The organism is Shewanella sp. YLB-07, from assembly GCF_009377275.1.
On record NZ_VOQB01000022.1, the window covers coordinates 1 to 57,671 of the forward strand.

At 46.1% G+C, this 57,671-nt stretch carries 35 protein-coding genes (1 of these 35 running past the window's edge); 16 read left to right on the forward strand and 19 right to left on the reverse strand.

Annotated elements, in window-relative coordinates; all coding sequences use genetic code 11:
* From FS373_RS29585 to hemC, 5 genes are all read right to left on the reverse strand, one after another.
* Positions 1–3,957: retention module-containing protein (locus FS373_RS29585; protein WP_194165953.1), on the reverse strand; the 3,957-nt coding region annotated here is incomplete at its 3' end.
* A 283-nt stretch (positions 3,958–4,240) separates the two neighbouring features.
* Positions 4,241–5,410 (reverse strand): heme biosynthesis HemY N-terminal domain-containing protein, encoded by a 1,170-nt coding sequence (locus FS373_RS29590; RefSeq protein WP_152831313.1) that lies wholly within the window; start codon positions 5,408–5,410, stop codon positions 4,241–4,243.
* The gene (locus tag FS373_RS29595; RefSeq protein WP_144048246.1) at positions 5,407–6,582 is read right to left on the reverse strand and encodes a uroporphyrinogen-III C-methyltransferase; all 1,176 of its coding nucleotides are present in this window, start codon (positions 6,580–6,582) and stop codon (positions 5,407–5,409) included. The genes FS373_RS29590 and FS373_RS29595 overlap by 4 nt, the downstream gene beginning before the upstream one ends.
* A 64-nt stretch (positions 6,583–6,646) precedes the next feature.
* Positions 6,647–7,375, reverse strand: coding sequence for a uroporphyrinogen-III synthase (locus FS373_RS29600; protein ID WP_152831315.1), 729 nt, complete (start codon positions 7,373–7,375; stop codon positions 6,647–6,649).
* Between the two features lie 43 nt (positions 7,376–7,418).
* Positions 7,419–8,348, reverse strand: a complete 930-nt coding sequence (hemC, locus tag FS373_RS29605) for a hydroxymethylbilane synthase (protein ID WP_144048244.1) — start codon at positions 8,346–8,348, stop codon at positions 7,419–7,421.
* Between the two features lie 200 nt (positions 8,349–8,548).
* Here hemC and FS373_RS29610 point away from each other — a divergent pair, with 200 nt between their 5' ends.
* The gene (locus FS373_RS29610) at positions 8,549–10,972 is read left to right on the forward strand and encodes a class I adenylate cyclase (RefSeq protein WP_152831317.1); all 2,424 of its coding nucleotides are present in this window, start codon (positions 8,549–8,551) and stop codon (positions 10,970–10,972) included.
* Between the two features lie 62 nt (positions 10,973–11,034).
* Here the strand turns inward: FS373_RS29610 and cyaY are convergent, their stop codons facing one another.
* The gene (gene cyaY, locus FS373_RS29615) at positions 11,035–11,364 is read right to left on the reverse strand and encodes an iron donor protein CyaY (RefSeq protein WP_144048242.1); all 330 of its coding nucleotides are present in this window, start codon (positions 11,362–11,364) and stop codon (positions 11,035–11,037) included.
* A 603-nt stretch (positions 11,365–11,967) separates the two neighbouring features.
* Here cyaY and lptM point away from each other — a divergent pair.
* From lptM to FS373_RS29640, 6 genes are all read left to right on the forward strand, one after another.
* The gene (lptM, locus tag FS373_RS32335; RefSeq protein WP_144048241.1) at positions 11,968–12,123 is read left to right on the forward strand and encodes an LPS translocon maturation chaperone LptM; all 156 of its coding nucleotides are present in this window, start codon (positions 11,968–11,970) and stop codon (positions 12,121–12,123) included.
* 4 nt (positions 12,124–12,127) lie between these two features.
* Positions 12,128–13,372 (forward strand): diaminopimelate decarboxylase, encoded by a 1,245-nt coding sequence (gene lysA / locus FS373_RS29620; RefSeq protein WP_144048240.1) that lies wholly within the window; start codon positions 12,128–12,130, stop codon positions 13,370–13,372.
* A 97-nt stretch (positions 13,373–13,469) separates the two neighbouring features.
* A complete protein-coding gene (gene dapF, locus FS373_RS29625) occupies positions 13,470–14,312 on the forward strand; it encodes a diaminopimelate epimerase (RefSeq protein WP_152831318.1) in 843 nt (280 codons plus the stop codon).
* Positions 14,309–14,947 (forward strand): DUF484 family protein, encoded by a 639-nt coding sequence (locus tag FS373_RS29630; RefSeq protein ID WP_144048238.1) that lies wholly within the window; start codon positions 14,309–14,311, stop codon positions 14,945–14,947. The genes dapF and FS373_RS29630 overlap by 4 nt, the downstream gene beginning before the upstream one ends.
* 121 nt (positions 14,948–15,068) lie before the next feature.
* Complete coding sequence (xerC, locus tag FS373_RS29635; RefSeq protein WP_144048237.1) at positions 15,069–15,995, forward strand: tyrosine recombinase XerC; 927 nt, start codon at positions 15,069–15,071, stop codon at positions 15,993–15,995.
* Positions 15,995–16,717, forward strand: a complete 723-nt coding sequence (locus FS373_RS29640; RefSeq protein ID WP_144048236.1) for an HAD-IA family hydrolase — start codon at positions 15,995–15,997, stop codon at positions 16,715–16,717. Before xerC ends, FS373_RS29640 begins: the two co-directional genes overlap by 1 nt.
* A 104-nt stretch (positions 16,718–16,821) precedes the next feature.
* Here the strand turns inward: FS373_RS29640 and ric are convergent, their stop codons facing one another.
* From ric to prmA, 4 genes are all read right to left on the reverse strand, one after another.
* Positions 16,822–17,538 carry an iron-sulfur cluster repair di-iron protein gene (ric, locus tag FS373_RS29645; protein ID WP_152831320.1) on the reverse strand — a complete coding sequence of 239 codons (717 nt, stop codon included), beginning with the start codon at positions 17,536–17,538 and terminating at the stop codon, positions 16,822–16,824.
* 192 nt (positions 17,539–17,730) lie between these two features.
* Positions 17,731–18,036 (reverse strand): DNA-binding transcriptional regulator Fis, encoded by a 306-nt coding sequence (gene fis, locus FS373_RS29650; protein WP_005496187.1) that lies wholly within the window; start codon positions 18,034–18,036, stop codon positions 17,731–17,733.
* A gap of 18 nt (positions 18,037–18,054) precedes the next feature.
* A complete protein-coding gene (gene dusB, locus FS373_RS29655; RefSeq protein ID WP_152831322.1) occupies positions 18,055–19,023 on the reverse strand; it encodes a tRNA dihydrouridine synthase DusB in 969 nt (322 codons plus the stop codon).
* A 149-nt stretch (positions 19,024–19,172) separates the two neighbouring features.
* Positions 19,173–20,054, reverse strand: a complete 882-nt coding sequence (prmA, locus tag FS373_RS29660) for a 50S ribosomal protein L11 methyltransferase (protein ID WP_152831324.1) — start codon at positions 20,052–20,054, stop codon at positions 19,173–19,175.
* Between the two features lie 407 nt (positions 20,055–20,461).
* Here prmA and FS373_RS29665 point away from each other — a divergent pair, with 407 nt between their 5' ends.
* The 5 genes from FS373_RS29665 (at position 20,462) to FS373_RS29685 (ending at position 26,204) form a co-directional block, all read left to right on the forward strand.
* Positions 20,462–21,193 (forward strand): fumarate reductase cytochrome b subunit, encoded by a 732-nt coding sequence (locus FS373_RS29665; RefSeq protein WP_144048232.1) that lies wholly within the window; start codon positions 20,462–20,464, stop codon positions 21,191–21,193.
* A 142-nt stretch (positions 21,194–21,335) separates the two neighbouring features.
* Complete coding sequence (locus FS373_RS29670; RefSeq protein WP_152831326.1) at positions 21,336–22,064, forward strand: fumarate reductase cytochrome b subunit; 729 nt, start codon at positions 21,336–21,338, stop codon at positions 22,062–22,064.
* A 366-nt stretch (positions 22,065–22,430) separates the two neighbouring features.
* Positions 22,431–24,446 (forward strand): fumarate reductase flavoprotein subunit, encoded by a 2,016-nt coding sequence (locus FS373_RS29675; RefSeq protein WP_144048231.1) that lies wholly within the window; start codon positions 22,431–22,433, stop codon positions 24,444–24,446.
* Positions 24,443–25,186, forward strand: a complete 744-nt coding sequence (locus FS373_RS29680; protein WP_152831328.1) for a fumarate reductase iron-sulfur subunit — start codon at positions 24,443–24,445, stop codon at positions 25,184–25,186. Before FS373_RS29675 ends, FS373_RS29680 begins: the two co-directional genes overlap by 4 nt.
* A 115-nt stretch (positions 25,187–25,301) precedes the next feature.
* Positions 25,302–26,204, forward strand: a complete 903-nt coding sequence (locus FS373_RS29685; protein ID WP_152831330.1) for a LysR family transcriptional regulator — start codon at positions 25,302–25,304, stop codon at positions 26,202–26,204.
* A 165-nt stretch (positions 26,205–26,369) separates the two neighbouring features.
* Here the strand turns inward: FS373_RS29685 and rho are convergent, their stop codons facing one another.
* Together rho and trxA are read right to left on the reverse strand one after the other, a co-directional pair.
* Positions 26,370–27,638, reverse strand: a complete 1,269-nt coding sequence (gene rho / locus FS373_RS29690; protein WP_144048229.1) for a transcription termination factor Rho — start codon at positions 27,636–27,638, stop codon at positions 26,370–26,372.
* A gap of 307 nt (positions 27,639–27,945) precedes the next feature.
* The gene (gene trxA, locus FS373_RS29695; protein WP_144048228.1) at positions 27,946–28,272 is read right to left on the reverse strand and encodes a thioredoxin TrxA; all 327 of its coding nucleotides are present in this window, start codon (positions 28,270–28,272) and stop codon (positions 27,946–27,948) included.
* Between the two features lie 175 nt (positions 28,273–28,447).
* On the opposite strand from trxA, the gene rhlB reads away from it, so the two are divergent.
* The 4 genes from rhlB to FS373_RS29715 all read left to right on the forward strand — a co-directional run bounded on the left by rhlB (position 28,448) and on the right by FS373_RS29715 (position 37,380).
* Positions 28,448–29,764 carry an ATP-dependent RNA helicase RhlB gene (gene rhlB, locus FS373_RS29700; RefSeq protein ID WP_144048227.1) on the forward strand — a complete coding sequence of 439 codons (1,317 nt, stop codon included), beginning with the start codon at positions 28,448–28,450 and terminating at the stop codon, positions 29,762–29,764.
* 15 nt (positions 29,765–29,779) lie between these two features.
* Positions 29,780–30,691 carry an exopolyphosphatase gene (locus FS373_RS29705; protein ID WP_144048226.1) on the forward strand — a complete coding sequence of 304 codons (912 nt, stop codon included), beginning with the start codon at positions 29,780–29,782 and terminating at the stop codon, positions 30,689–30,691.
* A 520-nt stretch (positions 30,692–31,211) separates the two neighbouring features.
* Positions 31,212–34,217 (forward strand): TonB-dependent receptor, encoded by a 3,006-nt coding sequence (locus FS373_RS29710; RefSeq protein WP_152831332.1) that lies wholly within the window; start codon positions 31,212–31,214, stop codon positions 34,215–34,217.
* 472 nt (positions 34,218–34,689) lie between these two features.
* Entirely contained in the window at positions 34,690–37,380 is a 2,691-nt protein-coding gene (locus tag FS373_RS29715; RefSeq protein ID WP_152831333.1) for a TonB-dependent receptor domain-containing protein, read from the forward strand.
* A 78-nt stretch (positions 37,381–37,458) separates the two neighbouring features.
* Here the strand turns inward: FS373_RS29715 and FS373_RS29720 are convergent, their stop codons facing one another.
* The 7 genes from FS373_RS29720 to hemB all read right to left on the reverse strand — a co-directional run.
* On the reverse strand, positions 37,459–37,995 hold the full coding sequence (locus tag FS373_RS29720) for a thioredoxin family protein (RefSeq protein WP_144048224.1): 537 nt from the start codon (positions 37,993–37,995) through the stop codon (positions 37,459–37,461).
* A gap of 310 nt (positions 37,996–38,305) precedes the next feature.
* Positions 38,306–38,902, reverse strand: coding sequence for an OmpA family protein (locus FS373_RS29725; RefSeq protein WP_152831335.1), 597 nt, complete (start codon positions 38,900–38,902; stop codon positions 38,306–38,308).
* A gap of 1 nt (position 38,903) precedes the next feature.
* Positions 38,904–40,199 (reverse strand): TolC family outer membrane protein, encoded by a 1,296-nt coding sequence (locus tag FS373_RS29730; RefSeq protein ID WP_152831336.1) that lies wholly within the window; start codon positions 40,197–40,199, stop codon positions 38,904–38,906.
* Between the two features lie 12 nt (positions 40,200–40,211).
* The gene (locus FS373_RS29735) at positions 40,212–41,525 is read right to left on the reverse strand and encodes an HlyD family type I secretion periplasmic adaptor subunit (protein ID WP_144048221.1); all 1,314 of its coding nucleotides are present in this window, start codon (positions 41,523–41,525) and stop codon (positions 40,212–40,214) included.
* 66 nt (positions 41,526–41,591) lie between these two features.
* Positions 41,592–43,724: a type I secretion system permease/ATPase gene (locus FS373_RS29740; RefSeq protein ID WP_152831338.1), complete on the reverse strand. Its 2,133-nt coding sequence runs from the start codon at positions 43,722–43,724 to the stop codon at positions 41,592–41,594.
* Positions 43,721–56,875 carry an adhesin gene (locus FS373_RS29745; protein WP_152831340.1) on the reverse strand — a complete coding sequence of 4,385 codons (13,155 nt, stop codon included), beginning with the start codon at positions 56,873–56,875 and terminating at the stop codon, positions 43,721–43,723. The genes FS373_RS29740 and FS373_RS29745 overlap by 4 nt, the downstream gene beginning before the upstream one ends.
* A 214-nt stretch (positions 56,876–57,089) precedes the next feature.
* Positions 57,090–57,671 carry the 3' portion of a porphobilinogen synthase gene (gene hemB, locus FS373_RS29750; RefSeq protein WP_322619585.1) on the reverse strand. Its footprint extends 435 nt past the window's final position, so 582 of the gene's 1,017 nt are visible here — the last part of the coding sequence; its start codon lies off the right edge, out of view; it ends in the stop codon at positions 57,090–57,092.

The following is a 57,671-nucleotide window of genomic DNA, read 5'->3' on the forward strand; positions in this document are numbered from 1 at the left end:
CCAGGTCCAGCTGGCGTTGTTATCGACATCGGTGGCAGACAGGGTGCCACTGATGGCGGCGATACCGGGCTCAGGGGTGTTATTGTTGGCAGGGTTAGCATCAAAGTCATCAATAATCCCGGCTTCGACAACCGTGCCAGTATCTTCGGCATCTAAGGTGGTGATAATCGGTGCATCGTTGGTACCTTCGACAGTGATGGTGACATCGTGGGTATCGGTCCCCCCAAACTCATCGGTAACGGTGACGGTGAAAATTTCATTATGACTCTCATTGGAGGCGAGCTCGTTAACCAGATCGCTATCGTTGAGGGTATAGGTCCACTCGCCAGTAACAGAGTCTATGACAAACTCACCGTAAGTACCGGAATCATCACCAGACCAGGTCCAGCTGGCGTTGTTATCGACATCGGTGGCAGACAGGGTGCCACTGATGGCGGCGATACCGGGCTCAGGGGTGTTATTGTTGGCAGGGTTAGCATCAAAGTCATCAATAATCCCGGCTTCGACAACCGTGCCAGTATCGTAGCCTTCACCTTCTTGCTCTTCAGGTGGAGGGGTAATAATGGGATTATCGTTGGTGCCGGTGATGGTGATAGAGACTAGTTGCGTATTGGTTGCGCCGAATTCATCGGTGACAGTGACGAGGAAGGTTTCAACAACCTGCTCGCCTTCTGCGAGACTATCAGACGCGCTATTGTCTAAGCTGTAAGTCCACTCGCCACTGCTTGGGTCAATGATAAAGTTACCTAAGGCTGAGGTGTCATTACCATTCCAAGTTAATGTGGCACCTGAATCGACATCGATGGCAGTAAGTGTACCTGTTGCGATTTGCTCACCAGTTTGCTGTTGCTCATCTTCATCAAATTCAGTCACCGCACCAGTGGCATCTGCAACGGAGGAGGTGATAATAGGGCTATCGTTTGTACCGATAATCGTGATAGTCACTAGTTGGGTATCTGTGCCGCCAAATTCATCGGTTACTGTGACTAGGAACTGCTCTTGAGTTGATTGGTTCTCGGCTAAACTGTCGGCGGCATCGTTGTCTAAGTTATAGGTCCACTTGCCGGTATCGGGATCTATAGAGAAGCTACCTAAGCTGCCTGTTGCATCGCCACTCCAGGTGAGTACTGCACCGTTATCGACATCGGTCGCTTCGAGCATACCAGTTGCTGTTGGACTACCAGGAACAAGGGTACCGTCATCGAGGTTACCGGCTTCAATGACTGTACCTGTATCGTAACCGTCACCTTCTTGCTCTTCAGGTGGAGGGGTAATAATGGGATTATCGTTGGTGCCGGTGATGGTGATAGAGACCAGTTGCGTATCGGTTGCACCGAACTCATCGGTGACGGTGACGAGGAAAGTTTCAACAACCTGCTCCCCTTCGGCGAGACTGTCAGACGCGCTATTGTCTACGGTGTAAGTCCACTCGCCAGAACTTGGCTCGATGACAAAGCTACCAAGGGCTGAGGTATCGTTACCACTCCAGCTTAATACTGCGCCATTATCGACATCGGTGGCGGTGAGTGTACCTGTTGCGATTTGCTCACCAGTTTGCTGTTGCTCATCTTCATCAAACTCAGTTACCGCTCCAGTGGCATCATCAACTGTTGATGTGATAACAGGGCTATCGTTTGTACCGATAATCGTGATGGTTACGAGTTGGGTATCGGTGCCACCGAACTCATCGGTGACGGTGACCAGAAACTGCTCTTGAGTGGATTGTCCTTCGGCTAAACTGTCGGCGGCATCGTTGTCTAAGTTATAGGTCCACTCGCCAGTATCGGAGTTTATAGAGAAGCTACCTAAGCTGCCTGTTGTATCGCCACTCCAGGTGAGCACTGCACCGTTATCGACATCGGTTGCTTCGAGCATACCAGTTGCTGTTGGGTTACCAGCAACGAGGGTACCATCATCGAGATTACCCGCTTCGATTACTGTACCAGTATCGTAACCGTCACCTTCACCTTCTTGCTCTTCAGGTGGAGGGGTTATAATGGGGTTATCGTTGGTACCTGTGACGGTGATTGTGACAAGTTGGGTATCGGTTGCGCCAAATTCATCGGTGACGGTGACGAGGAAGGTTTCAACAACCTGCTCGCCTTCTGCGAGACTGTCGGAAGCACTATTGTCTGCGGTGTAAGTCCACTCGCCACTGCTTGGGTCAATGACAAAACTACCAAGGGCTGAGGTATCGTTACCACTCCAACTTAAAACTGCCCCATCGTCGACATCAGTAGCTGTTAAAGTTCCAGTTACAATGGATGTTTGAGGATCATCGACTTCTGTGACCGCTCCCGTGGCACTTTCAATGCCAGAGGTTATTGTTGGTGAATCGTTTGTACCATTTACAGTGATTGTGATTACCTGAGTTTGAGTTGCGCCAAACTCGTCCGTGACTGTGACGGTAAATAGGTCTGTAACGACTTCTCCTTCTGATAAGCTATCCGCCAATGAATTATCTAAGCTATAAGTCCACTCGCCAGTTATTGGATCAATGACTAAACTACCAAACTCTCCGCTAGCATCTCCGCTCCAAGTCAAAATGGATCCATTATCGACATCAGTGGCAGTTAAACTACCTGTTGCAGTGATGATACCGGGAACGATGGTGCCGTCATCCTCATTACCCGCTTCGATGACTAAACCTTCGTCACCAGGAAGAATGGGTCCATCTGGGCCATCAGGGTCAATAACCACGACAACGGGCTCATCATTTGTACCGGTTACAGTGATTGACAAGGTCACCTGTACACTGTCGCCATCGGCATCTGTTAACTGATAGGTAAATGTTTCAGTAACTTGCTCCCCTTCCGCTAGTGCCTGTATGTTATCTAATGAGTTATCTAGCTGATAGGTATAGCTACCATCTGCAGATATTTGTAATAGACCGAAGCTACCAGAAATGCTGGTACTTTCTGATACTGCCACAATGGTTCCGTCTGAATTAGAAATTTGTGACACGATTGCCGAGTCCGCACCTTGTGTATCGTTGAGTAGTACATTACCTGAAATTGTGGCATCACCATCTTCTGAAACGCTGTTTGTGTCGGCTACACCCGCAGGGCTATCGTCTATGATATTGACAGTGATTGCAGAAGCTGATGTGTTTCCTTCCAAATCGGTTACTAAGGTGGTGAAGGTTTGCGAGAAAGTATCGGATGCCGTATTGTCAACGCTACTGGTCATTGAGAAATTATAATCAAGCGTACCGCTATCTAGGTCGAAGCCAGTAATGACTAATATGCCGTTGGTTGTTGTTATGGTTATCGGGCCAACAAACAAGCCTCCAACAAAAATATCTATGCCATTAATGGTTAAGCTAAATATCCCTGCTTGTACATCAAATTGTAGGCTATTTGATTGAGTTAAAGCTGTTGCTAATGGGTTTGAGCCCTGCAATAAATTAGCTTCAAGTAAAGTAACGCTACTTGCATCTATTGTTGGGAGAGCAGGAATTTCCGCAGTTAAAATCAAGGGGTCCTCTGTGGGGGCGGGAGCAAAGCCAAAACCTGAGGTGTCATAGCCGGCTCCTGCTAATGTTTCATCACCCGTTCTACCTAAGGTTATATAGTCTGATCCACCTTGATTTCCTCCACCACCAGCGGCAGTTCCTGCTGCGGTTTCAGGGAGGCCCGCGGTAGGATCTTCACCCGCTAAAATTTGTGCTTGTAAGGCGGCAATTTCAGCATCCGCTGAAACTGGTGCTGTAGCAAATTCAGGAGCAGCCCCTAAGGAGCTTTCTGGTATCGGTTCGGCAAAGTGTGTCTCTGTAATTATCGTTCCATCTGCCATCTGTAAGATGAACTGAGAATTTGGCGAAAAGATCAGTTGTTCACCATCTCTAATGAGATCGCCTATAGTCACATCTCTGATATTCCCTTGTTCATCTTTGGCCTTTAATTGGCCCACAAGATTAGTGACAACTGCGTCCTGTTTAGCTACTGAAACACCCATAATCATACCCTAGAGCCGATTCTTCCAAGACGTCAGCTGCAAATTGATTGTTCAGAAATAAATTTATGCTATTACACATATTGTTTTGAGTGTGGCTCTAATTGACGGTGAGTCAAATTAATGACTATCAGCTACAGCTGGCATGAATATTGGGTTTTTATCAGTGAAAACTGAAAACTAAAAGTTATTCAGCTGTTTGGCATTGTTGAAATAAGTTAGGTTGCAGTTCTAAATAAAAAAGTCACCTAGAAGGTGACTTTTTTAGTTTATAATCGTATAAGAATTAACCAGTGCTTGCGGCTTGTCGGTAACTTTGAATGGCCCCATTTTGCTCGCCAAGATGCTCATGGGTTTCAGCTAAAGCCAGCCAGTTGGCTTTGCTCGGTTGCTGATGACAAACTTTTTTCCAGTATGTCATGGCTTGACGATAATCTTTATTTTGCGAATGGAGCTGGGCCAGTAATATTTGGAAGTTGACCTCTTCACCGTACTTTTTCTCAAGTGAAAATATCTGTTTTCTCTCTTCGACATCAGCAGGGGAAAGTATCTTAGCAAGCGCCACCGAGGTATCTGAACAAAGCCTGCTCTTTATCTGTTTCATTAAGAGTTTCTTAGCCTCTGTTTCACGGTTGAATTTATGTAGACCTAGGCAATAGTTGGCTAGATATTGTGGCTCTTTTCTTTCGGTTCTACTTAACCAGTGCCATACCTTTTCTAATTCTTGTTCGCTGCTGGATTGTGCCTGAATAAGCAGAGCATTATTGGTGATAATTGAGAGGTGTAGGTAATCATCATCACTAAGCACCTGGCGCTTCTTAATTATTGGCAGCAGTAACTTCAGTGCATGCCAGTCGGCTTGAGCTTGATATAACTCCAAGGCCAACCTTAACACCGGTTGTTTACTCTTACTCGTGGGGGAGAGTTTATCTAGCTCTATTCTGGCCTTGTCTAGCTCTCCTTGTTGGAGCAAGTATCGGGTACGGCTAGTGCTCACAGCCTTGATAGCCAATGGCTCCTGTTCCGCTTGTTGCAGGTATTTGTCTCGTGACTCGGTATTATTTTGATGCTGGGCAGCTCTTGCTGCGGCAAGTAGATTAAGGGTTGGCAGTTCACCTTTCTCTGCACCTTTAATCATGGCTTTTTCGGCTGTGGACCAATCCTCTTCCGCTAATGCGAGAGCCCCCACTAAGGTGTGTTTTCTTGCGGCTTTTTTGCGCCATTTTTCGGGGAGCAGACGGCTGCTAAGTAGTAGGTTCAGTATGAAAATAATCACCCATTCAGTTAGCTGCAGTAAACCGTAAAAAACGACAAGCGCGATAACCGCAAAAAGGACACCTGTCTCAACTTCGTAATCCCATATGGTGAAATACAGGTAACCATTCATGCCTTCAAAAAAAGGACTGATACAGAGACCGAATAAAATAATTCCCAGATAGATTAATACGCGTGTCATAGGGAAACCTCTTCAGTCACCATCAAGTTACCGTGGGTAGCCAACTGTTGAAGCATGGGAGTCGATTGAAAGTGGTTAATACTCGGCGTCTGAATTTCTAAGGTACTTAATGCATCGAGTGCTGCTAGTGTTTCTTTAGTTTGAGCTTTGCTGAGATCGAAGTATTGATAGATCCACTTCCTTGCAAGGGTCAAAGATTGTCGATAATTAACCTGATCTTGTCGGTATAGAGCAAGCTGAGATTGAAGTAGTTTATTTCTGACATTTTCAACTAGGTACCATTGTTGATCCGGTGTGAGTATGGGCGTGATATCTGTGGACCTTTTACGAATGACCACAAAATCGTCCATAAATGCCTTCCAGGATTTAGCGAGATTATCTTGCCAATCATCTATCGACTCTGTCATCTCAGGGCTGGTTGGGCGATTAGCCGCATTGGTCACATCGACTCTATTTAATGGTAGCTGGTTTAGATGCTCTATCATGTTATCCAGAGTCAGCACGGTCCCTGCAATGTCTGTGCTCTTGATTGCGGACACAGATGCTATGTCAGATGCTAACGCTTTTCTCAATGGCGTTAGCGAGGGATCTTTCATCGATTCTATACGGTCATCCGCAGCCTTGAGTAAACTAGCCGATGTGCTGGGATCTTTTTCAAGCCAAAGCTTATTACCCGCCATTCTGACCAAGTATTTTGCTTCCTCTGCCATCCAGTGATTGGGGTTACGCTGAGCCAGTTTGGCTACTCTGTCACTCAGTTGGAGCTGATTGTTTGTCAGTTTATCTATGCCAGAGTTTGTGCTGCTGGCGAGTTTATCTTGTTTTCTTTCGAGTCTCGAAATTTGCTTGGCCGGTTCATTCAAGGCTTGTTTCAGCTCAATGGATAGCGCCTGAGCTCTGTCTTTTTGAACAGCAAGTTCTTGATAGAGGTAATATCCGCCGCCGCAAGTGACAAAGGTTAGCAGCAAGATAAAAACTAGATTGAACAAAAATCCCCAAGAGACACCGGAACGCTTGGCGTTAGTATCTGATTTACTATGGATCTGTTTTGAGGGAGTGTCAGCAGTCTTAGGTTCTTTATTGACTACCACAGCGGCATTATTAGCATTTACTTCAGAGTTTAACTCTGTATGTGCTTCTACAGCATTATCATCTAATTTTTTCTTGTCCATTAAACAGTCCCTTAAAGCGATATAGCTACAAAAATGACGAGTTTAGCGCGTTTACAGGCGAACGTTACAAGCCTAGGGCTGCAAGCACTGCCTTACAGTTAGCCGCTTTTGCATTGGTAACTTGCTGAAATCCATTGGCAATAGCCTGTTCCTGTACTCGTGAGCTAGGGACTATAATATGACATGCACGCAGCCAAGCAAATAACTCTTTTGGTACAAGTTTGATTAGATTATCGAGAATTTCGCCACTGGTGATGACTATCGTGTCGATTTTGGCTTGTTGCCAGGCCTGTGCGTTGCTTTGCGATGTTAATGTCGGGCATGTCCTACGATAAACTTCCCAATAGCTAACATCGGCGCCTCTATGGATTAATTCACTAGCCAGTGCTTCTCTTCCACCGACCCCTCGAACTATGACGATCTTCTTTCTAGAGAGAGATTGGAGTTGGGGGAGTGTGAGTAACCCTTCGGTCTGTTGACAATCTTGAGGGGCTTCTTGGGCTGAGATGCCCAATTTTGAAAGCGCGTTTAGGGTCGCTTCACCAACTGCGTAAAATTGTGCCTCTAGGGGCCAGATTTGCTTAATTGCTTTGGCGGCAAATTTTACAGCATTGGTGCTGATAAATATGATGATATCCGCACGCTTAAATAAAGCCATGCCGTGACTTTTTTGCTGCACCTGAGTGGCTTCTACTTGAAGTAAAGGCGTGACAAGATGTGCGACGCCTCTGGCTAGAAGCGCCTCAACCATTAACTGATTTCGCCCATGTGGGCGGGTTAGTAATACTTTCATCTTGAGTCAGGAGTCATTGATTGCTATTCACTGAAAGTATCAATTACTTGATATAAACGGCATCAAGAATCTCTTTCGCGCCTTTGCCAAGTAGTTCTTCGGCAAGCGTGATTCCTATCGCCTTAGCGTTAGTTTTTGGTCCAACACTGGTGCCTGTGATTATCTTGCTGCCATCGGGGTTACCCACTAAGCCGCGTAGTGTTAGAGTATCACCTTGGATTTCGGCGAATGCGCCGATCGGTACCTGACATCCACCTTCCAGATGAGTATTCATCGCTCGTTCTGCAGTCACTCGAAAACGAGTCTCTGCATGCTCAAGTGGTGCGAGCAGGGCTTTTACACGCTCATCATTAGTACGACACTCGATACCTACAGCGCCTTGGCCGTTAGCTGGCAAAGAATCTTCGGCTGAGATAAAACTAGTGATACGCTCTTCAAGTTTTAGACGTTTAAGGCCTGCGGCGGCGAGTATGATAGCATCATAATTTCCAGCATCTAGCTTGCCTAATCGTGTACCAACGTTGCCACGAAGATCGGTGATTTTTAGATCGGGTCGCATGCCTCTAATCTGGCACTGGCGTCGCAGACTTGAGGTGCCAACAACGGCTCCCAGAGGAAGGTCGCCGATAGACTTGTAGTTGTTTGAAACGAATGCATCGCGTGGATCTTCGCGTTCACAAATCACCTCGAGCCCTAGGCCGTCCGGAAAGTCTACCGGTACATCTTTTATCGAGTGAACGGCAATGTCGGCTCTGTCTTCTAGCATGGCGACTTCAAGTTCTTTAACGAACAAGCCTTTACCACCTACTTTTGCCAATGGAGTATCTAAGATGATGTCACCTTTAGTACTCATAGGGAGAAGTTCAACGGTCAAACCTGGATGAAATTTTTCTAGTTCTGCTTTTACAAATTCAGCTTGCCAGAGTGCAAGGGGGCTTTTACGTGTTGCGATTCGAATGACGTTTTGAGACATGCTCGATGTTCCATCAGAGGCCTTAGATGCAGTAATGCTAACATTGCTTAGGAATAGATGTAACAAACGGGGTTTGATTCTTTGACCTCTGCCCAAAACTACTTCAGTTAAAAGTGTGATCTTGGTCTCATTTATTCCTTGTGGCAGTTAAAGCTGTTAGCATTACAGCTGTTTCTCAACCTGCCTTGGCGTGACTCTTATTGAACAATGAACAGAATCACATTATTGAAACCGCAGACCGATTAAATCGTGTCAGGCAGGCGCGTGCTCTCGCATTATTGTCTCCGCTGAAAAGAGATCTGCTTCGTCTTATTCCTGTGTTGTTGCATTACCACCGAACCGGGTATCCCGGCTATAACGGCCCTATGACACCATCTGGTGTTTTTGAGTATGCGCCAAGTGAGCAAGAACTCGCAGCTTGTGACACCTTAAGTTTAGTTAGACCTATGGTGCATCTCGTTAAGCAGGCTGCTATCGAGGGGGTGTATAGCATGGGGAGCATGTCGAGTTTCGGGCAAAACCCCAAGAGTGATATCGATGTCTGGCTCGTTCATGATCGGCTTCTCAGTAAGGAAGAGTGCCGACTACTCGAAGAGAAATCAGGTTTGTTGACGACATGGTTTGCTCAGTATGGACTCGAGGTGAATTTCTACCTGGTTCATCCCGAACAGTTTTCTGACTGTTCCCCAGATAAAGCAGAGCCTCTGCGAGCCATAGGTAACGAGCATAGCGGTAGTGCTCAACACTGGTTATTACTGGAAGAGTTTTATCGTAGTCAGATTTGTTTGGCTGGCAAGAAGGTGGCCTGGTGGCCTAATGCTCAGGACTCGCAGCAGTTATTGTTTTTAGGAGATGTGAGCCAAATCCCGGCATGTGAATATTTTGGTGCTTCACTTTGGCAACTTTACAAGGGGCTGGATAAGCCACACAAGGCACTTTTGAAGGTTTTACTGCTCGAATCTTATGCTGCTCAGTACCCGAATACCGAGTTTATCAGTGAAAAAGTGTGGCAACACACAATAGAAGGTGATTTTTCATCCGCAAACGATAGCTATTTCTTGCTCTATGAATCGATAGAAAACTATTTGATAGCACAAGATGATCCCCGTCGTTTAGAGATAGCCCGACGTTGTTTTTATTTGAAGTGCGGTGTTCGATTAAGTGAGCCGGAACAAGCGCAAGACTGGCGCTATCACAAGCTAAATAATCTGGTCGAAAGTTGGCACTGGTCCAAGAGTTTATTAGAGACCTTAGATAACTGTGAGCGTTGGCACTGTGGGCAACTGCAGTGGTTTAATGAACAGTTAAATGAGCTGATGTTAGGTTGTTATCAAACATTGCTGCAATTTGCCTCGACCCATAAACTCAGTGAGAGTTTGAAATTATCTGAACTGGGTCTGCTGACTCGAAAACTTCATACGTATTTCAGTAGTGATACCGAGCAGCTTATCGGCTTGAATCGGCTTTGGAGTGATTCAATCTCAGAGCAAGAGCTGACGATTGTCTACAGCCATAACCTGCAAGAGTATTGTTTATATTGCTGCCCTCCAAATCGGAAAGCCTTCATCGGACAAAGGGCCGTTTACCGCTCTAAGAGTCGAGCTAAGCTACTCGCCTGGGCGGTGATGAATGGCGTCAGTGAAAAAATGACCCGCTGGTATGAGCTGGCAAGTGGGGAGCGTAAATCCGTGGGTTTGACCAAGGCATCTCATTGTTTAATTGAGGTTTTTAAACCCCTCGCTAAGAAAGTGTCTAAGATGGACCTTTATCAACCTTGGCGATATCGCAAGTTAGTTTTCATGCTCAATTTTAACAGTGATTCAACGTCCCAGTGGCAGGGGCAAGAGATCATGGTCGATTATCTCAATGCCAATATTTTTTCACTGGGGCGAGCAGAGCAAAATATGTTGGAGTCAATCGATCTTCTCTGCCTTAATTCATGGGGAGAGTGGTACTGTCATCATTACCATGGAGAGCTTGCCATATTAGAGGCATTGGCCTTCATTACTCCTGGCATTCGTCGTTCAGCCGAAGACTTGAAGATCGAGGTGGTGAGTGGTTCTGTTAGGTTACAAGATCAGTTTGAGCAGACGGTGAAAAACCTGGTTCGTCGCGCGGCGCGCTTAAGCTGGAAAGTGTCCTCTTCTGCAACATTAGTTTATCCACTCAAGGTGGCTAAGGTACAGTATGGCCTGTTCTTTAATAGTAAAGGCATGGTGTATCAGGATCTTAAAGACGCTAAAGCTTTTTATCAGCAGCTAACCAAGAGTATGTTGATCGAACTGCCCAGGCCGAACTTAGGTAACGAGCCTTTTACTATGGCCCCCGCTGTGATCCAAGACTTTGCCGCCAGGGGAGCGATTCAATATTTTTTGCGTCAGAGTGATGATGATTTGGATATATTTGTTTTAAATGAAAAAAATGAGTTAAATCACTATCTCCAAAAGGGAACCAGTGTCGATGAGTTGGTGAGTGAGGTGAGCCATTTTCATGCATTCGAAGAGCCAGACATCTCGACCCAAAGGTTTAATTTGCCACAATTTTTTCGCCTGATGAGAGTGGATGGCCGATTACAGGTGATCCCTTTTGGGCTATCAGTGGAAGAAGCCGAGATGGACTTTTAAGCGGATATGAATAAAGGGAACCTAAGGTTCCCTTTATTCATTTTCGTCAGGTATGTAGACGACTAGAGAGATAGGCTTACGCCACCTTGTTTGAGAATAGACTCTATGACGAAGGGCATGAATTCACTGCTATTTCGCTCATCAATCCACTTTCCTTCGACGAAAGAGAAATGATAACCACCAAATTTCGTCGCAAGCCAGATCTGATGCAGAGGTTCTTGCTTGTTTATTACGATCTTAGAGCCATCTTCAAACTCTAGCTGCAATACATTCCCTGATGCATCGATATCTATGTCGGCATCCTGTTCATCGATAGCAAGTTCGATAGCGTTATCTATCGCTTGAAACATCTCATCGGCGAGTTGATGAAATTGTGTGTCTGTCATTGCCATCTGTTTTCGTCCTTCAATGGGGCAAATTTGAATATTTACATAGTAACAACCGTGCTTGGTATGCTCCATTACTTTTTACGAAAATCATCTTATACCATTCCGAGTAAGTATCTGATCATTCGGCGGGAGTTCAAAGCACTGTAGGCTAGGCGAATATTTGAAGCTAATAGTTATTCTCGGCAACAAGCTCCTGCGTTGCTCTACCTCCTGCATCCATGCAGTCGTATATCGAGAACATTCAACGTAGCATAAAGGGCTTTGCCATTTTCTTTAAACATCAGCCGCACTACGTGAGGCTCTCAGTGTTTCCACTTCTGCGTTACATTGACTTAAAAGGGAATAACCATTTCCTCATCAATGTGCCTTGAATTGAAAAAACTGAGAGTCTCTGAACTGACCAGATACTTATATGGAATGGTATTAGTGCTTATTCGCAGCAAATAAATTTCAGTTTAGTATGTATTAGGCCTATATGTACTTGACGTAGAAAGCTGAACTCTGCAACATCAGTAGACTAGTAAGGGCCTTAGATCATATGTGTTCTGAGACTGAAGCGGCTAATACAGATAAGATTAAATAGTACTTAATTAGATGGAAAGATTGATGTTGAGAAAAATGAGACTGTGTTCACTGATATTGTTTGCCAGCCTTTTTGTGACCGCTTGCGGGCAAACAGGGGCGTTATATAAATCGCCAGACAAAAAAGATAACCAGAAACAAGAACAGCAGCAACCAAAGAAACAAAGTAATAAGGAATAAACTCTTGGATCATTTTCTCTATAAAAATAATGAATTATTGGCCGAAGATTGCTCTGTCGTTGAGCTAGCTCGTACCCATGGTACTCCTTTATACATCTATTCCCGTGCCACGTTAGAGCGTCATTGGCATGCATTTGATCGTGCGGTTGCCGATCATCCCCATCTTATCTGTTATGCGGTAAAAGCGAATTCAAATATTGCCGTCCTGAACGTGCTTGCGCGTTTGGGTAGTGGTTTCGACATCGTTTCCGGTGGTGAGTTGCTGCGAGTGATAGAAGCCGGTGGCGATCCCGCTAAAGTGGTATTTTCAGGTGTAGGTAAGACTGCCGCCGAAATGGAGATGGCACTTAATATAGGCATTCATTGTTTTAACGTCGAATCTGCAGCCGAGCTTGAGCAGTTAAATATTGTTGCTGGTCGTATAGGTAAGATTGCACCGGTTTCCCTGCGTGTTAACCCGGATGTCGATGCCGGCACACACCCATACATATCTACGGGCCTTAAAGATAACAAGTTCGGTATCGCTATGGAGCAAGCCGAGGCTATTTTCGTTCGCGCCGCCGCATTACCGAATTTAGAAGTTAAAGGTGTCGATTGTCATATCGGCTCCCAGCTAACCGAGATCCAGCCTTTCCTCGATGCCATGGATCGCATGTTAGCCTTAATCGATCGACTCGCTGAACAGGGCATTCATATTGAACATTTCGATGTGGGTGGTGGCTTAGGCGTGCCTTATAACGATGAGACACCGCCCCAGCCTGATGTATATGCAGCAGCTTTGCTCGAACGTTTAGGTGACCGAAATCTTAAGCTCATCTTCGAACCTGGTCGTGCTATTGCTGCCAATGCGGGTATCTTTGTGACTCAAGTGCTCTATCTTAAAGGTAACGGTGATAAACACTTTGCTCTGGTTGATGGTGCTATGAATGATCTTATTCGTCCTGCGCTTTACAGTGCTTGGCAAAATATTATCCCTGTTAAGCCGCGTGATGGTGAAACCTTAAATTACGATATCGTGGGGCCTGTATGCGAAACAGGTGACTTCTTAGGAAAAGACAGAGCGTTGAATTTAGCGGCGGGTGATTATCTGGCTGTGCGCTCATCCGGCGCCTATGGCTTTACCATGTCATCTAACTACAATTCACGCCCTAGAGCGGCCGAGTTGATGGTCGATGGGGATCAGGCTTTTGTTATTCGAGAGAGAGAAAAATTGACTCAGCTATGGCAAGGTGAGCAACTCCTGCCGTAAACTGTTTATATTAATTGATGATGTTTCTGTTTCGTTCTCAGATAAAGATAAATGGTTTATTGAGTCACGGAACAGGGCGATTTAAAGGATACCTAACTTGATCCATTTCACTAAGATGCATGGTTTAGGCAATGATTTCATGGTGGTCGACGGCGTAACACAGAATGTGTTTTTTTCGCCTGAGCAGATCAAACGCCTTGCCGATCGAAATTTTGGTATAGGTTTCGATCAGTTGCTTCTGGTGGAGCCTCCTTATGATCCCGATCTCGATTTCCACTATCGTATTTTTAATGCCGATGGCGGAGAGGTTGAACAGTGTGGTAATGGCGCACGCTGTTTCGCTCGCTTCGTGCGTAACAAGGGATTGACCAACAAACAAAAAATTAAAGTCAGTACCTCCAACGGCAAACTTACCCTGCGCCTGGAGCCTGACGGCAATGTCACTGTGAATATGGGAATTCCGGTACTCGAGCCAAGCAAGATCCCCTTTAATGCTAAGCGGCCTGAAAAAACATATTTGATACAGACCGACACTGAAGAATCTAAGGTGCAGACCTTTCTCTGTGGCGCTGTTTCCATGGGTAACCCTCATTGTGTTTTGGATGTCGAAGATATTCAGGCGGCAGATGTCGAGGGGGTTGGCGCCTTATTGACTCAACATGAGCGCTTCCCAAAGGGAGTGAATGTCGGTTTTATGCAGGTGATTAACTCAGGTCATATTAAACTAAGAGTATATGAGCGAGGCGCGGCAGAGACGCTTGCCTGTGGCACTGGTGCATGTGCTGCGGTTGTTGTGGGTCAGTTACAAGGTAAGCTCGATAAGCGTGTTCGTGTCGACCTACCTGGTGGTACCCTGACTATTAATTGGGATGGAGAGGGTAAACCTTTATGGATGACAGGGCCTGCCGAACACGTATATGACGGACAGATACAAACATGACCGAAATGACTAATGTGAAAAAACCACTGCCTTTCGATGAGATACTGATTCGAGAATACTTACTGGATAACCCTGACTTTTTCACTCGTTATCCTGAGCTGCTGTTAGCAATGCGAATTCCACATGCGGAGCGTGGGGCCGTGTCCTTGGTTGAGCGTCAACAAGAGATGCTGCGCAGCCGGATACAGCAGTTAGAGGAGGAGATCACATCCTTGATGGGGATGGCTACCCGTAATGAGATGATCTACATGTTCAATACCAGGCTCTCACTTAAACTGCTTGAATGTGAAGATCTCGGTGAACTGAGGCAAGAGTTATCCGAAGGTTTAAAAACGCAATTTCAGTTTAGTCATGTTCGATTAATTACGGTTCACGACATAGATAGCGAGTTGTCGCGTATCTGGAGTAAGCGCTTGAGCCAAGGTTATTATTTTGGTCGACTCACTACGGCAGAGTCGAAACGCTTATTTGGCTGCGAAGTTGGCTCTGTGGCCTTATCCAGATTATCTGATCAATGTGGTCAGGTTATTTTTGCCATAGCGAGTCAAAATGCGATGCACTTTCATCCGGAAATGGATAACCTACTCTTGGATCAACTGAAGCAACTCATAGATCATCTACTGCCTAAACTTTAACTGTGCTCAGAACATCTTGCCAAGAGCCTGTAAGCAGCATAACGACAGGACTCGTGGCAACCAGGGTGTTTACCTATCCGCCATGAATTGAAAAAGCTGAGAGGCTCTGAATGGAGCAAATATGAACGCTAACTGGTTTAAGCGGTTTGAGAGTTACTTGAGCAGCGAGCGACAGCTTTCGGCACATACAGTACGAAATTACCTCTACGAACTGCATAGGGTCACCGACAAACTCGAAGCTAGTGCCTCTTTACCTATCTCCTGGTCTGAAATCAGCCATGAACAGATTCAGCACGTCTTGGGGCAACTACACCGCCAGGGCCTGAGTCCTCGCTCTCTGTCATTAACACTTTCTGCGGTAAAGCAGTTTTGTGACTTCTTACTGGGTGAAGGGGTCATTAACGCTAATCCAGCCAAGAGTCTGAGTGCGCCTAAGCAAAATAAACCTCTGCCAAAAAATATGGATCTCGATTCTGTTACTCACCTATTAGAGATAGACGCCGACGATCCCTTGAGTGTGCGTGATAAAGCTATCATGGAGTTGTTTTACTCCTCCGGTCTAAGACTCGCCGAGTTGGCGGCTCTAGATGTGCTTGCTATTCGCTTTGCCGAGCGGCAAGTTAAAGTGTTAGGTAAAGGAAGTAAAGAAAGGATCGTGCCTGTAGGTCGATGTGCGATTCAAGCTATCCAGGCTTGGTTAGTGTTTAGAGAGAGTATTCCTTGCCAAGACGATGCGTTATTCGTCACAGGTAAGGGAAAACGATTAGCCCATAGAAGCATACAAGCCAGATTAGCTAAGTGGGGACAAGAGCAGGCCTTGAATATGCGGGTACATCCCCATAAGTTGCGTCACTCTTTCGCGACTCATATGTTGGAGTCGAGCGCCGATCTGCGTGCGGTGCAAGAGTTGCTTGGCCATGCCAATCTCTCGACAACTCAGATATACACAAGTTTAGACTTTCAACATCTGGCAAAAGTGTACGACGGGGCTCACCCAAGGGCCAGTAGAGCCAAGAAGCTCAATAGCGCGAAAGGGGAGGAAAGCTGATGGCTCAGATATATCTCAGGCCTAGAGCCTATCAAGCGATTAGCTTCGACCTCGATGACACCTTATATGATAACGGTCCTATTATCAGGGGGGCAGAAGCTTCACTGCTGCAATTTTTACATCAAACCTATAGCGAGACACGTCGTTGGCAGAGGGATGACTGGATAAAGCTCAAAACAAGTCTTATCCAGAATCAGCCTGAGCTTGGCCATGATACAAGTGCCGCAAGACTGATCATGTTAGAACAAGGACTGCTGATGCTTGGTTACTCTCGAGAGCATGCCGAATCAGGTGCCATGGCTGGGTTGAATTGCTTCTTGCACAAGCGCTCTGATTTTACCGTTCCAAGACCTGTCATAAACTTGCTTCGAGACTTGAGTCATAAATATCCATTAATCGGCATCACTAACGGCAATGTCGATGCCGAAAAAATCGGTTTGGGTGATGTGCTGGATTTTGTGCTTCATCCTGGCGAAGGCACACTTATGAAGCCTTACCCGGATATGTTCTATAACGCCTGTCGTAGGCTCGACATTCCACTACACAGTTTACTGCACGTCGGAGATAGTCATGCATCCGATGTTATGGGAGCCAGAATGGCAGGCTGTCAGTCTGCTTGGCTCAATCCAAGCTTTGGCCGAGATAAACTGCACAGGTTCGGTCAGTTATTGCCCCATTTAGAAATTCAAGACATACATGAGTTGCAAGAATTACTCGGGTAAATTATCCACCGTCACGGAAAAGGCCAGCAGCATTTGCTACTGGCCTGATAAAACCGTCAACCTATTTCAGGACGGGACACTATTTTTAGTTATACCGATTGGTATTATTCAGACTGGGCTAGAGCCTTCGGAAACAAGATATTGTTTTCCAGATGAATATGCTGTTTCAAGTCAGCCTCAAACTCCGCCAGAGTGGCATAGCAGACACGCCAGGTGGTACAGGCATGCTCAGGTGGTTGGAAGTGATTAGTGAGCTCATGGAGCTTTTCCAGCATCTGAATAGCTTCATCATGCTCATGTTCCATGGCATTGATAGGATTGCCTATGTGACCGAAGCAGGCGTCAACAGATTCTCCGGCAGCCATGGCCCTGATTGCGGGGAATAAAATCTTCTCCTCCTTCATTAAGTGAGGCACCAGATCTTCGATTAATGCCTGAACCCAGCCAGAAAATGGCTTTATTTCCGGATAATTTTCGCCATGGGCGCGTACCATCTTCTGGCTGTATTCGAGCAGGAGTGGGGCTTTTTCTCTCACGTAGGTATGATGCGTATCTTCGATATAGTCGATCAGCTTATCGATGGCTAGTTGATTGAGTGTATCTTCCTTAGGACCCGATGTGTCTATGGCGGCCAGCGCGGCTTCTACCTCGGCTAAGTCTGCACCAGATTTGTCACAGGCCGAGGCGAGTGAACGTCCGCCACCGCAACAGAAATCGATATCGAATTGACTGAATATATGCGCGGCGCGAAAATCATCCGCCACTAACTTTCCGACGCGCTGCTGGGATAGTGTGAGATCCGATTGAGAAGTTGTGCTCATACCTGCTCCAAAGCTGTAAATTATTTATACCTTTAGTGGGGATGTTATTTGGCACTCAGCTTATGGACAAGTAAAACTTGACTAAATTAGTCAGGAATAGACCTTTTTATGATGTAGATTAAACTTAGGTGAAAAATCAGACATAAAAAAACCAGCCGAAGCTGGTTTTTTTATTTAGTAAGGAAAGAACGATTAGTTCATGCCATACTTTTTCAATTTTTTACGCAGAGTGCCACGGTTGATACCCAGCATGTTCGCAGCGCGAGTCTGGTTACCGCGAGTGTGCTGCATGATGATATCTAGCAGAGGAGCTTCAACTTCGCTCAACACCATTTCATATACTTCTTCAGCTTCTTGTCCGTCCATCTGAGCGAAAAAGTTTGTTACAGCGCGCTTTACAGCGTCACGTAGTAACTGAGGCTTAATAGTACCGTTAGCTGTTTCGATTTTGCCAACTGTAAGCTGATGAGTTTCTGTGTTAGTAGTCTGATCAAACATTCGTATTCTGCTCTTTAATTAATTCTGTGCAATTTCATCAAAATAGCGTTCCACCATGGAACATTGTTTTTCAACAGTCTCCAGCCGATTAAACTCGGCACGGAATGGACGCTGTTCTTCCTGGTCCAAATACCATCCAACATGCTTTCTAGCAAAACGGATGCCCTTATACTCACCATACAGTTCATATAAGTTTTCAAGATGTTCCAGCATCACAAGACGCTTTTCATCCATCTCAACAGGCGCTAGCTTGTTACCCGTATCCAGGTAATGTTGGATTTCTCGGAAAATCCAAGGCCGTCCCTGGGCACCTCGTCCTATCATGAGAGCATCGACACCGGTATGATCGAGCACGTATCGTGCCTTCTCTGGGGTGACAATATCTCCATTAGCAATAACTGGGATCGAGATATTCTGTTTAATAGCCTTAATCGTGTCGTATTCGGCGTCGCCTTTATACATGCACTGCCGGGTTCGGCCGTGAACGGCCAATGAGGCAATGCCACAATCTTCGGCTATCTGGGCGATTTGAACACCATTCCTGTGCTCTGGAGCCCAACCGGTTCGAATCTTCAGTGTCACAGGTACATCGACTGCGGCTACCACGGCCTGTAAAATTGCTTTTACCTGCACGGGGTTTTGCAGCAGAGCTGAACCCGCTAGCTTCTTATTCACTTTCTTAGCAGGACAACCCATATTGATATCGATGATCTGTGCTCCCTGTTGTACGTTGACAACAGCGGCATTGGCCATCAATTCAGGATCGGCGCCTGCGATTTGCACTGAGCGTATCCCATTCTCACCAGCATGACTCATGCGCTGGCGGCTCTTATCTGTGTCCCAAACATCGGGATTAGATGAAAGCATCTCTGAAACCGCCATGGCAGCACCATAACGAACACAAAGATTTCTAAAGGGTTGGTCTGTGACACCTGCCATTGGTGCCACGATCAGCTGATTTTTCAGTTGATAGGGTCCAATCTGCATTCTCAACATACCTGCGCTTCAAAGGGGCGCTATAGTACGTCTTTTTTGAGTCGGTGAAAAGGTCAATAAATGACCTAGATGAAACTTTTTTTCTTGACTTTTGCGAGCTGAGAATAGTTAGGCGGAACAAGGTGTGCTGCTCAATACAGCTATTTACGTATTCCTGTCAAGCGACTCCATTCTTCTTTGTGAGCCGGCTCATCCATATCGAACCATTCGGTGTAAAATTCAGCAACTTCATCGGCTTGTTCTTTTAACAGGCCTGACAGTGCTAATTGACCACCAGGTTTTACTTTTTCAGCAATTAATGGGGCTAATTCACGTAGTGGCCCCGCAAGTATGTTGGCAACCAAGATATCGGCCTTAAGATCCTGCGGTTGATCTTCCGGAAGGTAGAGGCTGATCTGATCCAATACGTCATTGCGCTCGGCGTTGGCCTTCGAAGCTTCGATTGCCTGATAATCAATGTCGATTCCAGTGACTTTTTTAGCACCTAATTTTAGCGCCGCGACGGCTAAGATGCCTGAGCCGCAACCGAAGTCGATGACCTCTTTATCGGTTAACTCCAGTCCATCTAACCATTCGAGACATAAAGCGGTAGTCGGGTGAGTACCTGTACCGAATGCTAAGCCTGGATCTAATATCACGTTAACCGCTTGGGGATCTGGGATTTCACGCCAACTAGGACAGATCCAGAGTCGTTTGCCGAATTGAATTGGGTGGAAGTTATCCATCCATTCACGTTCCCAATCTTTGTCTTCGACCTGCTCGATCTTATAACTAAAATCGGTACCTAAATAAGGCACTAATTTTAGTTGCTCAACGAGGATAATAAGATCTCTATCGGCTTCGAATAACGCAGTCAGTACGGTGTGACTCCAAAGTGGTGTTTCACCCAAGGTTGGTTCGTAAATGGGGGTATCTTTACCATCTTCTAGGGTAATAGATAGTGAACCTTCTTCCATCAGCAGATCGCTTAATGCATCTGCGTGTTGGCTATCGGTATCAATTTTCAGTTGGATCCAAGGCATGGAATCGTCTCGTTACTTGTAAAATTGCGGCTATTGTATACCCAAGCCTGCATGTATTGCGAGTTTCAAAGCAATGTAGGGGCTGAGTCTGGCTAGGTAAACATACAAAGCGATCATAAGTGATGAATCCAGGTGTTTATTGGTGAGTAATTAGTTGCGCTATTACTTATCTTGCTGAAATGAATATAAATGTACCATTGATTGTCTCGTTTGAATGCTTGTCGTAACCAATTGAATTAAAGTGGTTAATTGGTCTTACCTCTGTTTGCTCACTTAGCCATTGTTTGTGACAGGCATCAAATACTCAGACTTAATCTAGTGAGTTAAATCACGAAATGTCTAGGGCACATCTCACATCAATGATCTTCCTGCTAGAGTGTAAATCCCGACAATAGGCAGATAAGAACATGACTGTGAGAACTCTATTACCCGCATCTAGTATTTTAGGTATCGGCGGACATCCTTGGTCTGCGAAAGCCGATAAAATTCAAAGTGCCACAGGTATCTTGTTGGGCTGTTTCTTATTAGCACATCTACACTTCGAATCGAGTATTTTGCTGGGTAAAGAAGCGTTTTATCAGGTGGTGCAAATACTGGAAGGCGGCATGTTTAGCGAAACGGGCCATGGTTTTCCTATTGTTACTAAAATATTTTCAATTTTCATTTTGCTGGTTGTGATCCTACATGCGGCGGTTGCGCTGCGTCGTTTCCCTGCGCAAATTGGCCAGTGGCGAGCACTTCGCAGGCACATGAATGTCATCAAGCACAAAGATAGTCATGCCTGGTTCTGGCAACTTGTTACCGGCTTTATCTTATTTTTCTTAGCCCCAGTACACATATTTACCATGATCACCAATCCTGAAATTGGTCCTCACTTATCTGCTGAACGTGTTTATCACGCCAATGCCTGGTTGCTCTATGCCTTGTTGCTTCCTGCTGTGGTTATCCATGCCATGATTGGTTTGTACCGTGTTGCAGTGAAGTGGGGGATAACCGCTAACCGATCAGGTTTAAGAAAGCTGGCAAAAGTCATGATTATTTACCTGATTACTATCGGTGTACTTAGTTTAGTTTCATATATTTACATAGGTAGCGGTTTATCTTTGCCTATAGAACCTTATGTCCCAACTGGCCATTAGTCTTGATTAGATAAGGATATCCTTGATTATTTAGAGCTGAATTGATCTACCTCACTGTAATTGAGTGATTTGTGGGCGACATTATCATTACCCTTTATAAGGTTTTTAGATCATGTAGCAACTCAACATTCAGTGAGGACATATGACTATTAATGATTCTGCAATCGCAGAAAGTACGACAAATACAATAACGACAACAAGTACAAAAATTAAGACGCAAGGAAGACGATGGACTGCCTGGCTCGATATCAGTCAGAGCCTTTCTGGTGTGATTTTAACGTTGTTCTTATGGACGCATTTAGTCTTGGTTTCATCCATCTTACTCGGTGGCGATGCGATGAGCTGGGTTGCAGGTTTGATGGAACTGAGTTTTTTGAGCAGCGACGGCCATGGCTATCCTTGGATAGTTTCGCTTATTGCCATAGGGATTGGTGCGTTAGCTTTCATTCATGTCTTGGTAGCACTGCAAAAATTACCGCTGAGTTTAAAGCAGCAGCTAGCGCTTAGAAAGCAGATGAGCGCCATCAAGCATGGTGATACTCAGCTTTGGGTGTGGCAGGCCATTACCGGTGTCATTATCTTTGTCTTACTGCCGGTGCACCTTTGGCTTATCGGCTCGGCGCCAGCAACCATAGGCCCATCGGGCTCGGCGAGCAGGATCTGGAACGATGGGGTTTGGCTCTTATATCTGCCGTTGTTGTTGAGTGTTGAATTACATGCCGCCATCGGTATTTACCGGGTAGCGATAAAGTGGGGGGTGGCCAGAGACTTGAATACCCGCGCACGTATGAAAAAGATAAAAAATATCATTAGTGTCATCTTTGTTTTGATTGGATTGGCATCATTATTGGCTTTTTTACCCTATGCATAATTGTAAGAGAAGGTCCGAGTTCCTAGGGGGGAGACCCTAGGGCAATTGGATGATGCAGAGTTGTAGGACTGGCTTTAGCCGGGAGGGAATAAACCCATGAACATCGGGGCTAAAGCACCCTCCTACAGGGGAGAGAATACACCCATGAATATCGGGGTTAAAGCACCCTCCTACAGGAAAGATGCTGCTAGCGCTATCGGGGCCTAGTCCTTCGAATAGGCGTAGCCGTCCGCGTAGCGATAGGCCGAAGGCCGTCGTCTTAGCTTTAACCTTCAGCTCTTATTACTTTGAACTTACGGCTTAAAACTTAGAACTTACGGCTTAAAACTTAAAAAACCAGAACCCTAGGCTTTAAAAGGAGCAAGTGTGAAACTGATATATACCGATTCTTTAGTGGTTGGAGCCGGATTGGCTGGCTTACGAGTTGCCATCGCCTCCAAGGAGCGCGGACTCGATACTCTAGTGCTTTCTCTCATTCCTGCTAAGCGGTCACATTCCGCTGCAGCGCAAGGGGGCATGCAAGCGAGTCTGGGTAATACCGTGAAAGGAATGGGTGATGATGAAGATATTCATTTTCAGGATACGGTAAAGGGTTCCGACTGGGGTTGCGATCAGGATGTCGCGCGTATGTTTGCTCACTGTGCCCCAAAGGCTGTAAGAGAGCTGGCAAACTGGGGCGTACCTTGGACTCGGATCACAGAAGGCCCAAGACAGGTCGTGGTGAATGCGGAAAAGGTCACCATAGAAGAGGCCAAAGAAGCTCATGGTTTGATCAACGCCCGCGACTTCGGTGGTACTAAGAAATGGCGTACCTGTTATACCGCAGATGGTACCGGACATTCCTTGCTTTATGCGGTCGATAACAAGGCAATTTCGATGGATATTCCTGTCCATGAACGTGTCGAAGCTTTGGCAATCATTCATGATGGTAAGCGTTGTCACGGTGTTGTAGCACGCTGCCTGGTAACCGGAGAGCTAAGAGCCTATATCGGCAAATCGACCACTATTGCTACTGGCGGTTACGGCAGGATTTATGAAGTATCGACCAATGCCATCATCTGCGAAGGCATCGGCCAGGCGCTCGCCTTGGAAACTGGCGTTGCCAAACTTGGCAATATGGAAGCGGTACAGTTCCATCCGACTGCCATCGTGCCTGTTGGCATTCTGACGACCGAAGGTTGTCGCGGTGACGGTGGCTTGCTAAGAGATAAAGATGGCCATAGGTTTATGCCGGATTACGAGCCTGAGAAGAAAGAACTGGCTTCCCGTGATGTGGTTTCTCGTCGCATGACTGAGCATATGCGTAAGGGCAAGGGGGTTGATAGTCCCTATGGTCCGCATTTGTGGCTCGATATTACGCTTCTTGGTCGTAAACATGTTGAAACTAATCTGCGTGAAGTGAAAGAGATATGTGAGAATTTCCTGGGGATTGACCCTGCTAAGGAGTGGATCCCGGTTCGCCCGACTCAACATTATTCTATGGGAGGGATTCGTACCGATAAAACGGGTCAAAATCCTCAACTCAAAGGCTTGTTTAGTGTCGGTGAGGCTGCGTGCTGGGACATGCATGGCTTCAATCGACTAGGTGGTAACTCGCTGGCGGAAACCGTCGTCGGTGGCATGATTATCGGTAAATATGTTGCCGATTTCTGTCAAGAAAATAGCTTAGAGATCGATACAAATCTCGCTGAGTCGTTTGTTGATAAGGTACGCGACGAAATTGATGATCTGATTGAAGGCGGTGGAACAGAGAGCCCGTTTGTGCTCAGGAAAGAGATGCAAAGGATCATGATGGATTATGTGGGTATTTTCCGCAATGGTATTGAACTCGATAAAGCGGTTTCTGAGCTCCAAGGGCTACTGGAACGCTCGCGTGATATTGGCCTTAAATGTAGCAAGCGTCATGCCAATCCTGAATTGGTCGAAGCGCTTAGGGTGAAGCGCATGATTAAAGTTGCACTCACTGTGGCATGCGGCGCGGCCGCACGTACAGAAAGCCGCGGTGCCCACGCTCGAGAAGACTTCCCCCAAAGAAACGATAAAGACTGGTTGAATAGAACGCTTTCGAGCTGGCCTGATGAGAATGCACTCTCGCCAGAGCTGAGTTATGAGCAGCTGGATGTGATGAAGATGGAGCTGCCCCCTGGGTATCGAGGATACGGTATCGACAATGCTATTACTCATCCTGATACAGAAAAGCGGGAGCAGGAGATCGCCGACATCATCAGCGAGCTTGGAGAAGATGCCGATCGTTATCAGAGGCAAAATGCAATTATGCCCTACGAAGTTCCCAAGGCTCTACAGCCTAAAAATGAACGCTTAAGTGATAACTTGACCGAAAGCGGCGAGTGTGTGGAAAAAGTGGGAGAAACAGTTGAATGAGCCAAATAGAGACTAAGGGTCGTACCTTAACATTTAATATCTTCAGATATGATCCACAAGAAGTGGGTGATAAGCCCAAGATGGTGAAGTATCAAATTGAAGAGACGCCTGGCATGACAGTGTTTATCGCGCTGAACATGCTACGTGAGCATCAAGATACCTCTCTGCAGTTTGATTTTGTCTGTCGTGCAGGTATTTGTGGTAGTTGCGCCATGGTGATCAATGGCTTTCCGACTCTGGCATGTCGAACCTTGACCAAGAATTACCCCAAAGGGGAAATAACCTTGATGCCTCTGCCTGGCTTCGAGCTGATAGGCGATCTCTCGGTGAACACCGGCAAGTTTATGCGTGAACTAGCTGAACGACTTAAGCTTTGGCTACACCCAATGAGTGAAGATGCCGACGTTCATAGGCTCGAAATACCTATGTCTCCGCAAGAGGCGGCTAAACTCTATGAGCTTGAGCGCTGCGTCGAATGTGGTGTCTGTGTATCTGCTTGTGCCACTAAGCAGATGCGAGAGACCTTTGTCGGCGCTGTGGGCATGATGAAGCTGGCCAGATTCGAGCTCGATAGTCGAGATAGTCGCAGTACAGAAGATTTTTATCATGTCATAGGTAACCAGGATGGTGTGTTTGGCTGCATGACCCTACTCGGTTGTCAGGATAATTGTCCCAAGGACTTGCCCCATATGCAGCAGATAGCGTATTTGCGCCGTAAGATGGCAATGGCTCAGTTTTAGTTTCCTGCATACTCTGTCTAGCCCCAAAGCCTGCTTCAAGCAGGCTTTCTTTTTTGTCGAAGAGCCGATAGCATCGGTGAAGTGGAAGCTGAAAAACTTACTTTGAGAAAGACGAATGCAAATAAACGATCTTATGCTTTTTGTTCGGGTTGCCGACTGCGGTAGCATTACCGCGGCTGCGACTGAGCTGGAACTCTCTCCTGCAGCGGCCAGCGCCGCGTTGAAACGACTGGAGAAGCAACTCGAAACCAGTTTATTTATTCGAAGCACGCGGAGCCTCAGGCTGACGGATACGGGCGAGCGTTATCTGATCCATTGTCGCAGGGCGTTGGCGGATTTGAGTTTAGGACAGCAGGCTATCGATGATGTGAAAGAGAAAATCTCAGGCGTCGTCAGTCTGGCTGTGCCTTCCGATACTGGGCGAACCGTATTACTTCCCTGGCTCGATGACTTCATGGATGAATATCCCCAGCTTAAATTCAGGCTGCATATTGGTGATACCCTCTCAGATTTTTATCATGACAAGATAGATGTCGCACTTCGTATAGGTACGCCAAAGGACTCCTCCTTAGTCGCATTTCAGATAGCTAAGGTGAAGAGGCTGTTGTGTGCCTCCCCGGAATATATTGCTAAACATGGTGAGATCACATCTATCGAGCAACTATCAGATCATAACTGCTTGTTCTTTATGTTAGATGAGCGAACTCATGACCAGTGGCGCTTCACTAAAAATGGCCGTGAGTTTAAGGTGAGAGTCACAGGTAATCGAACCTGTAATGACGCCGAAGTTGCACGTCGTTGGGCCGTGGCAGGCAAGGGGGTCGTATATAAATCTGCTTTGGATCTTGGTGAAGATATATTAAGGGGAAGACTCGTCCCTATGCTGAAGGATTTTGAGGGAGAGGGTGCTGACCTCTATCTGGTTTGCCCGGGAAGAGAGCATGTCACACCGGTTATTCTCTTGCTTAGAGATATGCTTAGAGCAAGGTGTAAGCTGCGATTAGATATGAGGGGCTAGAATCTAGTTCCTAGGTAGATTTTCACAACTCTTATGACAAGAGTGCATGGAAAATAGACATAACTCTTATTACAAGAAGTCCAGACATAAAAAAGCCGCAACGAGTGCGGCTTTTTTATTGTTAGTTCTAATCGCTATGTCTTACAAGAAATAGAGGAAAAGGGATTAGCCTTTACCACCGCCTCTCATTGCGTTGAAGAACTCTTCGTTAGTCTTGGTTAAGGCTAACTTGTCGATAAGGAACTCCATGCCTGTGACTTCATCCATAGGATTAAGGATCTTACGTAGGATCCACATCTTCTGCAGCTCTTCAGGCGTCGTGAGTTTCTCTTCACGACGAGTACCAGAGCGATTGAAATCGATAGCTGGGAAGACACGCTTTTCGGCAGCTTTACGGGACAGGTGTAACTCTTGGTTACCGGTACCTTTAAACTCTTCGTAGATAACTTCATCCATCTTAGAGCCAGTATCGACAAGTGCCGTTGCTATGATGGTTAAGCTGCCACCATGTTCGATGTTACGTGCCGCACCGAAGAAACGCTTAGGACGGTGCAGGGCGTTGGCATCGACACCACCGGTAAGAACTTTACCCGATGATGGAATAACTGTGTTGTATGCACGAGCAAGACGAGTGATCGAATCCAGCAGAATGACCACGTCTTTCTTATGCTCAACCAGACGTTTGGCTTTTTCGATAACCATCTCGGCTACCTGTACATGACGGCTGGCTGGCTCATCGAAGGTTGAAGCTATGACTTCACCTTTAACCATGCGCTGCATCTCGGTAACTTCTTCCGGACGCTCATCGATAAGTAGCACCATCAATACCACATCCGGGTTATTGTGAGTGATGCTTTGAGCCATGTTCTGTAGCAATAATGTCTTACCAGCCTTTGGCGGCGCAACAATCAGGCCACGTTGACCCTTACCTATAGGTGAACATAGATCGAGAATTCTTGAAGTAATATCTTCGGTCGAACCATTACCACGTTCCATACGCAGGCGCTCTTCGGCATGCAGTGGGGTCAGGTTTTCGAATAAGATTTTGTTGCGGGAGTTTTCAGGCTTGTCATAGTTGACTTCAGATACTTTCAGCAGCGCAAAATAACGCTCACCCTCTTTTGGAGGTCTGATCTTACCGAAGATGGTATCACCGGTTCGCATGCTGAAGCGACGGATCTGACTCGGAGACACATAGATGTCATCTGGGCCGGCAAGGTAAGAAGCATCTCCGCTACGAAGGAAACCAAATCCATCCTGCAGAATTTCGAGTACACCACCACCAAAGATATCTTCACCGCTTTTGGCGTGGGCTTTTAGGATTGAAAATATGATGTCCTGCTTACGAGCACGGGCGGTATTTTCAACTTTCATCTCTTGGGCTAGCTTTACTAAGTCTGAAATCGACGTGTCTTTTAATTCTGATAAATTCATCTTGGTGGGTCTTTTTATGCGAGGTAATGCTATTTGTGATCAAGCGATCATAGAGTGTGTAAGTACAATGTGAATGTTGAACGAATAGCTAGATGTGGGTTAATAGAAAGTGTCTGGTTATTAAAGTAGCACTATAGCGACTGTGCGTCTAGGATTTTAGTATAACCTGACACAATTTAATAAATAACCTGTGTCAGGTATCACTATATCCCCAGTATCTGCCGCCATTTCACACTTTTCGTATCCGTTTACGTACAGACGGCATACAGCTGGGCTGCCTATATTCTGGGTATAGGCTTTACGCCATTTATAGTTGAGCGTCGATAAACTCTTTTAATTGAGTCTTAGACAGTGCGCCAACTTTAGTGCCTGCCAATTCGCCGTTCTTGAAAATAAGTAGTGTAGGGATACCACGAACACCATACTTAGCTGGAGATACGCTGTTTTGATCGACATTGAGTTTAGCTATAGTGACTTTACCTGCATAGTCTTCGGCTACGTCATCTAAGATTGGCGCAATCATTTTACAAGGGCCACACCACTCAGCCCAAAAATCTACTACTACAGGTAGTTCTGATTTTATTACGTCATTTTCGAAGCTGTCGTCACTTAATTGTACTATCTTGTCGCTCATGATGTTCTCCAGTTAGGGTGCCATCGCTGGTTTGTTAATGGCTTAACCTGTATATTGGGTCTGAAAAATAACTTTTCAAGGTAATTTTAATAACCTTTAAAAGTACTTTTTATAATTAGTCGCTATTTCAAACGATTGAGTTTCTTATTGCAACCCCAACTGGTATGCTGCCGCTATGAGCGAAACACATTTATCTAATCAGAAGTTTGCCGACTTTTCCCTTCATGAAGGGATAAAAACAGCACTTAACGAGAGCGGCTTTGAATTTTGCACGCCTATTCAAGCAGCATCATTACCGATCCTTTTGCAGAAAAAAGATATCGCGGGTCAAGCACAGACTGGAACAGGAAAGACTTTGGCTTTCCTTGTGGCGACTTTTGAACATCTGCTAACCACTCCTATTCCTGAAGGTCGTCAGCTAAATCAGCCGCGCGCTATGATCATGGCGCCGACTCGTGAGCTGGCTATCCAAATCGCAAAAGATGCGACGCTATTGGCAAAACATACCGGTTTGAAAGTCGGTATTGTCTATGGTGGTGAAAGCTATGAAGTTCAGCGTAAGGTGCTAGACAAGGGTATCGATATACTTATCGGTACCACGGGACGTATTATCGATTACGTCCGTCAGGGCATCATTAATCTGAGCGCGATTCAAGCTGTTGTGCTAGATGAAGCCGATCGTATGTTCGATCTTGGCTTTATTAAAGATATACGCTTTCTATTTAGACGTATGCCAGATGCTAAGTCGCGTCTGAACATGCTGTTCTCTGCAACCCTTTCTATGAAGGTGCAGGAGCTGGCTTATGATCATATGAATGAGCCTGAAAAAGTCGTTATCGCGCCGAACGAAAAAACCTCTAAGAACATTAAGGAAGAGATCTTTTATCCATCTATGGATGAGAAGATGCGTCTCCTGTTGTCACTTATTGAAGAAGACTGGCCAGAGAAGGCGATCGTTTTCTCTAATACCAAGCACAGCTGCGAAAATGTCTGGTCTTGGTTATCGGGTGACGGTCATCGTGTTGGCTTGCTTACTGGTGATGTGCCACAGAAGAAACGTATTCGTATTCTTGAACAGTTCACAACCGGTGAGCTGGACTTCTTAGTTGCTACCGATGTAGCGGCTCGTGGTCTGCATATCTCTGATGTATCCCATGTATACAACTACGATCTTCCCGATGACTGTGAAGATTACGTTCATCGTATTGGTCGTACCGGTCGTGCGGGTAAGAAAGGTGTATCTATTAGTTTTGCCTGTGAAGAATATGCATTGAATCTACCGGCGATTGAAGAGTATATTACTCACTCGATACCTGTGTCTAACTATGACAATACTGCGCTGCTTGAAGATATTCCAGCACCGATTAGAGTTCATAGAAAGCATAACAGCCGTCCTCAAGGACGGGGTGGTTCGGGTCGTTCTAATGGAAGTCGAAATGGTAATCGTAACAGCGCACCTCGCCGTCACGATAAGACCCGCAGACATTCATAAAACTCGTATTAGAAGATGACAACACCTCGCTATGCGGCTATTACCTTAGGTTCTAATAGTTTTAATATGCTGGTCGCCGAAACAGTGGTAGGCCAGCCCAAAATTATTGCTAAGTACAAGCGTAAAGTACGTCTAGCCGAAGGGATACAGGACAATGGTTCCCTGAGTGAAGAGGTGCTCTTGCGTGGACTGGACTGCTTGTCCATGTTTGCCGAGATGCTCGAGAAAGAGGGCGTCAATAGTGAGAATATCGCGGTGATCGCGACAGCGACTCTACGAAATATAGCCAATTCTGATGAATTTTGTCACCGAGCCTTACCCATCTTAGGTCATCCCATAGAAATTATCACTGGCATGCGTGAAGCCGAGCTGATCTATCAAGGCATGGTGGCCACGACTTGTGGCGAGGGTCGGCGCTTAGTTATTGATATTGGCGGGGCTAGTACCGAATTTATTATCGGTGATGGCGATAAAGTGTTATTGAAAAACAGTCTACCTATGGGCTGTGTCACCTTCAACGAGCACTTCTTTAATTCATTTCCACTGCAAGAGCTAGACTTCGAAGATGCTAAGTCCCAGGTTAAAAATACACTGGGTGCGCATTTAACAGAACTAAAAACGTTAGGCTGGCACTGCGTCGTTGGTGCATCTGGTAGCGTTCAATCTGTTGTTGAGCTTTTGAGCCATAGAAACCAATCGACTAGCATTACACCTGATGTGCTTAACAGCCTAAAACAAGAAGTACTGGCGCAGCCAGATCTGTCGATGGCAGAGATCGCTGGTTTAAACCATGAGAGAGCACCGACTTTTGCCGCTGGGATCTCTATTTTACTTGCCTTGTTTGAACTCCTTAACATAGAGAAATTAAACCTATCTGGCGGCGCACTCCGTGAAGGCGTGCTACAAACCTTAGCTAATCGCATCTAGATAAAACCTTCTATAAGTGTGCCGTTAACTCAAACTTCCTAACTTCCTAACTTCCTAACTTCCTAACTTCCTAACTTCCTAACTTCCTAACTTCCTAACTTCCTAACTTCCTAACTTCCTAACTTCCTGATTCATTCATTTACGCTTCGTTTCTGATATATGTCAGTCTACTTTTGTGTCGCGCCATAATTAGCCCCCACTCCTTTTCTTATCTCCTTTTTTGAAACAAAACAGAAACAAATTAGTTAAAAAAACCATAGCGGATATAAAAAAACATACTATCCACCAGTTTGTTAAGTTTATTAACAATTATCATCTTCAAAAACTCGAACAAGCTAAATATATCACTGAGATCGATCTTCAAATGGCCTATTTACGGGACTCTTGTGTATATTGTAGATTGTATAAAATAAGCTGGTCGTGTTATCGTTTTGTTGCGCTTGGTTCACTTTGTACCCAAATCAACTAATAATATTTCTGCTAAGCGCGTATTCAGAGAAGGTTTAAGGGAGAATAAATTATGTCTGGAAGTAACGTGCTTAAGCGATTTACACCAAGAAAAACACTTGCAGCGATTGCTGTAGGTTCTGTATTGATGATGTCGGCTCCGGCGGCTATGGCTGCTGATACCAGTGTTGTTAAGGGTCACATCATTAATAGTGATGGCACAAAGATTGAGAATGCTACTATCACTTTGAAACATAAGACTAAAGGTCTTGTATATACCGTAGAAACTAACGAAAAGGGTGATTACTTCTTACGTAATGTCCCTGTTGGTGATTATGATATCAGCATCACTAAAGATGGATTTACTAAGACTCAAGAGTCAGGTGTCAGGGTAAGAATTGGCCAGCCAGTCATTCTGGATGGTCAATTAATGGCTGTTGGTCTTGATAATGTCGAACGTATATCTGTCACCGGCAGTATGATCCGCCGTGTCGATATGGGGTCGTCAACTTCAGGTGTGACTTTCAGTCAAGATGAGCTCAACACCATGCCTGTTGATGCTGGTTTTGAAAATATTGCCTTGTTAGCGCCGGGTACTGCAGCCGCTGGTGGATCTTCATTTAATAACGCATCAAGTTTTGGCGGGTCTTCATCAGCCGAAAACGCCTATTACCTTAATGGTCTGAATATCACGGCAATTCGAACTGGCCTAGGTGCAATGAGAATGCCTTGGGAGGCTATTTCTCAGACTCAAATTAAGACAGGAGCAATTGATCCTGAGTTTGGTGGCGCAATTGGTGGTGTTATTAATGCCGTATCTAAGTCGGGTGACAATGAATTTCATTTTGGCGCCGAGGGTCGTTGGGATCCATCTTCTCTTCGTGCAACACAAGACTCTGTCTATCAAGCCGATGGCACTATTGATGAGTACGGAAATACTCAACAAGATAGCGAGGAATATAAGTATATCAAGCTTTGGGCTAGTGGTGCCATCATAGAAGATAAGCTGTTTTATTACGGCTTATATGAGCCTAATCAAGAAGATTACAGTATCGCGGGTCAAAATGTTTACGCAGAAACAGAACGAAAATCTAATCGTTGGTTCGCCAAATTAGACTGGTACGTGAGTGAAGATCACTCTATCGGCTTTATGGCAATGAATAACAAGCGTACTTGGACTAAGACTAATTACTCTTATGATTGGGAAACTAATCAAATTGGTGAGCAAGAGGGTATTGCAGCTCCTGGTGAGGATGGTGGTAGTTTATACAGTCTTAATTATAACGGCTATATCACAGATGATTTCTCTGTGTCAGCTGTAATAGGTCGAGTTAACGAAGACGTTGAAAACCGTGTCGCATCAACAAATCCTAGCGTAGTTGATAAACGAAATGGTTACATAGTTTTAAGTCAGCATACGAATGACAAAGTTGTTGAAGAGCATTACCAAAGAGATCAAGCTCGTATCGACTTTAACTGGGATCTAGAAGACCATGCCATTAGTTTTGGTGTTGATTATAGCAGTGTGTCGGTAGACTTTAGTGAAGACCAAAATGGTATCGGTGAGGCTCAAGGCTGGTGGAATATCAAAACTGCTGGTGAAAATGATAGATCTGGCGTAGCAGAAGGTGAGGATTTTGTCGAACGTCGTCGTCGTTCAACATTTGCTAATAATGATTCTGAAGTCACTTCTTTAGCTTACTATATTAATGACTCTTGGCAGGCAACGGATAATTTAGTGATTAATGCCGGTGTTCGAGTCAATAACTTTAAGAATACGGTCTCAGATGGTCGTAGCTATGTCGAATTTGATAATCAAATAGCGCCAAGATTACAGGCTATTTATGATATTTATGGCGATGGTAGCTCAAAGGTATTTGCTACTTATGGCCGTTATTTCCAGCCAGTATCTGTCAACATGAACATCAAGCAAGGTGGCTCTCAGCGAGAAGTGTATGATTATTACGAACTAGATCAACTCGATAGCGATGGTCATCCCATCATTACCGCCGATGGCTCTCCAAGCCGAGGTGTTAATACTCGTGACACCTTCGTTAACCAACAAGGTATTACCGATCCAGGTTTAATCGCTTCTTCGTCATTGAAGTCAATGTACTCCGATGAGTTTACCGTCGGTTATCAGCAGGAAGTATTTGAGACTATGTCGGCTGGCGCAAGAGTGATCTGGCGTGACCTTGGTCGCGGGGTTGAAGATACCGATGTCGAACCGATTCTAAGCAAGAAGTTAGCTGAGCTTGGCATCGAAGATAATGTAGGTCAAAATTCTTATTATGTTCTACAAAATCCAGGTGACGCGGTGACCTTGAGCTATGATTTCGATGGCGATGGTAAAGTGGATAATGTGACGCTTTCACCAGAAGAGATGGCGTTAGATTCGATGCAACGTCATTATCTGGCACTCGAGTTAACTTTAGATGGGCAAGTGACTGATGATCTGCGTATCAACTCTTCTTACACCTTGTCTCATAACTGGGGTAATACAGAAGGGCTGGTTAAAACAGATAATGATCAGGCCGATCCAGGTTGGACTACCTCATATGACTATGGCGACCTAATGGATCATGGTTATGGTGATCTGCCCAACGATCACACCCATGTATTCAAGTTCAATGGTGCCTATAATATTACCGATGAATTGATTCTTGGTTTTGTTGCTAGTGTAAGTTCGGGTCGCCCGCAAAACTATTTCTCAGTACACCCCGAAGGTGTAGATAGCTGTGCACCGGGTAACCCATGGGATGCATGTATCAGTCAATATTACGGCCATGCGAGTCATTATGATGAAAATGGTGACCCATCACCACGTGGTACAGCTGGTAACCTATCTTGGGTGACAAACTTAGATCTGTCGCTAACTTATATGACTGATCTCTTCGATGGTGACTTCAGCGTTAAAGGCACTGTTTATAATGTGTTTAACACAGATACAGCCACTAATATTAACGAAGAGCGTACCGCTTATGGCGAAGATGGTTTGATGTTAAACCCTAACTACGGTATGACAACCGATCGCCAAGAGGAAAGATTCTTCTCTCTCGTAGCTCGTTATCAGTTCTAAAGCATTAAATTGAGCCAAAAGGCCGCATTCGCGGCCTTTTTTATTATCACAATTGTTAAATATTTTCCTTCATTTTAGTCTTTATTCCATTTAGACATATTTAGATACTTTTTATACCTACTGCATTTATAGTGACTTTTAGCCACTTACAGATGATTTCTTTAGCGCTAGCTGATTGTAAAAGGTTAGGCTTTTTTGTTCAGCAAAGCCAATAATTCACTGCTTTCAACTGATTAACCCTCCGTCATTAGTCACTTCTTATCAGAATTACCCAAGCTTTAGTGAGTTGCATAAATACTCTAAAACTCTGCATTAATCCAACTTTCGCCTTGCAATGATATATTGCATACAAAATACATTATGTGATACAAATGTTGTTGCCATGTTTTGTTGTTGTTTGCTTTTTGGTTTCTGCAATCAAAGTTGACTGAGCATAGGACCTATAAAAAATATATTCTTGGGAGATGGAAGTATGAAATTTAATAAAGTTGCTAAGCTAGTCAGCTTGGCTTGTGGTGGAGTCGTAGCACTTTCAGCACCCGTATATGCTGTAGAAAATGATGAAGATACTGTAGAGCGTATCGAAGTTACCGGTTCACGCCTCAAGCGTGTCGATATGGAAGGCGCAAGCCCGGTAACCACTATTACCGCTGAAGATATGGCCAACGCTGGTTTCTCAACCGTGGGTGATGCTTTGCGCGCTTCAACATTGAACTCATTTGGTTCTTACGGCGGAACATCGAACAACAGCTGGTCTTCTCAAGCGACGATTCAGCTTAAAGGTGCCGCAGCCAGTCACACACTGACGCTGCTCGATGGTAAGCGCATGGCCAAGTCGCCTGTATTGGGTGGCGGCGCAACTAACATCAACACTATTCCAACGGCGGCAGTTGAGCGTATCGAGATCTTATCCGACGGCGCCTCTGCGATTTATGGTACCGATGCTATTGCTGGTGTTATTAACATTATCTTGAAGAAAGACTTTGAAGGTGTCGAAGTTAAAGTTCGCGCCGAAGAGCCGGATGCCGATGGCGGCGGTGATAATCACTCTGCTTCTTTCACTGGTGGCCTGAGTTCAGATAAAGGTAACTTGATGTTCACTATTGAGCATTTTAAGAAGTCAGGCATTACCTTTGCTGAACGTCCTTATACTGCTGCCCACGTAAAAGATGGACAAGATCCGAGTGATTATAGAAGTTGGATTGGTTTAAGCCAAACCGGTCGTACACTAGACATGGGGCCAAATGGCGGCTGGGAATATCAAACTCCGTTTACCAATTCTGACTTAAACTGTGCCGATGTTTATGGTGATAACTTCACCGGTCCACTGGGTGATAGTAAATATGCTGGCGAGACTTCTTGTGCCTATGACTATACAAAAGCTGCCTATAATGATGTCGATCAAGAGCGTACATCTACACTACTGTCGTATTCTTATGAGCTGAGTGAAGATATTCAGCTTACTGCGCGTGCCTACTGGGCATCAAATAAGACCACTGATATTTCGGCGCCAATTCCTGGTTATATCAGCTTCCCACAAGCTATGCCTGCTTACACTACTGCGGAAGGGCTAGACTTACGTGCTGTACCTGAAGGCGGCGCTATGCTATATCGTTTCGATACCGCTGGAAACCGCGTTCGTGAAAGTACCGATAGTATCTATGATTTCTTAGTCGGTCTCGATGGTACAACAGATAGCTTCGATTGGAATGCGTCAGTTTCGTACAACAAGTATGACGTATTTAAGTGGGGAACAGGCTATCAACTAAAAGGCGCGACTACTGATTTAGTTGGTGCCTGGGATGATGATACAAATTCATTTGAAGGTTGGGATCCACGAGATCCAAACTCAGAAATGCCTAGCGGTGCAACGGCTAACTCAGATGCTCGTCTGACTAGTAGTGCATTAGAAATCGATGGTGGTCTTAGTTTCGAGCTGTTTGAACTTGCAGGTGGAGCTACTGGTCTGTATGTCGGCGCGGCCTACCGCGAAGAGAAGCTAGATTCACAAGTTGATGCCCTCGATGAGGCGGGTTTAATTGCTGGTGGTAGTGGTGGAGCCGGTGGTAGCGGTGAGCGAGATGTCAAAGCCGTATTTATGGAGATGGCTTTCCCTGTTTTGGATAACTTAGAGGTTAATCTTGCTGCTCGTTATGATGAGTACTCTGACTTTGGCGGCACGTTTAACCCACAAGTTTCTGTTCGCTATAATGTGTTAGAACCTTTGTTACTACGCGCATCTTGGGGTACAGGTTTTAGAGCACCAACTTTGGAAGATCTAAATCAATCTACCAGTGTTGGTTATAACGATGTGACTAACTACCTTAAGTGTTATGAAGATGGCTTGGGCATCGATGGTTGTGATATCGAAGACAATGTACCTGTCTCTGTTGGTCGTAATGAAAACTTAGGTCCAGAAGAGTCTGAAAGCTATAACATAGGCATGGTATGGGATATTACCGATAGCATAAATATGTCGGTAGATTATTGGTCACTTGAGACTGAAGGTCTCATCTCGACGCTTGTCGATAGTGAGATCACTCGTACTCAGGCAGAGCTTTGGGAAGCGGCCGATGCAGCTGCTCAGCCTCGCCCCGATGTCAGTGTTATCTATCCTGGTACATCTGTATCTCAAAATGGTGCGGGTAAGCTGACTGGTATGACTAACGTTTTGCAAAACATTGGTCTGAGTGAGCGCCAAGGTGTTGATACTAAGTTTGCATCAACCTTTGAAACTGAAATGGGTGACTTTAAGCTAGGCCTTGCCTGGTCTCACTACATTAAGTACACAGATTCAAGCCCTGAAGGTGGCGTGCAGACCATGTCTCGCAACTGGAGTGGTACCGAGGACTATCCGGATGATCGGGTAAACTTTACCGCTAACTACTTAGTGGGCGATCATAGCTTGTTCTATCAAGCGGATTATATCGATCACCAGTCTACTGGTGACAAGAATGATAATGGTTCTAACTACCAAATTGATTCGATCGTATACCACACACTAAGTTATTCATACACTATGCCTTGGAACAACACTATCTCTGCGGGTATTAACAACCTGACCGATGAAGATCCAAGATTCGATGCTGGTGGTGATTATGAGTCAAGTATCTATGACATCATAGGCCGCTCTTACTGGGTGTCATTTAGTCAATCATTCTAATTTTGATTAGCTAACTAGATATTTTAAAATGTAAAAAGGCACTCATCGAGTGCCTTTCTTTTTTAATTCTAAATTAGATTAGTTTAGAATTTTAGCCAAATCGATCTCTAATGAAACTTCTGGACGTTCTACTATTCGGCCAATCTCTTCGCCTTTTTGCATCACGATGAAAGTAGGGATACGGCTAAACTCATATTGGGCAGCTAAGCCTTCTGGATCTGTCTTAGTGCGATCTATGCCGATATAAGTCACCTTAATGTTCGGGTTATTCAGCTCTTCCATGATACGGATGAAACGCGGTGTCTCACGATGACAATCCGGGCACCAAGTGCCAATAATCACAATGATTTCAGTTGGAACCTTGAGTGACTTAAGTGGAGTTATCGCCGCTGTATCTACCTGATACTCTTTATAGCCTTCAGTAAAGTCATCGAGTTCGGTGACCAATGTTTGTGCTGCTACTAATCCGGTTAATATCACTTCTTGTTTCTCCTCGCTGCATGTGGCGATAAAGCCATCTTGCTCATCTTCGAATGCACAGCCACTGCTTGCCAGAGTCTGGCAGCTAAAAAAGAGGGCTGTAGTGGCAAGTAATGCCTTGATGTTCTGATTCATGATAATACCTCAGGCTCGGGGGAAATGACTAGCTTCGTTTGATACGAGCTTTAAGGCTATTTAAGCATTTAGTGGTAGTGGGGAGAAGAATGACACTGAATAATGCTTGGTTAGATCACATCTTAATATCGTATTTAGCGGCGTCGATCACAAAAGTCATCACTAAGAGATCTAGTGGTGGTAGAGCTAGGGGGATGGCTAGAGGCGTTCTATATTTGGAGGGATAATATCTTTAGTAATGTATAAGAAATAGCTCCAAACTTATCTCATATTGGCTGAGGTGTCTGGAGCTCGCTGCAGCTGTCGAATATTATCTATTTTTTTTCTCAGAGGTGAAGATATTCCACATCATCTGGGTGCCCGATTCTTGCCACTGAGCTACGGCAATCAGTCTGTGTTCTCTTCCTGAGATAGATGTCGGCGTTCGGTCGCTCTGATCATAGGTTTGGCTGATAATACTCTGAGTCGGAAAGCCTATCTCTTTAGCAATATCGTGTATGGTATCTACGCGGCGTTGAGCCAGGGCATGGTTATAACTGTCGCTACCTTCCGGACTGGTATCGCCTATGAGCACTAGTTTAGCTTCAGGTAAATTCATCAACTTGTGTAACAGCTCAGTGATCTTGTCGACTTCATTCTTTGATAGATGTGAACTGTCGAAATTGAACATGATCACCTTAGTTCTTTCTATAACTTGATTGAGATTTTTGGGGCAGCCATCATTAGTAATCATGGCGCCAGTTGTGGTTTGCCCGCAATTGTCTCTGGCATTGATCACGCCGTCATTATCTGTGTCTAATAGATCTCTGCTTTGAGCTTGAGCCGCATAAGGTTCAGCTGTTTGAGCGCAGCCCGTTACTAAGCCCAGAGTCAGTGCGATAAGCAAACCTGTTATTGTATTGTTCATTCTATTCATCCTCTTTCCAGGTCGTCGGCTTATCGATTCTGAATGATTCCATTAACTGTCCCGTCGCATTGATTAGCCTATAGGCTGCAATATGGTAGTTATGATGAGCATTGATATAATTTTTTCGAGCCAGAAACACTTCTACTTTTGCATCTAATACGTCGAGTAGTGAGCGTCTTCCAAGTTCGAATTGTTTGATGTAACCCTTTTCTGCAATCACGGCTTGATCGACATTTACCCGGTAAAAGCTACGCTGTTGACCGACAAAGTCATAGGAGTTCCAGGCCAGGCGCGTGCTTTCGACCACCTGTTTCTCTGTATTTTCCCTCACAGCCATCGCCTGTTGGTAACGCCATGATGCGGCTTCGGTTCTGTCTATTGAAGATCCACCATTAAAGATATCGTAACTGAGCATCAACATGGCTCTGGCATCTTCGTCCGGGCCTTCGATACCGCCAATATTGTCATTCTTGTTGGCTTGTAGTTCTAAAGAAAGCTTAGGCCAGAAGTCGCTCTTTTCCCGCTCATGCTGAGCGCTGGCAGCTTGGGTGTCTGAGATAGCTGCATCGATCTCGGGATGATTCCTAACGGCTTGTTCCAAGGCGTAGGAGAGGGTGCTAGGGACATATTCGAAATCAGGTTTAGGGTTGATAAGATCTTTGGGGAGCTCACCGACAAGATCGTAATATTTAGCCTGCATATCCATCTGGTTATGGCGTGCTGCTAAGTAGCCGGATTGGCTCGTCGCGAGCCTGGCCCTGACCTGGGCAACATCAGATTCACTGCTTAAGCCTCTGTTCTCTCTCGACTGGATATTCTTAAGGATTTGTTTATGTTCTTCGATATTTTGCTCGGCAAGCCCGACTATTTTATTAGCCATAATAAGCTGAAGGTAGACTCGGCTAACCTCAAGGCTCAGGTTTTCAGCCTCTGAGATGAGACCAAATCGTTCCGCTTCTTTCTCAAATTCGAGCCTGTCGATCTCAGATGTAGTTCTGAAGCCATCGAAAATAAGTTGAGATACTTTCACCCCAATCTCCGTGCGTGTCAGCTCACTATCGATTCTCTGGCCACTGTTAAAACGGACATCTTCGTAACCTACTCCGCCATACAAGCGTACCTGAGGTAAGTAATCACCCACTGCGGCACGCTTATATCTGATTGCGGCCTCGAATGCGGCATATTTTTGTTGCAATGAGGGGTGATGATTGATTGCTTCAGCCACAGACTGTTCCAGCGTCATCGCCTGTGTCTGGCTAGAAAGTGCTAATAGTGGGATGAGTATAAGTTTTCTCATTGTATCCGTACCTTATGGTTCACGTAACGCATTGGCTTTTGCGCGTAAGAGTGGCTTTAGCCAATAATTTAAAACGGTTTTCTTTCCCGTAAGAATATCTGTGCTAGCCTGCATCCCTGAGATAATCGGCCAGCCATTAAGCATGTTCTCATTGGTTTTAATATGGGCTTCGTAGTAGGTGGTGCCATCTTCTAGTTGCTGGGCATCGGCGCTGACATAGATGACTTCGCCCTTCAGGCCACCATAGATGACAAAGTCATAAGCGGTAAATTTTACCGTGGCTTCGAGTCCCGTATGTACGAAGGCAATGTCTTTTGGGGCTATGCGAGTCTCGACAATCAAGGCGCCATCGGACGGTACGATAGCCATGATGGATTCACCGGGTTCCACTACAGCGCCCAATGAGCGGATGAGAATATTGGTGACCTTGCCATCTATTGGTGATGCTATTTTTGTGCGTTCCAACCTATCGGCGAGTGTCTTGATGCTCTCCTGTAGACCCGCGAGCTCATTGATCACTTCGTTGCGTTCGGCTTCGGTTCTGTTACGAAAGTCCAGGGCTAAGGTGAGTCTCTGACCTATTGCCTGGCTCTTCACCGCCTTCAGTTGACGCGCCATAGCTTTTGACGCTGATAGCTCCCCTTCGAGTCTTATCTCATCACGTTCTAGCTTGAGTAGTTCCAATTCTGCGACTGCGCCTTCATTGACCGCCTCTCTGGTCATGGCTATCTCCTTGCGGACCAGTTTTAAACCGCTAATTTGAGCCCGTGTGGTGATACGGTTCTCTTCCTGGGCCTGTATCTTTTGTTCAACAGCTTGCTCGGCCTGATCGAGTTGAGCGTTAAGCTGTGATAGACGGGAGTGGAATATTGCCTGGGATCTCAGACTCGGTTCATCATCGATCACTTCGATAGTTTGTGGAGTTACGGTGATTTTAGCTAACCAATGGCTAGCTAATTTATCTATGGTTACGCTCTTTAACTCGGCTTCGAGACGCGCCTGTTGACGGCGTAATGCATTACGACTCAGTTGGGCTTCATCGAAAGCCGAAGCGAATCTTAGTTCATCGAGTATCAGTAAGGCCTGACCCGTTTTTACTATCTCCCCCTCGCTGACTAATACCTGTTTCAATATTCCGCCATCCAGACTCTCGATCTGTTGCACTGCAAGGGTGGGAACCACTTTTCCCTGGCCGATGACGACCTCCTCTAATGTGGCGTAGTGGGCCCAAACTAATGTACTAACAATGAGCGCCAGGACTATGAGTATGAGTCGATTAGCGCGTTTGGCACCTTCAAGGTGCTTAACATGAAGGTTAGCACCCATAAACTAGCCCTCTTTTCTGGAAGTAGAATCTGTCTGAGTAAGCCTGTGCTAACTTATGAACTCTCATCATGCTAGATCCTCCCTGGGTCTAATAGTCACCGCCTTGATGCGACGTTTACTCGAGTTAGCCATATCTGTTGGTGTTTGTTCTGTGATCAATCCGCCCTTATCCATCACTAAGATGCGGTCGCAAATACTGAGCACCTTAGGGTTGTGGGAGGAGATGACCATAGTGCAGTCTCTGGGCTGAGATTTAAGGCAGGCGATGATCTGATTATCTGCGCGCTCATCCATGGCGCTGGTGGGTTCATCCAGCAGCAGCAGCTTAGGTTGCCTAAGCAGTGCGCGACAGAATGATATGGCCTGTCTCTGACCTCCAGAGAGCTGACGTCCGAATTCACCGACTTGGCTATCCAGCCCACTGCCGAGACGATCCATCAACTTGTCTATTCCCGTGGTTAATAAGGTCTTAGCCAGCAAATTTTCATCGACATTTTTGAGGCCAAAAAGTAGGTTATCCAACACACTTCCATAGATTAGGTTAGGTTGCTGGGACATATAGCCAATATGGTCACGTATCTTTGCCGTAGACCATTGGCGGGCTTCCAGTTGATTGTAGAAAAGTTGCCCCGAAGTCAGCTGATATTGTCCGGCCATTGCCGCTAGCAGGCTAGACTTGCCTGCGCCTGCCGGACCGAAGAGGCCGATCCGTTCACCAGGCTTGATTGTCACGGTTAAATCGTTGAATGCAGGTATCGGCTGGTCCGGATAACTGAAACTCGCCGAACGTAAGGTGATAGAGCCATCGAAGGGGACTTTTGATGATGAAGTTAAACTATTATTCTGCTCCTGAGGTAGCGCTAAAATGGAGTCTACAGCCACTATCGCAGATTGGGTTTGCTTAAATTTCAGCAACAACATGGCTATTTGATTGATGGCGTTGGAGGCTCGGCCGCTAAGCATGACGATAGCGATCAGTCCACCCATGCTCAGGTTACCTTCGTAGATCTGATATACACCAGTGAGAATCAGTCCTATGGTGACCAGTTGCTGGCTGTTCATCACGCTATGGGTCAAGGTATTAGAGGCAATGCGGGACTCATTTTGCCAATCGGCCAAATTCTTGATGGTGTCTTCCCAGGTGTGTTTCGCCTTAGCCTCAGCGTTATTTTGCTTGGTTTCCACTAACATATTGAGGATTTCGATCAGGTGTGCCTGACGTTGAGTCGAGAACTTAGAACTGTTCTCGATACTGGCCATCAGTTTCTTTTGCATGAAAAAGCTGATCACCAATAAACACACCATGCAGGTGATAGGAACTAGCACCATATAGCCACCCAACCAGGCGATGAGTATCAGAAACAGCAAGGTAAATGGAAGGTCAACTGCGGTCACTAAGGTGGCCGAAGTGATAAATTCCCGAATGCTGTCAAATTCTTGTAACTGTTTGGCAAAGGCGCCCGATGATGCGGGCCTATGCTCCAGACGCATGCCCAAGACTTTACGAAATAGCAGGTTAGATAGCCTGATATCGACCTCTTTTCCCGCCACATCTGCCAAACGAGTTCTAGCCTGTCTGAGTAGCCAGTCGAAGGCTATAGCAATCGAAGCCCCGGTAGCCAGCACCCATAAGGTATCCATGGCTTGGTTGGGCACGACTCTGTCGTACACATTCATGGTGAATAAGGGAGTGACCAGAGCGAGGATGTTGATCGCGAGGGAGCCCAACAGGAAGCTCATATAGAATGGCTTTACTTCATCGAATGCGGCGACTAACCAATGTCTCGATGTTTGAATGCTGTTTTCTTTTGCTCGTTCATCAGGCTCGGCTTTGCGCGATAGATACCAGGAATCATGAAGAAAGCCCTGTTGAAACTCAGTCATAGTTAAGGTGCATTTCTGTCCTTCAATATCGTAGAGTGTCAGTGTCGATCCATCTTTGCTATCGAGATAGAAAGGGTGTTTTTGTTTGTTGAAAACCAGAGCCGGCAGCGCCATCTTCTTAACTGGCAGGCTCTGGGGAGCGGCATCAATTCCGGCATTGATGAAGGCATCGGCTATCGAGTCTAAAGTGAGCTTACCTTTGACCAAAGCTATGCCCGATGTGATTCGCTCACTATCGACTTGTAGCCCGAGTTGTCGGTTAGTGACTAAGATGACAGCTAAAAGAGGATCGTAACCTGACTCAGTCTCTATCATGTTAGTTGGCTCATTAAGTTAATCTCATCTTGCAGATTGTTGAGGGCCTCCCGGCTTGCCCCATCAGCAAAGGGTAAAGTCTGGGTATTGTTTGATTCAGGTTGGCTTTGGGATGTGTGGTAGAGCGGCGCCTCATCCTGTGACAGTGAACGTCTTATGGACTCGGCTAATAATGCTTGGGTCAATTCTGTTTCTGTTGCTTGCTGGTTACTGTCGGATACATGATAGCTGGGGGATTCATCGTCCGGAGTCAACTTAGAGCCAGTATAAGAACTAGTATTATCACCAGTGCCAAAACCAGTATTAAGGTCTGGGCTAACCGAATACAGAGGCGCTTCATCATCCAATGTCTGCTTAGATTCTGCATCTGAGTCAGTATTAGAACCAGTGCCAAAACCAGTATTAAGGTCTGGGCTAACCGAATACAGAGGCGCTTCATCATCCAATGTCTGCTTAGATTCTGTATCTGAGCCAGTATTAGAACCAGTGTCAAAAGCAATATTAAGGTCTGGGCTAACCGAATACAGAGGCGCTTCATCATCGACATGCCTATTGATTATCTCGTAGGACTCGCTGGATAAGAGGCTGTCTTTTATGGCTGCTCGACTCTCTATCATATCTTGTGAGCCCATAATATCTTGTTGGCTGCTCAACAAGTTTGTTGCTGGGATGCTTAGCATCATGACTGCGTTGATATCGACTGTGACTGTGATGATGCGCAGAGTGCCGAGCGCGGTATCGCCATTGAGTTCGGCAATAGGTTCTAAATACAGCTGGAAAGTATCGCCATCGACGGCCCCGATAACCTTAAGATCGGTTAGGTCATCCAGATTGACTATCCACTTGTTGCCTACTTTATTGCCTGCAGACAGGGTCATGGTATCGGGGAGGCCAAATATACTCATATTTCCCGTTTCTGTGGCCGCAGGGTTTTGTAGCTCGACGCCTAAGTTCAGAGATACATCGTTAGGATCATTAGCGATAATATCGCCCACCTGAGTCCAGATTGGTGCATCAACTTCAGGTTCGATTTCGATAACAAAATTAAAGATTTGCGGTGCGCTGGTGTCAGTTTCATTGGTACCCAGAACCGTGGCGCTGTCGACTGAGGCGATATCCATCTGCACGTTTAAAGTACCGAAGGCAAGGTTACCTGGATGCAATTCAAACTCAGAGAGCTTGCTTGCCGATATCAGTAAACTTGCGCTAAAGACACCGCCGCCGAGATCGGTGAAGGAGACGAAGTCACTGCCTACCTTGATACCGTCGAGATCCACCAAGGCGGAGGCATCTGCTGAGGTGATTGTTATGGTGAGTTGCAGCAGCTCGCTCCCGGATAACTCCAATGCTTCTGCTTCTAGATCGATAACGATTATCTCATCTTCGAGACTGCTGTAGAGGCTGTCTGGAGCCTGAATAATCTGCACACCGTCGGCTACTGGAGAGACACCGATTATGATATCGGTCGAAGTAGTGACAAAGTCATTAGTGCCTATTTCCTGAGTGATGGCCTGGATTGATAATGGGATGTCGCCATTGAAATCTTGAGGCGGTCTCATGACCAGATTAGCTAGCTGAGCTTGAGTTACCGACCAGGAATAAGTGGGACTGCCATCGAAGCTACCGCCATCGACCCCATTGTTGGGGAGTTGTACTAGGTTCCCGCCATCTCGGTAATAAAGTACAGCACCTTCCGGAACCCCATGTAGGGTCAAGAAGATCACTTCCGATCCATCTAGATCTATGAGGCCTATTGAGCCATTGGCTAGTGCTGATAGGTCTATGTCTGAGTCTTCGAGCCCAGTCAGAGTCTGCGTCGTGGTGGGCATGTCGGCGGCATCGGTTACTGGTATGACTGTGATAGTGGTGATATTTTCGAAACTCGCCTCATGGGTGACGTCGCTACCATTGATGCTAGCGGTATCGATTAAGGTTCCCGCAAGTTTGAAACGGAAATTACCACTCAGGTGTTCAGGGGGCACAAACTGAATCAGTGCCAGAGAGGCGTTGAGCGTAGCTAGATTGTTACCACCGAACAGGTAAGTATCTGTGGTGCCAGCTTTCAGAACCCAGAGTCCGGATGGATCGTTTAAGCCACCACCATCGAGGAAGGTGATTGAGATAGGCTTGCCAGCATCGTTGAAAATAAGGGTTTCATTTCCACCCGTTGTTGGACTGGAATCTGAGTCCCGGAAGCTAAGGGTTATCCCTAGGGGGATAGGTTGATCTTCCAGCATAGTCTTGTTGGTGATAGTCAATGAAGCGCCATCGACTCTGGGGACTATTTCTATTTCCAGCACCTGAGTGTCGTCGATCTGAGTATCACCGCTTATGGTGTCTGTGGCTATGATGCGGATAGGAATATTAAGCTCGCCAGCATAATCAGCACTAATGTTGTGCAGTTGCAGGTTTACCAGTGAGGCTGAGGTAAACACATATTCGATAACGTGTTCGCCGCTGGAGTCGTAAACGGCTCTGACATCAGCGCCGGTAAAGTAGCCCCCCTGAGGGAGGTCTGAGGCCAAGACCCTGAAGCTTATCTGATCGTTCATATCAGAGGTGATGCTCAGGTTGAGATGGCCCGAAAAATCTATAACATTATCTTCGATGGCATCGGCCGGGGTGGCTTGTAATGGGTCTACTGCAGTAGCCGTGCTGGTGCCTGCATCTTGATCAAATTGGACGAAGAAGTTAGCCCTGATAATGTCGGCATCATCCCTGTCCAATACTCTGGCTTCGACGGTAATTAATTGCAGACCCGTGGCAAATTCACTGATGATTGTCGCCCCAGCAAGGATATCTAAGGCGTATTCCTGTGTAGTGTCATTGGTCATACCGTCGACCGGAATTATCCAACGTCCGTCACCATCATTGATGGCGCCATTGGGGTGACTGATATACCAGCCATCTCCGCTAGGCACTATGATAACGACATAATCGAGTACTTCTGATCCATCGATATCTTCATCGTAAAATAATACCTGATTAGTGAGATCGATGGCGTTGCCGTCTGTGCTAATCAGGTTGGTATGATTAGCCTGAAGATGGGTGTTCGCCTCGACCACAGCATCGACGATGACAGTCACTTGAGAGGAGACATATTCGCTTATGGTTTCACCTGTCTCGGATGTATCTGTGATTTGGTATTGAATATCGAAACTAAAGCTGCCATCGGCATCCAGTGGAGGAACCACGGCCAGTCGACCCGAGGCTAACAAGGATTCAATATCCGGGCTGGTGCTATCGAGTAGGCTGCTGACATCCAGGCCCGATATGGGAATCGTGACTTCGGTGCCATCTAAGGTGAGGATAAAGCCTGAGCCTCCTTGAAGCGGAATGATAAGTCCCGTTACTGTTTCACTGCCATCTAAGTCGGCGCCCATAAACGGGGTTAAGTCCAGTGGGATGGCATGATCTTCCAGACCATAACTCGTGGTGGCCAGAGATGCGGAGTTGGCATCTATCACTGGAGCTATAGCGATATTCAGGGTCAGCTCATAGTCGGAAGAGTCGCCATCTAGCTCGGTAGACTCGACAAAGATGGTTAAAATGATTTGGCCACTGAAATCTTCTACTGGCTGTAAGCTGAGGGTGGCCAATAGTGCGGCCGATACACCATAGACAGGCTGTCCATTGATGAATTCGACCACAGGTAAGTTCACGGGAGTTCCCCCGGCGTCGACAAAAATGACCCCTAGTGGTAAGCCTTCTATGCGCAGATCCAATGTCTCTGAGCCGTCGTCATCTGAGGTGACTATGCTAAAATCGAGTGGGATATTTTGATCTTCATTGAAATTAACGACGCTGGATATCACCCCTGTGCCATTATCTATGCTCCAAACTGCGGGGTCAGCATTGATGGTAGGAGCATCGTTAGCGACGCCTTTAAGAGAGATGGTGATGGTATCGGGATCGCTGTAGTTAGGGTTTGGATTTAATACCTTATCTTTGGGATCGATACCATCTTGGATCGACTCTGTGGCAAAACTGCGAATAGTGATGCTGAAATCACCGACATTTGCCGAACTGACATCAACGGCGGGTAGCAGTTTTGCATTGCCCGAGAGTACATCTATTGCTAATACTGTCCAGACTCCGCCGCCAAGATCGACCACAGAATCTCCCTGTAGAGACCAGCCGTCGGGCAAAGTAAATTCATAGCTTAAGGTTTCGGAGCCTGAATTATCGGTTAGCTCTCCCGAGATAATATCTTTAAGCAGGATAGGGGCATCTTCTTCACTGCGAATATCCCGGGTGGTGAGCGTGGGTTTATCGGCTATCGGGGTGACGTCTAATGTCACTGTCTCTATGTTACTTAGTGCCGTATCGCTATTGTCACTCTCGGTGGTCATAGCCTGAATGTTGAAGGTGAAACTTCCGGCTAGGTTAGCGCCGATTTCGGCGACCAAGCTGTCAAGTTGATGTTGACTGATGGTCATGCCTTCGGTGATCGGGACGCCGACTGAATTTAGAGTCAGACCAGATGTAATATTAGTGATGATATAGGAGATGGTCTCAGAGCCCTGGGCATCGACACCATTCTCATCTTTTGAATTCGCATCCAGTGTTAGTGCTATGCCCGAGTCATCTTCATCTAGGCTATAGCTAAATATGCTGGCGTTGTCCCATACTGGCACGTCGGCCACTGAGACTATGGTGATAGGGACGCTGGTGGTGATAGGGCCTTTGCCGGCTATGTTAACGGTAATATCAAAAAATGCCGTCACAGTAGCATCTGATGCATCCTCTGCAGGAGTATAGGTCAAGTTTCCGTTGGGAATTGCGACGCCCGTAAGTCCGTCGATGTTGAGATTACTGCCCGACAGAATATAGTTACCCATACCATCTTTTGGCAGCTCGACTCCCTCTAATAAGAGTATTCCACCCTGAAGAGCGGCAGTATCGAACACCAGACTGGTAATGACTTCGCCTGCATCAATATCACCTGGAGAGGCCTGAACGGCAACAGTGCCTGTGGTATCTTCGACAAAATCTGTGGTGAATACTTTCACTGAACCGAGTTGATCTTTGGCGGTGATGGTCAAGGTATCGATGACGATATCACCATCGGCGTCGGTAACTCGTATGCTGACCACCTCGCTAAACTGGGGATCGGCGTAGACGAATTCGAATGAGGTGATGGTCGCTAAACCATTGGCATCGACGACAAGCTCTCCATATTTTACCGCCGTTGGATTAGCATCTGTCATCAGATCTATGGTGACACCTATGTCATATTCGACTCCCTTATAGATGACCTTAGTGGCGCTGGCACCATCTGCGCCTTGTTCGTTTGTTGAGAACATCTGTACCGTGTGGACGTCGTTCGCTGATTCGAAAAACGATAAAGTTTTTGCGGTAGCGTCGGGTACGTCATCGGTCACAGTCACAGTGACAGTCTGGCTTGTCGATTTATCACCATCGGCATCCAGGGCCTGGACTTGGAAGATGATATCTAAGTCATTCTCTCCATTGGCATCGGCGTGATCTAAAGAGAGGAATTGTTTATATTCGACCTTGCCATCGACACCGAACCTAATTTGAAACACGGTTTGGCCATCGACGTCTCGTGTGGCGGTATACCAGCCGTTGCCATCCGCAGTTCCGGTTAAATTGATGTCTTGTCCTGCACTCTTATATGCCCCTAAGGTGAAGCCATCGGCTAGCTCTATACTGGCTATATCGTCGCCACCTGAAAGGGTATTCATTATTTCGCTGGTGGAAATGACGCTAGAGGTGGTGAGGTTTCCCTCTGTCATGTGCAGGGCAACTGGCTCGGGTAATATGGCTTCTTTGCCGTCATAGATATCTATGCTGACCTGGCCCGTCGCCGTAGTGTTGTCGCTGTCGATAACTTTGACGTTTACTGCCAGTGTGTCCATCAGGTCGGCTGAACCTAAGTGGTCGATGGGACCGAGTAAGGTAAAATCGATAGCGATAGTGCCGCTGGTACCCGCTCCTATATTGATGTTTAAGGGCAAGGTGATGGTAAACACGAGTTCACCACTGCTGGTCATCCCTTCAACTCTGGCGCCGCCATCTTTGATCACCCAGTGAATGGCTTCACCATTTTGGGTCAATGTGCTGCCGTCAGTATTTTTGACCTCTGCTCCATCGATAACGTCGAACAGCACATCGACAATGGGATCCTTACTGGCATTGACGTTAAATAGTCCACTATCATCATTATCGAAGGCCGTAACCGAGGGCAATTCACTCACACTCAGGCTGATGTTATCTATGGTCGCCGCACTAGCGTCATTGACCGTCATGGTCAGCGTTGCCTGAGTGCTGTCGCCATCGAAATCCGTGACAGTGAGTTTTAAGTCGACATTTTCACTACCAACTTGATCGAAGGCGCGATGTAGCGTGATGGTGTAATCCTGATTCAGACTGTCGGTCTCTGCATTCCAGTTTTGTGTTAACACTATGACAAATACCGGGTTAGCGATATCGCCAGTGTGTGCCGTCAGAGTCAGGCCATCAGCGCTGAGGCTGTAAGCAATAGTCTGGCCACCTGCAGTTAAAGCCGGTTGTTGGCCGATATCGGAGAAGGTCACCGAAGTGATGGCATCACTGCCTACCAAGACATCGAACTGTCCCGCTTGTTGCAATGCCGGCCCGACAAGGGCATCTTCGGCGAAGGTGAGTTGGCTGATGTTGGTCAGTTGGGGATTGTTGCCGTCGGCGATCTGCCATTGCAGGTTCCCTAGGCTTATCTCAGTTCCATCGCTATCAGTGGCGGTGATTTGGGTCTCTATGTCTAAGATCTCTTCGAGATCATGATCCAGTGGCCTGAATTGGTCGTAGATAGCGGTAACATCAAGGTCGTTGCCATTATTTACGCTACTCAAGACGAGTGTAAATATGGTGATGTTGGGCAGGCCTTCGGTATATGCCGTCAGTGACTTACCGTCGGCGGATAGATCAAACTTGATGAGTTTGCCGCCACTGGTAAATAGCTGGTTATCTAAATGCCTGGGTGTGAGGGAGCTAAAAGCCAGACTCGATGTCAGCAGTGCATCCGAACCACCGGTTATGGTGAAGTTTTCATTTTGGCTCAGGCTGGCATCTATATCGGCTTCTTGGGTAAAAATGACGACATCCGTCATCTGGCCAGCTGCGCCGTCTTCAACTGTGAAATTTGCAGTTGCCATGCCTGGACTGCCATCGACATCGAGTACATGGTAGTCAAACTGGAAATTCTGGCTCTGGGTATTGTCTAAGTTATCTGCTGCTACAAATTGCCAGCTACCATTACTCTGTACCGTCAGAGTCCCCTGAGGGGTGACTATGACGGCTGGAGAGCCTGCCGAAATGGGATAATCCGTGCCGTTGTAACTGATCTTAGTCAGGACCAAGGGCCCTTCTATTGTGTAATCATTACCGGTCAGGGAGCCCTTAGATATCACATCTTCTATTATGCTGACTTCATCATCCACCGCCAGAGGTGGTGTGTCGTAGATGTTGAGTACGGCATAGGTGATAATCTGCTCTGTGGTGCCATCGGTGTCAGTCTGTAGCGCCTCGAGCTGAATGTAAGTCGTGGTGTTGATACCGCTTAGCTCATCAATAGTTTGATGCAAGGTGACCTGTAGAGCACCACCAACTAAGCTTGCTGTCATCACTGTCTTACCATCTCCATCTCGGGTCAGGGTGAAAGACAATCCATCACTGGCGACATTGATGCTAAGGGCCTGGTTATTTGAGGTCATGGTCAGCAGTCTGGCCTGATCCGCCGATATTTTTAATGCTGCATCAGGAATATCTAAGTCGACTGTGGTGCTGGTGGTTGGATCTAGGTTTAAGAATATCTCAAACAGAAAATGAGTCTCGGGAAGATCCAATGTCGGCATCAGATCCTGAGCGCTGTTGCCCGCGAGATCGCTGACATTGACGTCCATGGTCCAGGTGTTGCTTTTATTAAGACTTGAGACGTCTAAAGTATTAAACTGCCAGCTTCCATCGGCGTTGACCAAGGTGGTGAAGGTGACAGTATCGACTCCATCTGTGACAGTAAGCGTCACGGTCTGGTTTTGCTCTACACCTGTGGTAGTGCCCGATAGAGAGCACTGTACGCCATACATAAACAGGGCGACATTGAAGCCATCGGCACCTGTGTCTATATCTATGGTTACTTGAGTATCTAACGTTGCGGTATCCGAAGCCGTGGCTGGATTACCCGCGAGATCAGTCACAGTCGCCATGGCGGTAAACAGGCCGTCGACGAAACCTAAAGCGATAAAGTCTTGCAGCGGAATCGACCATAGCCCGCCGGCTTGTATTGTGGTGTTGAGCGAGAGTGTGTTACCGGCAGAGTCAGTTAGATTAACCGTAACAGTGCGGCCCACCTCTATATTGGTCGTAGTCCCGGAAATTAGCACTGCGCCTAGTTCACTGCTGGATAATAACTCATCGCTACCACTGTCAATATGTATGCTGATATCGGCGAGTGAGTCTTTGAGCACAGATGTGCTGCTTGTTGCTAAATTGCCCGCTTGATCGCTAGCCGAGGCCTCGAAAGTGAGGGGCCCATCTGTGAGGCTGGATAGATCGGCATTATTGATATTCCACACACCATTGATGACAGTGGTGGTAAAGGTCAATTCATTGAGGGAGGCATCACGGACTGTGACTGTGATCGTCTGGTTATTTTCGATATCCGATGTGGTGCCCGAGATATCGGCCTTGTTCATCTCAGCGGCGTTAATGATGCTATCACTGACATTTTGACTGCTATCAACGTTGATAGTTATGTCAGCAAGAATATCAATAGGTAGACTCGTATTGTCAGAAGCAAAATTCCCTACTGCATCTCTGACCCAAACTGTTGCCATGAGCGCTCCGTCTAGAAAACCGGATAAATCTTGCGCCGTTAATTGCCATGCCCCGCCCGAAATAATCGCAGTGGCTGTGATTGTGTTCGTCCCATCGGATAGGAGTACTAGCACAGTACGACCATCTTCGATGTTAGTGACTGTGCCTCTTATCTGCACAGAACTCATTTCCTGGGCATTGAGGACTCCATCGTTATCTATGATTTCAATTGATACTTGTGCCTGAGTATCTTTATGCAGTGATGTGGTATCGCTGGCTGGATTGCCAAAAATATCTATGGTTTCTGCCGTTACACTTATCTGACCGTCTGCTAACACGCTCAGATCCAGATGGCTAAGTTGCCACTTCCCATCGATGATAATGGTGGTGAAGATGAGTTCTTGGTTGCTACTGTCGGTAAAGGTCAGAGTGACAGTTTGACCATCTTCAATATCTAAAATATCACCGCTGTAAAAAGCGAATAAAGATCCGAATATATTGATACTTTGATCTTCTGAAGCCGGGTTAAACTCGATATCAGCTGTGACATCTTTGCTCTTATTATCCGTGGATGTCGCGGTATTTCCTGCTATATCACTGACAAGAGCTGTCGCTGATATAGGACCATCTGCGAGCAAGCTGAGATCCAGGTTGTCGAGCTGCCATAAGTCATCCTTTACGACGGCTTCGAATGTCATAGTTCGATTGTTTTGATCAGTGATAGAGATGGTGACTATTTGGCCATCTTCAATATTGAGCGTCTGACCACGTAAACTTGTTATAGGGGTTTCAAATGAGTTGAGTGTGTCGTCAGTACCTGCAATTATTTCTATAGTGACTTCAACAGGGCTAGTGTCTTTATCAACTATATTGGTTCCTGTAGCAAAGTTACCTTCGAAATCAGAGGTATCAGCCTGAAGTGATAACTCTCCATCTACTAAACTCGATAGATCTGCATTTTTTACTCGCCATATCCCATTGACTACGCTGGTGGTGAAAGTAAGGCTCGTCCCTAAACTGTCAGTGACAGTGATTAATACTGGTCGCCCATCTTCAACATTATGAACAAACCCGGCTAATAGTGCGTTACTGGATTCTATTCCGTTGAGCACGCCGTCTCCATCTATGGCGTAGATGTTAATAAAGGCTTTTGTTTCCTTGTATGCTTCGTCAACCGTTGACGTGGGGTTACCTGCCTGATCAAAAGTCGTCGCTTCAAATACTAGGGGACCATCTTCCAAGCTTGAGATATCAGCATTATTGACTTTCCATTTTCCAGAAAAAACATAAGTGATAAAATCTAGACTGTTTCCGAATTGGTCTGTGACAGTGACCGTAATTTGTTGCCAGTTCTCCACATCGGTGACAGTGCCTGAAACATCCAAGTTGAGCATCTCGGTTGCGTTAATGACTGTGTCGGTGCCGGTATCTACATGCATATTGATGTCAGCAAGAATATCCACAAGAGAACTGGTATCGGCGGATACGCTATTGCCAGCAAGGTCGTTAACACTGGCACTGGCGATTAAACTGCCATCATCGAATTCACTCAGATCGATTCCGGAAAGGATCCAGACACCATCTACCACTATGGCTGTTAACTCTCTGGTATGGCCGAGGTTATCTGTCAGTGTCACAGTGACAGTTTGACCATCTTCTACATTTGTCACAGTGCCTTTAAGTTCTACTGTCGTCATCTCAACAGCATTGAGCACTTTATCAGCGTCGATTATTTCTATGGTTATTTCGGCTTGAGTATCTTTCTCTACCGTGTTGTTGGCAACAGCAATATTGCCTTCAAAATCGGAGGAAGTAGCAAATAAGCTAAGTTGCCCATCGGCAAGCGATGACAGGTCTGCATCCTTAACCCGCCAAATACCGTTGACCACAGTCGCTGTAAAACTCAGACTGACTCCAAGAGAGTCAGTCACTGTGATATTTACCGGACGACCATCTTCAATGTTATGTACAACCCCTGCCAGTATGGTTTGACTCGATTCAGTGCTATTTAGTACGCCATCTAGATCGAGTGCCAGAATGGTTACCGCAGCCTGACTCTCTTTATAGGCGCCGATATCTGATGTTGTCGTGTTACCAGCTTGATCGCTAGTTTGTGCCGTAAAAGAAAGGGGGCCATCGGCAAGGGATGAGAGATCTGTGCCATCAATACGCCATTCACCAGCGATGACTAGTGCTGAAAATAAGAGCTCCTTACCGTTAATATCCCGAACACTAATACTGACTGTTTGGCCATCTTCAATATCTGTCACATAGCCAAAGATATTCGTGCTAAGCATCTCTGTTGCATTGATGACAGTATCTTCGCCAGTATCTACATTGATTGTTACTGAGGCTAAGATATCTACAAGAATATCGGTCGTTGCAGTCGCCGGATTGCCAGCTTGGTCACTGACTTGAACTGATGCAGTCAAGCTGCCATCGTCAAACCCGCTGAGGTCGACATCGGCTACAGACCAAGCGCCGTTTGTGATTATGCTGGTTACCGTTTTTGAATGGCCGTTTCCATCGGAGAAAATGATGGTGACGATTTGTCCATCTTCGACATTGTTCACAAGTCCTTGAGCGTTAATACCGCCCAATTCGAGTGCATTAATCACTCTATCATTATCTAAAATTTCGATACTAATATCGGCTAAAGTGTCTTTTATGATTGAACTTTCAGCTACCGCAATATTGCCCTCAAAATCGGAAGTGATGGCATGCAATATGAGCGTACCTTCAGCCAGAGATGAAAGGTCTGCATCGCTTACCTGCCATAGCCCATTAAGAACGATCGAAGTAAATGAGAGAGTGTTACCTTGGCTATCTGTGACTGTGATAAATACTGGACGCGAGTCCTCTACATTGTGTACGAGTCCGGCTAACAAAGCATCCCCAGACTCAAAGGAGTTAAGCACGCCATCAGCATCGATAACCTGGACCGTTACAGTGGCATCGGTTTCTTTGAACTTCTCATCGTTGGCGTTTACTGGATTACCTGCAAGATCGGTAACTTGCGCTTCAAAAATTAATGGCCCATCGACTAAGGAGGAGAGATCTGTATCGTCTAAGTTCCATTGACCGCCTTTGACCGAAGTGGTGAAGATAAGTACACCACCTAAGCTATCACGTACAGTGACCGTCACTAGTTGTCCATCTTCTACGTCGGTGACTGTCCCCGAAATATCTGTGTGCAGCGTCTCTCTGGCGTTAATTACAGTGTCGTGTCCACTATCTATATCGATAGTAATGCCTGTGAGTATGTCTACGGGGAGCTCGGTTGTTGCATTTACTGTGTTGCCAGCGACATCCGTAACTTCAACTGATACGAGTAAGCTGCCATCTTCAAACCCGGATAGATCTTGTGCTGGTATCAACCAGGTGCCAGCAGTGACGACAGTTTCAATGATGAGGATGTGACCCTGTGAGTCGCTCAAGGTTACACTTACTGTTTGGCCATCTTCAACATTGTTCACTCGACCACGGATATCTACTGCCTGCATTTCCGCTGAATTGAGGACGTCATCAGAGTCGATAATCTCAACGCTTATGCTGGCAAGCGTATCCTTAATCGAGGTGTCTTCGCCTCTATGTGCAATCCCCGGATAGGTCGGTGCCGTGATAATTGCGGTTATCAAGCCATCGGCCAATATCGAAATATCCAGTTCGTTGACTTGCCAGATTTCACCTGTCACGAATACATTTAAGGTGATCTGCTGACCATGAATATCGGTCAACGTAAGGAGCAACTGTTGGCCATCTCTGGCATCGATGGCTTGACCTTTTAGGTCGACGATAGGGGTCTCTGCACGATTGATGTGGCCATCGCCACCATCGAGGATTTCTACGCTTAGCTCGAGAGTTTGAAAACTGTCTTGTTCGACACCTTGGTTTTGTGCTTGCTCGCTTTGCTTATCTAGGCTGTCACCTGAGGTATCGAAGCCCGAACTTGGTGTTAAATTGTTTTCTGTATTGGCGATCAGTTGAAAGCCTAAGTTAACTCCCTGTTGATCCTGTGTCGTATCCCCCGAGTCTGATGTTTTGCTTGTTTGACTGGAACTCAGCTCTTGCAGGGCATCGAAACGACCACTTAGATGAGGTGCGATGCGCACTGCAATATCCAGTGGCAGAGCCTCACTCTGTCCAGCAATCAAAATGCTTGGAAGCTGGTCGCCGTCGATCTGTATATCATCACTGCTAACTTTGTAGAGCATAAGCTCAGGCATGATCGAATCGGCAGTGATAGGAAGCCAGCGGCCATCGGCAGTGATTGCCCAAATGTTATCATTCGATTGCACATAATAGATGATAGTTGGCTCTGACAGGTCAGCCATGCTTAACTTCCTTCTTAAATCTGGATTCAGGTAGGAGAAAATGAAAATATACAAACGAGATCTTGTTACAGTATATTTTATTGTTTGTTATGGATATTGCAATCTTTTTGACTGATCTAGTGTGAAATGTTAGGCGCTAGGTTTTTTGAAGAAAAAAAAGCCGCATTAAGCGGCTTTTATAATGGATGAAAAAAGAGCTGAATCTGTCGCCAGACTATTTAGCGGCATCCTCTTTCAGCCATTGTGCCGCGCGCTTAGCAAAGTAAGTCAGAACTCCGTTGGCTCCGGCGCGTTTGAAGCAAAGTAGTGACTCCATCACTATGGCTTTCTCGGCCAGCCAACCATTCTCAATGGCAGCCATATGCATGGCATATTCACCACTGACTTGATAGGCAAAAGTAGGTACGGCGAATTCACGTTTGACCCGGGTGACTATGTCCAGGTAAGGCATGCCTGGCTTGACCATGACCATATCGGCACCTTCCTGAATATCCAGTGCCACTTCATGAAGTGCCTCATCACTATTGGCTGGATCCATCTGGTAGCTATGCTTGTTGCCACCCTTGAGGTTACCAGCCGATCCGACAGCGTCACGGAAAGGGCCATAGTAGCTAGAGGAGTATTTAGCCGAGTAGGCCATGATCTGCGTGTTGACGTGACCCGCCGCTTCTAATGCCTGACGTATGGCACCGATACGGCCATCCATCATGTCCGACGGGGCGATAATATCGGCACCCGCTTCGGCGTGAGAAAGGGCTTGCTTGACTAAGATCTCTGTAGTGATGTCGTTAAGAAT

Bases quoted from the DNA above. Each gene is read 5' to 3' on its own strand.
- cyaY (WP_144048242.1), bottom strand. From the start codon at position 11,364: ATGGCAATGACAGACACACAATTTCATCAACTCGCCGATGAGATGTTT.
- FS373_RS29685 (WP_152831330.1), top strand. From the start codon at position 25,302: ATGCAAATAAACGATCTTATGCTTTTTGTTCGGGTTGCCGACTGCGGT.
- prmA (WP_152831324.1), bottom strand. From the start codon at position 20,054: ATGCCTTGGATCCAACTGAAAATTGATACCGATAGCCAACACGCAGAT.
- FS373_RS29680 (WP_152831328.1), top strand. From the start codon at position 24,443: ATGAGCCAAATAGAGACTAAGGGTCGTACCTTAACATTTAATATCTTC.
- FS373_RS29710 (WP_152831332.1), top strand. From the start codon at position 31,212: ATGTCTGGAAGTAACGTGCTTAAGCGATTTACACCAAGAAAAACACTT.
- FS373_RS29600 (WP_152831315.1), bottom strand. From the start codon at position 7,375: ATGAAAGTATTACTAACCCGCCCACATGGGCGAAATCAGTTAATGGTT.
- FS373_RS29705 (WP_144048226.1), top strand. From the start codon at position 29,780: ATGACAACACCTCGCTATGCGGCTATTACCTTAGGTTCTAATAGTTTT.
- FS373_RS29740 (WP_152831338.1), bottom strand. From the start codon at position 43,724: ATGATAGAGACTGAGTCAGGTTACGATCCTCTTTTAGCTGTCATCTTA.
- FS373_RS29595 (WP_144048246.1), bottom strand. From the start codon at position 6,582: ATGGACAAGAAAAAATTAGATGATAATGCTGTAGAAGCACATACAGAG.
- trxA (WP_144048228.1), bottom strand. From the start codon at position 28,272: ATGAGCGACAAGATAGTACAATTAAGTGACGACAGCTTCGAAAATGAC.
- FS373_RS29640 (WP_144048236.1), top strand. From the start codon at position 15,995: ATGGCTCAGATATATCTCAGGCCTAGAGCCTATCAAGCGATTAGCTTC.
- ric (WP_152831320.1), bottom strand. From the start codon at position 17,538: ATGAGCACAACTTCTCAATCGGATCTCACACTATCCCAGCAGCGCGTC.
- FS373_RS29735 (WP_144048221.1), bottom strand. From the start codon at position 41,525: ATGGGTGCTAACCTTCATGTTAAGCACCTTGAAGGTGCCAAACGCGCT.
- FS373_RS29745 (WP_152831340.1), bottom strand. From the start codon at position 56,875: ATGGCTGACCTGTCAGAGCCAACTATCATCTATTATGTGCAATCGAAT.
- FS373_RS29720 (WP_144048224.1), bottom strand. From the start codon at position 37,995: ATGAATCAGAACATCAAGGCATTACTTGCCACTACAGCCCTCTTTTTT.
- FS373_RS29730 (WP_152831336.1), bottom strand. From the start codon at position 40,199: ATGAGAAAACTTATACTCATCCCACTATTAGCACTTTCTAGCCAGACA.
- FS373_RS29725 (WP_152831335.1), bottom strand. From the start codon at position 38,902: ATGAACAATACAATAACAGGTTTGCTTATCGCACTGACTCTGGGCTTA.
- rhlB (WP_144048227.1), top strand. From the start codon at position 28,448: ATGAGCGAAACACATTTATCTAATCAGAAGTTTGCCGACTTTTCCCTT.
- FS373_RS29715 (WP_152831333.1), top strand. From the start codon at position 34,690: ATGAAATTTAATAAAGTTGCTAAGCTAGTCAGCTTGGCTTGTGGTGGA.
- FS373_RS29590 (WP_152831313.1), bottom strand. From the start codon at position 5,410: ATGACACGCGTATTAATCTATCTGGGAATTATTTTATTCGGTCTCTGT.
- hemC (WP_144048244.1), bottom strand. From the start codon at position 8,348: ATGTCTCAAAACGTCATTCGAATCGCAACACGTAAAAGCCCCCTTGCA.
- rho (WP_144048229.1), bottom strand. From the start codon at position 27,638: ATGAATTTATCAGAATTAAAAGACACGTCGATTTCAGACTTAGTAAAG.
- xerC (WP_144048237.1), top strand. From the start codon at position 15,069: ATGAACGCTAACTGGTTTAAGCGGTTTGAGAGTTACTTGAGCAGCGAG.
- lptM (WP_144048241.1), top strand. From the start codon at position 11,968: ATGTTGAGAAAAATGAGACTGTGTTCACTGATATTGTTTGCCAGCCTT.
- FS373_RS29630 (WP_144048238.1), top strand. From the start codon at position 14,309: ATGACCGAAATGACTAATGTGAAAAAACCACTGCCTTTCGATGAGATA.
- FS373_RS29670 (WP_152831326.1), top strand. From the start codon at position 21,336: ATGACTATTAATGATTCTGCAATCGCAGAAAGTACGACAAATACAATA.
- fis (WP_005496187.1), bottom strand. From the start codon at position 18,036: ATGTTTGATCAGACTACTAACACAGAAACTCATCAGCTTACAGTTGGC.
- FS373_RS29665 (WP_144048232.1), top strand. From the start codon at position 20,462: ATGACTGTGAGAACTCTATTACCCGCATCTAGTATTTTAGGTATCGGC.
- dusB (WP_152831322.1), bottom strand. From the start codon at position 19,023: ATGCAGATTGGACCCTATCAACTGAAAAATCAGCTGATCGTGGCACCA.